Origin of the sequence: Streptomyces ficellus (genome assembly GCF_030406405.1) — a bacterium.
Taxonomy (GTDB): Bacteria; Actinomycetota; Actinomycetes; order Streptomycetales; family Streptomycetaceae; genus Streptomyces; species Streptomyces ficellus_B.
Map to the genome: position 1 here is coordinate 1 of NZ_JAUEPL010000042.1, position 55,036 is coordinate 55,036.

General features: G+C 71.1%; 55 protein-coding genes, 2 pseudogenes and 1 riboswitch (1 of these 58 cut by a window edge). Of the genes and pseudogenes, 27 read left to right on the forward strand and 30 right to left on the reverse strand.

All coding sequences use genetic code 11. The features are described from left to right. From QWM81_RS29300 to def, 4 genes and pseudogenes are all read left to right on the forward strand, one after another. Window positions 1–152 (forward strand): annotated as a pseudogene (locus QWM81_RS29300) (glycoside hydrolase domain-containing protein); the annotation flags it as partial. After that, on the forward strand, window positions 140–1,366 hold the full coding sequence (locus tag QWM81_RS23560) for an HD-GYP domain-containing protein (RefSeq protein WP_290114325.1): 1,227 nt from the start codon (window positions 140–142) through the stop codon (window positions 1,364–1,366). The pseudogene QWM81_RS29300 and the gene QWM81_RS23560, both read left to right, overlap by 13 nt. Window positions 1,367–1,463: 97 nt before the next feature. Continuing rightward, on the forward strand, window positions 1,464–2,444 hold the full coding sequence (locus QWM81_RS23565; RefSeq protein ID WP_290114377.1) for a tetratricopeptide repeat protein: 981 nt from the start codon (window positions 1,464–1,466) through the stop codon (window positions 2,442–2,444). A 75-nt stretch (window positions 2,445–2,519) separates the two neighbouring features. Beyond that, on the forward strand, window positions 2,520–3,149 hold the full coding sequence (gene def / locus QWM81_RS23570; RefSeq protein WP_290114326.1) for a peptide deformylase: 630 nt from the start codon (window positions 2,520–2,522) through the stop codon (window positions 3,147–3,149). Between the two features lie 65 nt (window positions 3,150–3,214). On the opposite strand, the gene QWM81_RS23575 is transcribed toward def, so the two are convergent. From QWM81_RS23575 to QWM81_RS23600, 6 genes are all read right to left on the reverse strand, one after another. After that, on the reverse strand, window positions 3,215–4,228 hold the full coding sequence (locus tag QWM81_RS23575; RefSeq protein WP_290114327.1) for a ribonucleotide-diphosphate reductase subunit beta: 1,014 nt from the start codon (window positions 4,226–4,228) through the stop codon (window positions 3,215–3,217). Beyond that, entirely contained in the window at window positions 4,228–6,600 is a 2,373-nt protein-coding gene (locus tag QWM81_RS23580) for a ribonucleoside-diphosphate reductase subunit alpha (protein WP_290114328.1), read from the reverse strand. Before QWM81_RS23580 ends, QWM81_RS23575 begins: the two co-directional genes overlap by 1 nt. 137 nt (window positions 6,601–6,737) lie before the next feature. Continuing rightward, a riboswitch (cobalamin riboswitch) is annotated at window positions 6,738–6,860 on the reverse strand. Window positions 6,861–6,926: 66 nt separating this feature from the next. Continuing rightward, window positions 6,927–7,427, reverse strand: a complete 501-nt coding sequence (locus QWM81_RS23585) for a GNAT family N-acetyltransferase (RefSeq protein ID WP_290114329.1) — start codon at window positions 7,425–7,427, stop codon at window positions 6,927–6,929. A gap of 92 nt (window positions 7,428–7,519) precedes the next feature. Next, a complete protein-coding gene (locus QWM81_RS23590) occupies window positions 7,520–7,744 on the reverse strand; it encodes a YbdD/YjiX family protein (protein WP_435372436.1) in 225 nt (74 codons plus the stop codon). Next, window positions 7,741–9,984 carry a carbon starvation CstA family protein gene (locus QWM81_RS23595; protein WP_290114331.1) on the reverse strand — a complete coding sequence of 748 codons (2,244 nt, stop codon included), beginning with the start codon at window positions 9,982–9,984 and terminating at the stop codon, window positions 7,741–7,743. The genes QWM81_RS23590 and QWM81_RS23595 overlap by 4 nt, the downstream gene beginning before the upstream one ends. Before the next feature lie 130 nt (window positions 9,985–10,114). Next, window positions 10,115–10,879, reverse strand: a complete 765-nt coding sequence (locus QWM81_RS23600) for a GntR family transcriptional regulator (RefSeq protein WP_290114332.1) — start codon at window positions 10,877–10,879, stop codon at window positions 10,115–10,117. A gap of 286 nt (window positions 10,880–11,165) precedes the next feature. On the opposite strand from QWM81_RS23600, the gene QWM81_RS23605 reads away from it, so the two are divergent. From QWM81_RS23605 to QWM81_RS23620, 4 genes are all read left to right on the forward strand, one after another. Beyond that, window positions 11,166–12,452, forward strand: coding sequence for an extracellular solute-binding protein (locus QWM81_RS23605; protein WP_290114333.1), 1,287 nt, complete (start codon window positions 11,166–11,168; stop codon window positions 12,450–12,452). 209 nt (window positions 12,453–12,661) lie between these two features. Then, a complete protein-coding gene (locus QWM81_RS23610) occupies window positions 12,662–13,684 on the forward strand; it encodes a carbohydrate ABC transporter permease (RefSeq protein ID WP_290114334.1) in 1,023 nt (340 codons plus the stop codon). Continuing rightward, window positions 13,681–14,547, forward strand: a complete 867-nt coding sequence (locus QWM81_RS23615; protein ID WP_435372437.1) for a carbohydrate ABC transporter permease — start codon at window positions 13,681–13,683, stop codon at window positions 14,545–14,547. Before QWM81_RS23610 ends, QWM81_RS23615 begins: the two co-directional genes overlap by 4 nt. 8 nt (window positions 14,548–14,555) lie before the next feature. Continuing rightward, complete coding sequence (locus tag QWM81_RS23620; protein ID WP_290114335.1) at window positions 14,556–16,094, forward strand: glycoside hydrolase family 3 protein; 1,539 nt, start codon at window positions 14,556–14,558, stop codon at window positions 16,092–16,094. A 77-nt stretch (window positions 16,095–16,171) separates the two neighbouring features. Here the strand turns inward: QWM81_RS23620 and nagB are convergent, their stop codons facing one another. Continuing rightward, window positions 16,172–16,957 (reverse strand): glucosamine-6-phosphate deaminase, encoded by a 786-nt coding sequence (gene nagB, locus QWM81_RS23625; protein ID WP_290114336.1) that lies wholly within the window; start codon window positions 16,955–16,957, stop codon window positions 16,172–16,174. Between the two features lie 101 nt (window positions 16,958–17,058). Here nagB and QWM81_RS23630 point away from each other — a divergent pair, with 101 nt between their 5' ends. Together QWM81_RS23630 and QWM81_RS23635 are read left to right on the forward strand one after the other, a co-directional pair. Continuing rightward, window positions 17,059–18,108 (forward strand): SIS domain-containing protein, encoded by a 1,050-nt coding sequence (locus QWM81_RS23630; protein ID WP_290114337.1) that lies wholly within the window; start codon window positions 17,059–17,061, stop codon window positions 18,106–18,108. A 323-nt stretch (window positions 18,109–18,431) separates the two neighbouring features. Further along, on the forward strand, window positions 18,432–19,916 hold the full coding sequence (locus tag QWM81_RS23635; RefSeq protein WP_290114379.1) for a PAS domain-containing sensor histidine kinase: 1,485 nt from the start codon (window positions 18,432–18,434) through the stop codon (window positions 19,914–19,916). A gap of 151 nt (window positions 19,917–20,067) precedes the next feature. On the opposite strand, the gene QWM81_RS23640 is transcribed toward QWM81_RS23635, so the two are convergent. Next, a complete protein-coding gene (locus QWM81_RS23640; RefSeq protein ID WP_003953983.1) occupies window positions 20,068–20,325 on the reverse strand; it encodes a WhiB family transcriptional regulator in 258 nt (85 codons plus the stop codon). Between the two features lie 318 nt (window positions 20,326–20,643). Next, window positions 20,644–21,612, reverse strand: a complete 969-nt coding sequence (locus QWM81_RS23645) for a diacylglycerol/lipid kinase family protein (protein WP_290114338.1) — start codon at window positions 21,610–21,612, stop codon at window positions 20,644–20,646. 91 nt (window positions 21,613–21,703) lie between these two features. Here QWM81_RS23645 and QWM81_RS23650 point away from each other — a divergent pair, with 91 nt between their 5' ends. Further along, window positions 21,704–22,147 (forward strand): hypothetical protein, encoded by a 444-nt coding sequence (locus QWM81_RS23650; RefSeq protein WP_290114339.1) that lies wholly within the window; start codon window positions 21,704–21,706, stop codon window positions 22,145–22,147. A 172-nt stretch (window positions 22,148–22,319) separates the two neighbouring features. On the opposite strand, the gene QWM81_RS23655 is transcribed toward QWM81_RS23650, so the two are convergent. From QWM81_RS23655 to QWM81_RS23665, 3 genes are all read right to left on the reverse strand, one after another. After that, a complete protein-coding gene (locus QWM81_RS23655; RefSeq protein WP_290114340.1) occupies window positions 22,320–23,297 on the reverse strand; it encodes an RNA polymerase sigma factor SigF in 978 nt (325 codons plus the stop codon). Next, window positions 23,294–23,707, reverse strand: coding sequence for an ATP-binding protein (locus tag QWM81_RS23660; RefSeq protein WP_030688746.1), 414 nt, complete (start codon window positions 23,705–23,707; stop codon window positions 23,294–23,296). The genes QWM81_RS23655 and QWM81_RS23660 overlap by 4 nt, the downstream gene beginning before the upstream one ends. 239 nt (window positions 23,708–23,946) lie before the next feature. Then, window positions 23,947–24,207 carry a UBP-type zinc finger domain-containing protein gene (locus QWM81_RS23665; protein ID WP_290114341.1) on the reverse strand — a complete coding sequence of 87 codons (261 nt, stop codon included), beginning with the start codon at window positions 24,205–24,207 and terminating at the stop codon, window positions 23,947–23,949. A gap of 60 nt (window positions 24,208–24,267) precedes the next feature. Between QWM81_RS23665 and QWM81_RS23670 the strand changes: the two genes are divergently transcribed. Further along, entirely contained in the window at window positions 24,268–25,866 is a 1,599-nt protein-coding gene (locus QWM81_RS23670) for a Na+/H+ antiporter (RefSeq protein WP_290114342.1), read from the forward strand. A 160-nt stretch (window positions 25,867–26,026) separates the two neighbouring features. On the opposite strand, the gene QWM81_RS23675 is transcribed toward QWM81_RS23670, so the two are convergent. Both QWM81_RS23675 and QWM81_RS23680 read right to left on the reverse strand, forming a co-directional pair. Further along, the gene (locus QWM81_RS23675; RefSeq protein WP_290114343.1) at window positions 26,027–26,959 is read right to left on the reverse strand and encodes a 1-aminocyclopropane-1-carboxylate deaminase/D-cysteine desulfhydrase; all 933 of its coding nucleotides are present in this window, start codon (window positions 26,957–26,959) and stop codon (window positions 26,027–26,029) included. Window positions 26,960–26,969: 10 nt separating this feature from the next. Further along, window positions 26,970–27,560 (reverse strand): N-acetylmuramoyl-L-alanine amidase, encoded by a 591-nt coding sequence (locus QWM81_RS23680; protein ID WP_290114344.1) that lies wholly within the window; start codon window positions 27,558–27,560, stop codon window positions 26,970–26,972. Between the two features lie 349 nt (window positions 27,561–27,909). Between QWM81_RS23680 and QWM81_RS23685 the strand changes: the two genes are divergently transcribed. The 6 genes from QWM81_RS23685 (at window position 27,910) to QWM81_RS23710 (ending at window position 32,877) form a co-directional block, all read left to right on the forward strand. Continuing rightward, the gene (locus QWM81_RS23685) at window positions 27,910–29,334 is read left to right on the forward strand and encodes a family 2B encapsulin nanocompartment shell protein (protein ID WP_290114345.1); all 1,425 of its coding nucleotides are present in this window, start codon (window positions 27,910–27,912) and stop codon (window positions 29,332–29,334) included. Next, window positions 29,331–30,380: a family 2 encapsulin nanocompartment cargo protein polyprenyl transferase gene (locus tag QWM81_RS23690; protein ID WP_290114346.1), complete on the forward strand. Its 1,050-nt coding sequence runs from the start codon at window positions 29,331–29,333 to the stop codon at window positions 30,378–30,380. Before QWM81_RS23685 ends, QWM81_RS23690 begins: the two co-directional genes overlap by 4 nt. Before the next feature lie 157 nt (window positions 30,381–30,537). After that, the gene (locus QWM81_RS23695; protein ID WP_290114347.1) at window positions 30,538–30,759 is read left to right on the forward strand and encodes a hypothetical protein; all 222 of its coding nucleotides are present in this window, start codon (window positions 30,538–30,540) and stop codon (window positions 30,757–30,759) included. A gap of 61 nt (window positions 30,760–30,820) precedes the next feature. Then, window positions 30,821–31,270 (forward strand): DUF6304 family protein, encoded by a 450-nt coding sequence (locus QWM81_RS23700; RefSeq protein ID WP_290114348.1) that lies wholly within the window; start codon window positions 30,821–30,823, stop codon window positions 31,268–31,270. A 123-nt stretch (window positions 31,271–31,393) separates the two neighbouring features. Beyond that, on the forward strand, window positions 31,394–31,921 hold the full coding sequence (locus tag QWM81_RS23705; RefSeq protein WP_290114349.1) for a GNAT family N-acetyltransferase: 528 nt from the start codon (window positions 31,394–31,396) through the stop codon (window positions 31,919–31,921). A 206-nt stretch (window positions 31,922–32,127) separates the two neighbouring features. Next, on the forward strand, window positions 32,128–32,877 hold the full coding sequence (locus QWM81_RS23710; RefSeq protein WP_290114350.1) for a class I SAM-dependent methyltransferase: 750 nt from the start codon (window positions 32,128–32,130) through the stop codon (window positions 32,875–32,877). 239 nt (window positions 32,878–33,116) lie between these two features. On the opposite strand, the pseudogene QWM81_RS29190 reads toward QWM81_RS23710, so the two are convergent. The 6 genes and pseudogenes from QWM81_RS29190 to QWM81_RS23730 form a co-directional block, all read right to left on the reverse strand. Beyond that, a pseudogene (locus QWM81_RS29190) lies at window positions 33,117–33,863 on the reverse strand (hypothetical protein); the annotation flags it as partial. Between the two features lie 206 nt (window positions 33,864–34,069). Next, the gene (locus QWM81_RS23715) at window positions 34,070–35,062 is read right to left on the reverse strand and encodes a methyltransferase domain-containing protein (protein WP_353938338.1); all 993 of its coding nucleotides are present in this window, start codon (window positions 35,060–35,062) and stop codon (window positions 34,070–34,072) included. Window positions 35,063–35,220: 158 nt separating this feature from the next. Next, the gene (locus QWM81_RS29195) at window positions 35,221–35,598 is read right to left on the reverse strand and encodes an SPASM domain-containing protein (protein WP_353938339.1); all 378 of its coding nucleotides are present in this window, start codon (window positions 35,596–35,598) and stop codon (window positions 35,221–35,223) included. Further along, complete coding sequence (locus tag QWM81_RS29200) at window positions 35,595–36,089, reverse strand: radical SAM protein (protein ID WP_353938340.1); 495 nt, start codon at window positions 36,087–36,089, stop codon at window positions 35,595–35,597. Before QWM81_RS29200 ends, QWM81_RS29195 begins: the two co-directional genes overlap by 4 nt. Before the next feature lie 141 nt (window positions 36,090–36,230). Next, the gene (locus QWM81_RS23725) at window positions 36,231–36,617 is read right to left on the reverse strand and encodes a DUF6415 family natural product biosynthesis protein (RefSeq protein ID WP_290114352.1); all 387 of its coding nucleotides are present in this window, start codon (window positions 36,615–36,617) and stop codon (window positions 36,231–36,233) included. 529 nt (window positions 36,618–37,146) lie between these two features. Further along, window positions 37,147–38,328 (reverse strand): helix-turn-helix domain-containing protein, encoded by a 1,182-nt coding sequence (locus tag QWM81_RS23730; protein WP_290114353.1) that lies wholly within the window; start codon window positions 38,326–38,328, stop codon window positions 37,147–37,149. Between the two features lie 119 nt (window positions 38,329–38,447). Between QWM81_RS23730 and QWM81_RS23735 the strand changes: the two genes are divergently transcribed. Continuing rightward, window positions 38,448–38,978, forward strand: coding sequence for a flavoprotein (locus QWM81_RS23735; RefSeq protein WP_290114354.1), 531 nt, complete (start codon window positions 38,448–38,450; stop codon window positions 38,976–38,978). Between the two features lie 70 nt (window positions 38,979–39,048). Beyond that, window positions 39,049–39,171, forward strand: a complete 123-nt coding sequence (locus QWM81_RS23740) for a hypothetical protein (RefSeq protein WP_290114355.1) — start codon at window positions 39,049–39,051, stop codon at window positions 39,169–39,171. 294 nt (window positions 39,172–39,465) lie between these two features. On the opposite strand, the gene sodN is transcribed toward QWM81_RS23740, so the two are convergent. Further along, a complete protein-coding gene (gene sodN / locus QWM81_RS23750) occupies window positions 39,466–39,861 on the reverse strand; it encodes a superoxide dismutase, Ni (RefSeq protein ID WP_290114356.1) in 396 nt (131 codons plus the stop codon). Window positions 39,862–40,003: 142 nt separating this feature from the next. Between sodN and sodX the strand changes: the two genes are divergently transcribed. Beyond that, a complete protein-coding gene (gene sodX / locus QWM81_RS23755) occupies window positions 40,004–40,429 on the forward strand; it encodes a nickel-type superoxide dismutase maturation protease (protein WP_290114357.1) in 426 nt (141 codons plus the stop codon). Here the strand turns inward: sodX and QWM81_RS23760 are convergent. Then, window positions 40,333–40,962 (reverse strand): CGNR zinc finger domain-containing protein, encoded by a 630-nt coding sequence (locus QWM81_RS23760; protein WP_290114358.1) that lies wholly within the window; start codon window positions 40,960–40,962, stop codon window positions 40,333–40,335. The genes sodX and QWM81_RS23760 overlap by 97 nt on opposite strands. An 84-nt stretch (window positions 40,963–41,046) precedes the next feature. Here QWM81_RS23760 and QWM81_RS23765 point away from each other — a divergent pair, with 84 nt between their 5' ends. Beyond that, a complete protein-coding gene (locus QWM81_RS23765; protein WP_290114359.1) occupies window positions 41,047–41,808 on the forward strand; it encodes a class I SAM-dependent methyltransferase in 762 nt (253 codons plus the stop codon). A 70-nt stretch (window positions 41,809–41,878) separates the two neighbouring features. On the opposite strand, the gene QWM81_RS23770 is transcribed toward QWM81_RS23765, so the two are convergent. From QWM81_RS23770 to QWM81_RS23780, 3 genes are read right to left on the reverse strand one after another with little or no spacing between them, the layout of a single operon-like run. Beyond that, a complete protein-coding gene (locus QWM81_RS23770; RefSeq protein ID WP_290114360.1) occupies window positions 41,879–42,640 on the reverse strand; it encodes an amino acid ABC transporter ATP-binding protein in 762 nt (253 codons plus the stop codon). Then, window positions 42,637–43,572: an amino acid ABC transporter permease gene (locus QWM81_RS23775; protein WP_290114361.1), complete on the reverse strand. Its 936-nt coding sequence runs from the start codon at window positions 43,570–43,572 to the stop codon at window positions 42,637–42,639. The genes QWM81_RS23770 and QWM81_RS23775 overlap by 4 nt, the downstream gene beginning before the upstream one ends. 40 nt (window positions 43,573–43,612) lie before the next feature. Then, window positions 43,613–44,602 (reverse strand): ABC transporter substrate-binding protein, encoded by a 990-nt coding sequence (locus QWM81_RS23780; protein ID WP_290114362.1) that lies wholly within the window; start codon window positions 44,600–44,602, stop codon window positions 43,613–43,615. Window positions 44,603–45,134: 532 nt separating this feature from the next. Here QWM81_RS23780 and QWM81_RS23785 point away from each other — a divergent pair. The 5 genes from QWM81_RS23785 to QWM81_RS23805 all read left to right on the forward strand — a co-directional run bounded on the left by QWM81_RS23785 (window position 45,135) and on the right by QWM81_RS23805 (window position 51,157). Then, window positions 45,135–46,352 carry an NAD(P)-dependent malic enzyme gene (locus QWM81_RS23785; protein WP_290114363.1) on the forward strand — a complete coding sequence of 406 codons (1,218 nt, stop codon included), beginning with the start codon at window positions 45,135–45,137 and terminating at the stop codon, window positions 46,350–46,352. Between the two features lie 218 nt (window positions 46,353–46,570). After that, window positions 46,571–47,152 carry a phosphoesterase gene (locus QWM81_RS23790; RefSeq protein WP_290114364.1) on the forward strand — a complete coding sequence of 194 codons (582 nt, stop codon included), beginning with the start codon at window positions 46,571–46,573 and terminating at the stop codon, window positions 47,150–47,152. Continuing rightward, window positions 47,149–48,705 carry an alkaline phosphatase D family protein gene (locus tag QWM81_RS23795; protein ID WP_290114365.1) on the forward strand — a complete coding sequence of 519 codons (1,557 nt, stop codon included), beginning with the start codon at window positions 47,149–47,151 and terminating at the stop codon, window positions 48,703–48,705. Before QWM81_RS23790 ends, QWM81_RS23795 begins: the two co-directional genes overlap by 4 nt. 70 nt (window positions 48,706–48,775) lie before the next feature. Further along, window positions 48,776–49,741 carry a zinc-binding dehydrogenase gene (locus tag QWM81_RS23800; protein ID WP_290114366.1) on the forward strand — a complete coding sequence of 322 codons (966 nt, stop codon included), beginning with the start codon at window positions 48,776–48,778 and terminating at the stop codon, window positions 49,739–49,741. A 60-nt stretch (window positions 49,742–49,801) separates the two neighbouring features. Next, complete coding sequence (locus tag QWM81_RS23805) at window positions 49,802–51,157, forward strand: glycoside hydrolase family 5 protein (protein ID WP_290114367.1); 1,356 nt, start codon at window positions 49,802–49,804, stop codon at window positions 51,155–51,157. Window positions 51,158–51,861: 704 nt separating this feature from the next. Here QWM81_RS23805 and QWM81_RS23810 read toward each other — a convergent pair. The 5 genes from QWM81_RS23810 to QWM81_RS23830 form a co-directional block, all read right to left on the reverse strand. Continuing rightward, on the reverse strand, window positions 51,862–52,083 hold the full coding sequence (locus tag QWM81_RS23810; protein ID WP_290114368.1) for a hypothetical protein: 222 nt from the start codon (window positions 52,081–52,083) through the stop codon (window positions 51,862–51,864). Window positions 52,084–52,380: 297 nt separating this feature from the next. After that, window positions 52,381–53,265, reverse strand: a complete 885-nt coding sequence (locus QWM81_RS23815; RefSeq protein ID WP_435372438.1) for a DUF2637 domain-containing protein — start codon at window positions 53,263–53,265, stop codon at window positions 52,381–52,383. Next, window positions 53,258–53,497, reverse strand: a complete 240-nt coding sequence (locus QWM81_RS23820; RefSeq protein ID WP_290114369.1) for a hypothetical protein — start codon at window positions 53,495–53,497, stop codon at window positions 53,258–53,260. Before QWM81_RS23820 ends, QWM81_RS23815 begins: the two co-directional genes overlap by 8 nt. Before the next feature lie 350 nt (window positions 53,498–53,847). Beyond that, on the reverse strand, window positions 53,848–54,747 hold the full coding sequence (locus QWM81_RS23825; RefSeq protein WP_290114370.1) for a PadR family transcriptional regulator: 900 nt from the start codon (window positions 54,745–54,747) through the stop codon (window positions 53,848–53,850). 1 nt (window position 54,748) lies between these two features. Next, window positions 54,749–55,036: the 3' portion of a DUF4097 family beta strand repeat-containing protein gene (locus QWM81_RS23830; protein ID WP_290114371.1), read on the reverse strand. 546 nt of this gene lie beyond the right edge of the window; only the last 288 of its 834 coding nucleotides appear in the window; its start codon lies off the right edge, out of view — the gene reads right to left on this strand; its stop codon occupies window positions 54,749–54,751.

A 55,036-nucleotide genomic window follows, 5' to 3' on the forward strand; every position in this document is an offset into this window, starting at 1 on the left:
TGATGACCGGCACGTCGTCGGACGTGGCGTTCGCCGACGCGTACGTCAAGGGCGTCGACTTCGACGCGGAGGCGGCGTACGAGGCGGCGCTGAAGAACGCGACGGTGGTGCCGCCCTCGTCGGGCGGGCCGTCAGGGGCGTGCACGCCGCCGCCGGCGCCGTCGCCGGGGCGGGGCTCGGGTGGACCCTGTGGCACGGGGTCGCCCAGCCCGGGACCGCCCTCGCCTTCGGGCTCCTCGTCACCGTCGGGGAACTCGCCCGCTGGGGCGCCGGGCCCGGCGCCCGGGAGCCCGCGCCCCTGGCGGCCGCCGGGGCACTGGCGTACGCCCTGCTCGGCGAGTGCGCCGGGCGGCCCACCGACCACGGCGTCGCGCAGATCGTCGCCGTCGTCGTCGCGGGCGCCCTCGTCGGAGCCGTACCGCAGGTGGCCCGGGGGCGGGCGGCCGCGCTCGACCACGTGGCGCGGCGGGTGCTCACGGCCGGCTTCGCGGCGGTGTGCTTCCAGCCCCTGTACAACTCGGGCGAACTCCTCCAGGCCCTCGGGCGCGGCCCGTACTATGCGCTGTTCCTGCTGGTCCTGCTCCTGCTGACCGCCCTGTGCGACGCCGTGCTCGCCGCCCTGATGCTGCGCGCCCGCACCTGCCCGGCACCCGGCCCGTACGGGCCCTTCCTCCGCGACGAGCTGCGCGCGCTGATGGGTGTCGGTTCCGCCGTGTGCGCGACCGGCGCCGTGATGGCCCTGGCCGTGGCCGTCGCCGGACTGTGGGCCCTGCCCGTCTTCTGCGTACCGCTGCTGCTCACCCAGCTCTCCCTGCGCCGGTACGCCGCCGTCCGCGACACCTACCGCCAGACCATCGCCTCCCTCGCGCGTGCCACCGAGGTCGCCGGGTACACGTCCCCCGGACACGCTCACCGGGTGGCGGCCCTCAGCCGTGCCGTGGGGCGCGAGCTGGGGCTGTCGGGGCCCGACCTGACCGTTCTGGAGTACGCCGCACTCATGCACGACATCGGACAGCTCTCCCTGGTCGACCCGGTACCGGAGGGTGCCACCGCCCTCCTCCCGGAGGCCGAACAGCGCCGTATCGCGCTGCTCGGCGGCGCCGTGGTGCGCCAGACCGGTGTCCCCGAGGCCGTCGCGGTCGTCGTGGAGCGGCAGGCCGACCCGTACCGCGAACAGCCGCTGCCCGCCCGCATCGTCCGCGCCGTCAACGCATACGACGACCTGTCCCGGGAAAGCGCCGACGGGGCGCTGTGCGCGCTGGAACGGCTGCGGCTGGGCACGGCCCGGGACTATCACCCGAAGGTGGTGGAGTCACTCGCCAGAGTCCTCGCCCGGGGCGGCGTCGCGGGCCCGGCGCCTGGGTAACCCATGGGTAATGAGCGGGCCCGCGACCGGGCATGGTTGGATGCGAACAAGAGGGTGTCCGGGGGCAGTGACCTTCAGCGACCGGCAGGCGGGAATCGTGAGGATCTTCGGGAAGGTACGGCATCGGCCCTCCGCCTCGTGGCGGCAGGCCACCGACCGCGCGTTCACGCTGATCGGGGACGGGCGGTACGAGGACGCGGGCGCGCTGCTGACGCGGGCGGCGGACCTGGAGCCCTGGCTCTCGGAGTCGTGGTTCAACCTGGCGCTCCTGCACAAGTTCCGGCACGACTGGGAGCAGGCGCGCACCGCGGGGCTGCGGGCCGTCGCCCTGCTCGACAAGGACACCGGGGCCCCCGACTGGTGGAACGTCGGCATCGCCGCCACCGCGCTCCAGGACTGGCCGCTGGCCCGCCGCGCCTGGCAGGCGTACGGGCTGAAGGTCCCCGGGGCCGCCGCGGGCGGCGGGGAGCCCGCCGGGATGGAGCTGGGCAGCGCCGCCGTGCGGCTGTCGCCCGAGGGCGAGGCCGAGGTGGTGTGGGGCCGCAGGCTGGACCCGGCCAGGATCGAGGTCCTGTCCATCCCGCTGCCGTCCTCGGGCCGGCGCTGGGGCGAGGTCGTCCTGCACGACGGCGTCCCGCACGGCGAGCGGACCACATCGGCCGGGCACAGCTTCCCCGTGTTCGACGAGATCGAACTGTGGGCGCCTTCTCCCGTACCGACCTGGGTGGTGCTCCTGGAGGCGGCCACCGAGGACGACCGGGACGCCCTGGAGCGGCTCGCGGCCGACGCGGGGTTCGCCGCCGAGGACTGGTCGTCGTCGGTACGGCTGCTGTGCCGGGCGTGCTCGGAGTCGCGGATGCCCAGCGCCGAGGGCGAGGGCGAGCACCTGGACCCGCACGACCACAGCGAGCCGGGGCACCCGGGGCCGCTCGGGCACCGCTCGCCGGGCGAGCTGTGGGTGCCGGAGCGCGAGTGCGGCATCGCGGCGCCCGCCGGCCTGGTGCGGGGGCTGCTGGACGGCTGGGTGGCGGACAGCCCGGACAGCCGTGAGTGGCGGGATCTCGAAGAAGTCTGCTGACCCCTGCCCGTAGGCTGTACTCGCTCACATCGGCACATCGTGACATCGGGTACTCAGGAAGGCGCAGAGGCGGACATGGCGCAGCAGGAGACGGACCAGCAGCTGAACGACGGGTTCGTCGTGGACACGGAGGACTGCGAGGAGCGGGAGCGCGCGTACCGCGAGCGCGGCACCTCCCGCCCGATCACGGTCGTCGGCAACCCGGTGCTGCACAAGGAGTGCAAGGACGTCACCGAGTTCGGCGACGAGCTGGCGCGGCTCATCGACGACATGTTCGCCAGCCAGCGGACGGCGGAGGGCGTGGGCCTGGCCGCCAACCAGATCGGTGTCGACCTGAAGGTCTTCGTCTACGACTGCATGGACGACGAGGGCGTACGGCACGTGGGCGTCGTCTGCAACCCGGTCCTGGAGGAGCTGGCGCCCGAGCAGCGCGTCCTGGACGACTCCAACGAGGGCTGCCTGTCCGTGCCCGGCGCGTACGCCTCGCTGCCGCGGCCGGACTACGCCGTGGTGCGCGGCCAGGACGCGAAGGGCAACCCCATCAAGGTGCGCGGCACCGGGTACTTCGCCCGCTGCCTCCAGCACGAGACGGACCACCTGTACGGGTACCTGTACATCGACCGGCTCTCGAAGCGGGACCGCAAGGACGCCCTGCGGCAGATGGCCGAGGGCACCCCGCGCTACCCGGTCGTCCCGAACGACTGATCCCTACCGCACGCGCAAGGGCCCCGCTCGCATCGAGCGGGGCCCTTCGGCGTACGCGAACGGGATCAGAAGTCCTCGTCCAGGTCGACGGACCCCTCCACCGCCACCTGGTACGCGGACGGGCGGCGCTCGAAGAAGTTGGTCAGCTCCTGGACGCCCTGGAGTTCCATGAAGGAGAAGGGGTTCTCCGAGCCGTACACCGGGGCGAAGCCCAGGCGCGTCAGGCGCTGGTCGGCCACGCACTCCAGGTACTGGCGCATCGACTCGGTGTTCATGCCCGGCAGGCCGTCACCGCACAGGTCGCGGCCGAACTGGAGCTCCGCCTCGACGGCCTCCTTCAGCATGTCGGTGACCTGCTGCTGGAGTTCGTCGTCGAAGAGCTCCGGCTCCTCCTTGCGGACGGTGTCCACGACCTCGAACGCGAAGTTCATGTGCATCGTCTCGTCGCGGAACACCCAGTTGGTGCCGGTCGCCAGGCCGTGCAGCAGACCGCGCGAGCGGAACCAGTACACGTACGCGAAGGCGCCGTAGAAGAACAGGCCCTCGATGCAGGCGGCGAAGCAGATCAGGTTGAGCAGGAAGCGGCGCCGGTCGGCCTTCGTCTCCAGCCGCTCGATCTTCTCCACGGAGTCCATCCAGCGGAAGCAGAACTGCGCCTTCTCGCGGATGGAGGGGATGTTCTCGACGGCGGCGAACGCCGCCGTGCGGTCCTCCGGGTCGGGCAGGTAGGTGTCGAGCAGCGTCAGATAGAACTGGACGTGCACGGCCTCCTCGAACAGCTGCCGCGACAGGTACAGCCGCGCCTCGGGGGAGTTGATGTGCTTGTAGAGCGTCAGCACCAGGTTGTTCGCGACGATCGAGTCGCCGGTCGCGAAGAACGCGACCAGCCGGCCGATCAGGTGCTGCTCGCCCGGCGTGAGCCTGGCGAGGTCGGCGACGTCGGAGTGGAGGTCGACCTCCTCCACGGTCCAGGTGTTCTTGATGGCGTCCCGGTAGCGCTCGTAGAAGTCGGGGTAGCGCATCGGGCGCAGGGTCAGCTCGAACCCCGGGTCCAGCAGGTTCTTCTCGGTGTCACTCATTACTGGCAGGCCTCGCAGGACTCGGGGTTTTCCAGGGAGCAGGCGACGGCGTCGGGCTCGGCGGCCTGCTGGACGGGGATGGGGGTCGCGGACGCCGCGCGGGCGATCCTGGTCGCCGGGCGTGAGCGCAGGTAGTACGTCGTCTTCAGCCCCTGCTTCCAGGCGTACGCGTACATCGACGACAGCTTGCCGATGGTCGGCGTCTCCAGGAACAGGTTCAGCGACTGCGACTGGTCCAGGAACGGGGTGCGGGCGGCCGCCATGTCGATCAGGCCGCGCTGCGGGATCTCCCACGCCGTCCGGTACAGCTCGCGCACCTCGGCCGGGATCCAGGTGAAGCCCTGCACCGAGCCGCTGGACTCGCGCAGCGCCTCACGGGTCTGCGCGTCCCACACCCCCAGTCGCTTCAGCTCGGCCACCAGGTAGGAGTTGACCTGGAGGAACTCACCCGACAGCGTCTCGCGCTTGAACAGGTTCGACACCTGCGGCTCGACGCACTCGTACACGCCCGCGATCGAGGCGATCGTCGCGGTCGGCGCGATGGCGAGGAGCAGCGAGTTGCGCATGCCGACGGCGGCGATGCGCTCGCGCAGGGCCGCCCACCGCTCCGGCCAGGTCAGCTCCACGTCGTAGTGGTCGGGGTGCAGGACACCGCGCGCGGTGCGGGTCTTCTCCCAGGCGGGCAGCGGGCCATTGCGCTCGGCGAGGTCGGCCGACGCCTCGTACGCCGCCAGCATGATCCGCTCGGCGATACGGGTCGACAGGGCACGCGCCTCGGGCGAGTCGAACGGCAGCTTCAGCTGGAAGAAGACGTCCTGGAGGCCCATCGCGCCCAGGCCCACCGGACGCCACTTGGCGTTGGAGCGCCCGGCCTGCTCGGTGGGGTAGAAGTTGATGTCGACGACCCGGTCGAGGAACGTGACGGCGGTACGGACGGTCTCGTCGAGCCGCTCCCAGTCGATGTCCCCACCGGCCACGAACGCGCCCAGGTTGACCGAGCCCAGGTTGCAGACCGCGGTCTCTCCGTCGTCCGTGACCTCCAGGATCTCGGTGCACAGGTTGGAGGAGTGGACGGTGTGGCCCGGCTCGGCGGTCTGGTTGGCCGTACGGTTCGAGGCGTCCTTGAAGGTCATCCAGCCGTTGCCGGTCTGGGCGAGGGTCCGCATCATCCGCCCGTACAGGTCACGTGCCGGCATCGTCTTGCGGGCCAGGCCCGCCGCCTCCGCCTCGCGGTACGCCGCGTCGAACTCCTCGCCCCACAGGTCGACCAGCTCGGGCACGTCCGCGGGCGAGAACAGCGACCACTCGGCGTCGGCGTTGACCCGGCGCATGAACTCGTCCGGGATCCAGTGCGCCAGGTTCAGGTTGTGCGTACGCCGCGCGTCCTCGCCCGTGTTGTCGCGCAGCTCCAGGAACTCCTCGATGTCCGCGTGCCAGGTCTCCAGGTAGACGGCGGCCGCGCCCTTGCGGCGCCCGCCCTGGTTCACGGCCGCGACCGAGGCGTCCAGCGTCTTCAGGAACGGCACGATGCCGTTGGAGTGGCCGTTGGTGCCGCGGATCAGCGAACCCCGGGCGCGGATGCGGGAGTAGGACAGGCCGATGCCGCCCGCGTGCTTGGACAGCCGCGCGACCTGGTGGTACCGGTCATAGATCGAGTCCAGTTCGTCCAGCGGCGAGTCCAGCAGGTAGCAGGAGGACATCTGCGGGTGCCTGGTGCCGGAGTTGAACAGCGTGGGCGATGAGGGCAGGTAGTCCAGCCGGCTCATCAGCCGGTACAGCGCCGCGACCTCCTCCAGCGCCCGTACGGAGTCGTCCTCCGCCAGCCCGGCGGCGACGCGCAGCATGAAGTGCTGCGGTGTCTCGATCACCTTGCGGGTGATCGGGTGCCGGAGCAGGTAGCGCGAGTACAGCGTGCGCAGCCCGAAGTAGCCGAAGCGGTCATCGGCGGCCGGGTCGACGAGCGCGTCCAGCCGGTCCGTGTGCGTCGTGACGAACGCGGCCGTACGGTCCGCGATCAGGCCCTCCCGGTGCCCGACGGCCACCGACGCCGAGAAGGAGACCGCGCCCTGGCCCGCCGCCTCGTCGGCGATCGTCCGGGTCAGCAGCCGGGCCGCGAGCCGCGAGTACGCCGGGTCCTCGGCGATCAGACCGGCGGCCGCCTCGGTGGCCAGCTCCCGCAACTCCGCCTCGTCCGACCCGGCGTGCCGGCCGCGCAGCGCGGCGGCGGCGACCCGGCCCGGGTCGGTGTCGGGCAGATCGGCGGTGAGGTCGGTCAGGGTCCGCAGCAGTACGGTCCCGGGTCCGTCGCTTCCGTCGTTTCCGTCGCTCTCGATCGCGATCGCTGAGGCCGGATCGGCTGGCGCGATGGTCACGTGGGGGCTCTCCCTCGCTCGGCTCGGGGCCGCGCGGCCGCGGGCAGGGGAGCGGGCGCGCCCGGGCACAGGGGCGCATGCACCGCGTCCACCGGCCCACTCCGCGAGGCCCGGACGTCTTGGCACCCGGGCCGGACGGTCCGGGCGCGCTGTCGGCAGGTCCTCGGACTCGCACGCACCCAAAGGCACACCAACACACCGTTGCGGGACAGTTCCGGATTCGCACCGGATTCCCCTGCGGCGACAGCGAGGTCGAGCATACATGTGGGGGGCGCCCATTGAGGCACCCCCCACATGTTGTGTCTCGCCGCACAACTGGCGGTCGGTCAGCACTCCAGCGCGTACGTACGGAGGGTGACGCCCGGGACCGGCCGCCAGTCCCGCTCGGGGGTCCGTACGAACCCCAGCCGCTCATAGATCCGGTGCGCCGCGCCCATGGACTGCCGGGCCGACAGCACCAGCCGCGCGCATCCGTCCGCCGCACGCGCCCGCTCCACACACGCCCGTACGAGAGCCTCGCCCGCGCCCCGCCCCCGGGCCTCCGGCGCCACCGCGAGCATCCGCAGCTCCGCCTCGCCGTCCCGGGCGAGCTCGGCCCACGGCCCGCCGCCCGTCACGAAGGTGACCCCGCCCACCACCCGCTCGTCCTCGCCGACCGCGACCAGCACCTCGGCCTCGGCGGCCCGCCGGGTCACGTCCCGCAGCTCGATCAGGTACTCGTCGCTCTCCCCGAAGTCCAGCAGCCCGTCGCCCAGATACGCCTGGGCGGTGACCTCGCCGAGCGTCCCGTGTTCCTCCGGCCGTACCGCCCTGATGGTGATGTCCATGGTCCGAGTGTGGACGCGCACGGCGACGGGCCGCCGCATTTCCGTCTCCGGAATCGCGGCGGCCCGTCGCCGTGCGTCGTGCGGTCACCCGCTCAGCAGCAGCGGAACCCGTCCCGTGGATCGGCCTCCCGCGCGTCGGTGCGCCGCCGCTCGAACTCCCGCCGGGTCATGACCTCGGCGTCCGGGTCGCAGGCCCGGGCGTGGGCGACGTACTTGTCGTACACCGCCTCGCCGGACACCTCGCGGACGTACCAGCGGACCCAGCCCGCCGCGCGCCGCAGCCTGCCGCCCGGTCCCGTGGCCACCGCGCGGCTCACTTGGCGCCGCTGCCGGTCGGCACCGCCTCACCCGTGCCGCCGTCCTCGCCGCGGCCGTTCCTGCGCATGCCGCCCTCCGGGCCGAGCCCGGCGGCCACCAGTTCGGCCTTCTCCTCCGCCGTGGGGAACAGCCCGGCGGGCGCGACAAGCTTCGACTCGGTGTAGGGCGCCTCCGAGAGCTTCACTCCGGCGGGGTTGGTGACGGCCTTGAAGCAGACCCGTCCCGCGTCCGCGATCACCACGATGATGAGGAGGGCGAAGAGGGCGGAAAGGACGCCGTCGACCGTGGAGTTGGTGACGACGGTGTGCATGTCGTCCATCGACTTGGCGGGCGGCAGCACCTGCCCGGAGTCGATGCCCGCCTGGTACTTGTCCCGCTGGGCGAAGAAACCCACCCGCGGGTCCGCCGAGAAGATCTTCTGCCAGCTGGCGGTGAGCGTCACGGCCACGTCCCAGGCGAGCGGGACAGCGGTGACCCAGGCCCACTTGAGGCGGCCGGACTTGACCAGCAGCGTCGTGCAGACGGCCAGTGCCACGGCGGCCAGCAGCTGGTTGGCGATGCCGAACAGCGGGAAGAGCTGGTTGATGCCGCCCAGCGGGTCGTGCACGCCGACCCAGAGGAAGTAGCCCCAGCCGCCGACGACCACCGCGCTGGCGAACCAGACGCCCGGCTTCCAGCTGACCTGCTTGAAGGGCTTGTAGACGTTGCCCAGCATGTCCTGGAGCATGAACCGGCCCACGCGGGTGCCGGCGTCCACCGTCGTCAGGATGAACAGCGCCTCGAACATGATGGCGAAGTGGTACCAGAACGCCTTCATGGCAGTGCCGCCGACGACCGCGGAGAAGATCTCCGCCATGCCGAGCGCGAAGGTCGGCGCGCCGCCGGTCCGCGACAGCAGCGAGGCCTCCTCGACGTCCGCCGCGGCCTTCGCCAGCGCGTCGGGCGAGATGGTGAAGCCGAAGTTCGTCACCGCCTCGGAGGCGGACTGCACCGTCGTCCCGACCACGCCCGCGGGGGAGTTGATCGCGAAGTACAGCCCGGGGTCGATGATGCAGGCCGCGATCATCGCCATGACGGCGACGAACGACTCGGTGAGCATGGCCCCGTACCCGATCATCCGGATCTGGGTCTCCTTCTGGACCATCTTCGGGGTGGTGCCCGAGGAGACCAGGGAGTGGAAGCCGGAGAGCGCGCCGCACGCGATGGTGATGAAGACGAACGGGAACATCGAGCCGGCGAAGACCGGGCCGTCGCCACGGCTCGCGAAATCGGTGAACGCCGGCATCTTCAGCGTCGGCAGGGCGACGAAGACGCCGATCGCGAGCAGCGCGATCGTGCCGACCTTCATGAAGGTCGAAAGGTAGTCGCGCGGCGCGAGCAGCATCCACACCGGCAGTACGGAGGCGAGGAAGCCGTACACGATCATCCAGATGACCAGCGTGCCGGGTTCCAGCGTGAAGGTGTCGGCGAGGGAGGACTCGGCGACCCAGCCGCCCGCGACGATGGCGAGCAGCAGCAGCGCGACACCGATGAGCGAGACCTCGGTGACCCTGCCGGGCCGCAGCACCCGCAGGTAGACGCCCATGAAGAGGGCGATCGGGATGGTCATGCCGATGGAGAAGACGCCCCACGGCGAGTGCGCCAGGGCGTTGACGATGACCAGGGCCAGCACGGCCAGCAGAATGATCATGATGGCGAAGACCGCGATCAGCGCGGCGGCCCCGCCGAAGGGGCCGATCTCGTCACGGGCCATCTGGCCGAGCGAACGGCCGTTGCGGCGGGTGGAGAAGAACAGCGTCACCATGTCCTGGACGGCGCCGGCGAATATCACGCCGACGATGATCCAGATCGTGCCCGGCAGGTAGCCCATCTGCGCGGCGAGCACGGGGCCCACGAGCGGGCCCGCGCCGGCGACGGCCGCGAAGTGGTGCCCGAAGAGAACCCTGCGGTCGGTGGGGTGGAAGTCGACACCGTTGTCGAGCCGTTCGGCGGGCGTGGCGCGGGTCTTGTCGACCTTGAGCACCCGGTTCGCGATGAAGCGGGAGTAGAAGCGGTAGGCGATCGCGTACGAGCCGAGGGCGGCCGCGAGCATCCAGGCGGCCGAGATCTCCTCGCCCCGGGAGAGCGCGAGCACGCCCCAGCCTGCGGCGCCCACCAGGGCCACGAGCGACCAGATGACGACCGACCGCGGAGTGAGGCCGGTCCGTGAGGCTTTCGGTGGTGCTGACGGCTCTGGCATGGTGCGTGTCCCCTCGCTGATCACCTGTAATGCGCAGGAAATCTAGGGGAGCGCCTCGCGCAGCGTCACCCCCCGTCCGCATATCGGTACGGCAACGCTTTGGCGCCCAGCCGCCTCAGGGGCGGCACTCTCAGCCGTTCGGCCGCTTGAGCCTCGCCACGAACTTGTAGCGGTCGCCCCGGTAGACCGAGCGGACCCACTCCACCGGCTCGCCGTTCTCGTCCAGCGAGTGGCGCGAGAGCATCAGCATCGGCAGGCCCACGTCCGTGCCGAGCAGGCCGGCCTCCCTCGGTGTGGCCAGCGAGGTCTCGATGGTCTCCTCCGCCTCGGCGAGGCGGACGTCGTACACCTCCGCCAGCGCCGTGTACAGCGACGTGTACTTGACCAGCGACCTGCGCAGCGCCGGGAAGCGCTTGGCGCTCAGGTGCGTCGTCTCGATGGCCATCGGCTCGCCGCTCGCCAGCCGCAGCCGCTCGATGCGCAGGACGCGCCCGCCAGGCGCGATGTCGAGCAGCCCCGCGAGCGTGTCGTCGGCCGTCACGTACCCGATGTCGAGGAGCTGCGAGGTGGGCTCCAGGCCCTGGGCGCGCATGTCCTCGGTGTACGAGGTGAGCTGGAGCGCCTGCGAGACCTTCGGCTTGGCGACGAACGTGCCCTTGCCCTGGATGCGCTCCAGCCGCCCCTCGACGACCAGTTCCTGGAGCGCCTGGCGCACGGTCGTGCGGGACGTGTCGAACTCGGCGGCGAGCGTGCGCTCGGGCGGCACCGGCGTACCCGGGGGCATGGTCTCCGTCATGTCCAGCAAGTGCCGCTTGAGCCGGTAGTACTTGGGCACCCGAGCGGTGCGGGTGGCTGCCCCGCTCTCGGCCTGGGTGCCGCCCCCGTCCGTGGCCATGGCCCGCCTTCCCGACTGCTGCGCTGGTGCCGTCACCGGCTCCTCCGTCCCTTGCGGCTCACATGGTGGCACGGACCGGTCACGGGTCGTCGCCCTCCCTCAGGTGTCGGTCCGGTAACGGAGCCGACTGCCCTTCTTATACACCCTTGACACCCCTAAAGGTCTAGGCCAAGCTCCGGGTTACTGGTCTAAACCATTAAAGACCACGTCCCAGTCCCACGAGCGCTACTCGTCGTATGGCTTCGCGGTGGGGGCAGGGGTTGCAGGCATCCCTGAGGAGGGTGGCGTGAAGCGCAAGCTCGTCGCGGCGATAGGTGCCGCGGGCATGATGGTCGGCGTTGCCGCGTGTGGCTCGGACGACGGCAAGGGGGGCGGCACCGGCGCCGGGGGCGACAAGACCCTGACCGTCTGGGTCATGGACGGCTCGGCTCCCGACGCCTGGATCAAGGACGTCAACAAGCAGTTCGAGGCCACGCACAAGGGCGTCAAGGTCAAGGTCGAGGAACAGCAGTGGAACGGCATCCAGGAGAAGGTCACCACGGCCCTCTCCGAGGACACCCCGCCGGACGTCCTGGAGCTGGGTAACACCCAGACGGCCGGGTACGCCGCCACCGGCGGCCTCGCCGACCTCACCGAGGACAAGGCCGCGCTCGGCTACGACGGCTGGAACAAGGGCATGCTCGCCTCCAACGAGCTGGACGGAAAGCTCTACTCCGCCCCCTGGTACGCCGCCAACCGCGTTGTCGTCTACGACAAGGCCGCCTTCAAGAAGGCCGGCGTGACCCCGCCGAAGACCCGGGCCGAGTGGATCGAGGGCCTGAAGAAGATCAAGGCGTCCGACCCCAAGACGCAGCCCATCTACCTGCCCGGCCAGAGCTGGTACGTCTACGCCGGCTTCGTGTGGGACGAGGGCGGCGACCTCGCCGTCAAGGACGGCGACACGTGGAAGGGCAACCTGTCCTCCCCCCAGGCCGTGGCCGCCATGAACTTCTACAAGGAGCTCCAGTCGTACTCGACCGCTCCGAAGGACAAGGACGAGGCCACCCCGCAGCAGTCCACCGACATCGTCCCCAAGGGCGGCGTCGCGTCCTGGATCGGCCTCGGCTGGGAGGCCGGCGGCGCGATCGAGGCGATGAAGAAGGCCGGCAAGACCGCCGACTTCGGCTACTTCCCGATCCCGGGCAAGACCGCGGACAAGCCGGGCTCCGTCTTCTTCGGCGGCTCGAACCTCGCGGTGTCCGAGCGCTCGCGGAACAAGGACCTGGCCAAGGAGTGGCTGGCCCTGGCCGCCGGCAAGGAGCAGATGGCCAAGTACGCCGCGGCCACCCAGGGCGCGCTGCTCCCCAACAACGACGCCGCGCAGTTCACCCCGGCCGCCGGTTCGTTCGCCGAGGCGATGGCCAAGGCCGCGCCCGTCGGCAGGATCACCCCGGTCACGCCGGGCTGGGCGAACGTCGAGACCGCGCCCAACCCGATCAAGGACTACATGACCAAGGTGCTCAAGGGTGAGGACGCCAAGAAGGCCGGCGAGGCGGCCGACAAGGTGATCACCGAGCGCATCAACCAGCAGTAGCGGCAAGCAGGACCAGCGCCGGTACCAGCAGCCCCGGTACCAGTAGTGCCGGTAGCGGCAAGCGCCGCCAGCAGTACGCCGTAGCAGTAGCCGTAGCCGCCCGGTGGCGCGACCGGTGACCACGCCGGTCGCCCCACCGGGTCATCGCAGTGGCCGGCGGGCGCGGACCGCCCCCGAGCGGCGAGCCCAGAACCGCGAGGAAGAACACCATGACCGTGGACTCCCAGGGAGCGCCGACCGCCGCTCCTCAGGACGCGTCCGGGAGGGCGCCGGGAACGTCGAAGACCCTGCTGCCCCCGTCCGGCTCGAAACCCGTCCCGCGGCCCGCTCGCGGCAGACGCTCCCTGCCCGGCGGAGCGCTGCCGTACCTGCTGATCGCCCCCGCCATCCTCTCCATGGCGGTGCTGCTGCTCTATCCGCTGGTCCGCAATGTGATCCTCTCCTTCCAGCAGGTCAACCGGAAGGAGTTCATCACCCGCCGCCCCGAGTGGATCGGCGTCGACAACTACACGCAGCTGCTGGGCGATGCGGACTTCTGGACCGTCGTGGTCCGCAGCGTCGCGTTCACCGCCGCCAATGTCGTCCTCATCATGGGCATCGGCACCCTGATCGGTCTGCTGCTCAACCGGCTCGGCAAGGCGATGCGCCTGGTCCTCTCGCTGGCGCTGATGATGGCCTGGGCCATGCCGATCGTCGCCTCCGTCACCGTCTTCCGGTGGCTGTTCGACGAACAGTTCGGCGTCGTCAACTGGCTGATGCGCACGCTCGGTTTCGCCGGGTACGACCAGCACAACTGGTTCGAGAGCGGCTTCTCCACCCTCGTCATCGTCACCGTCCTGGTGGTCTGGGGCTCGGTGCCGTTCGTCGCGCTCAACATGTACGCCGGCCTCACCACCGTAGGGTCAGAGCTGTACGAGGCGGCGAGGATGGACGGCGCGAACGGCTGGCGGACCTTCTGGTCCGTCGTCTTCCCCAACCTGAAGCCCTTCTTCATGATCACCACATTCCTGGAGATCATCTGGGTCTTCAAGGCCTTCGCGCAGGTGTACGCCATGAACCTCGGCGGCCCGGACCGCGGCTCCGAGACCCTCCCCGTCTACGCCTACATCGAGGGGCAGGGCCAGGCGCACTACGGCCTCGCCGCGGCCATCTCCGTACTGACCATCGTCATGCTGATCGCGGCCATGTCCTTCTACTTCCGCCTGATCCTGAAGCAGGAGGAGGAGCAGTGAGCACCCACAGCCAGACCCCCCAGGTCCTCCGCCGCAGAAAGCCGCTGCGGCCCGGGGGGATCGCCAAGAACCTCACCGCGACCGTCCTCGCCGTGCTGTTCGTCTTCCCCGTCTACTGGATGTTCTCCTCGTCGCTGAAGCCGCAGAGCGAGATCATGACCAAGGACCCGGTCTTCCTCTTCACGCCGACGACCGGCAACTACACGACCGCGACCGGTGTCGACCTGTTCTGGACCTATGTGCGCAACAGCCTCACCGTCACGGCCGGCGCGGTGCTCCTCGCCCTGGTCGTCGCCCTCGCGGCGAGCTTCGCCCTCGCCCGGATGAGGTTTCGCGGCCGCAAGGGCCTGGTCCTGGTGGTGATGATGGCGCAGATGGCCCCCTGGGAGGTCATGGTCATCGCGATGTACATGATCGCCCGGGACAACGACATGCTGAACAGCATCCCGCTGCTCACCCTCATCTACTTCGTCATGGTGCTGCCCTTCACCATCTGGACCCTGCGCGGCTTCATCGCCGCCGTCCCGGTGGAGCTGGAGGAGGCCGCCCAGATCGACGGCTGCACGCGTGGCCAGGCGTTCCGCAAGGTGATCTTCCCGCTGCTCGCGCCGGGCCTGATGTCCACCTCGCTCTTCGGCTTCATCACGGCCTGGAACGAGTTCGCGATGATCCTGATGCTCAACAAGGAGAAGGAGTCGCAGACCCTGACGCTCTGGCTCACGCAGTTCCAGACCGCGTTCGGCAGCGACTGGGGCGCCACCATGGCCGCCTCGACGCTCTTCGCCCTCCCCGTGCTCGTTGTCTTCCTCTTCCTCCAGCGCCGCGCCGTCGGCGGCATGACCGCCGGCGCAGTGAAGGGATAACGCCGCTCATGACGACTCTCGTGCCCGGAAGTCCGACACTGACCCGCGACGCGCTCACCGTCCTCCAGCCCGGGTTCACCGGCACCACCGCGCCCGACTGGCTGCTGCGCCGCATCGGCGAAGGGCTGTGCGCCGTCGGCCTGTTCGGCCGCAACATCGCCTCCCCCGGCCAACTCGCCGCGCTCACCGCCCGGTTGCGGGCCGAGCGGGACGACGTCCTGGTCGCCATCGACGAGGAGGGCGGCGACGTCACCCGCCTGGAGGTGCGCGGCGGCTCCTCCTTCCCCGGCAACTTCGCGCTCGGCGCGGTCGACGACACCGGCCTCACCCGGGCCGTCGCCCACGAGCTCGGCCGCCGGCTCGCGGCCTGCGGCGTCGACCTCAACTGGGCGCCGTCCGCCGACGTCAACTCCGATCCGGACAATCCAGTCATCGGCGTGCGGTCCTTCGGCGCCGACCCGCACCTGGTGGCGCGGCACACCGTGGCGTACATCGAAGGCATGCAGGCCGCCGGGGTCGCCGCCTGCACCAAGCACTTCCCGGGCCACGGCGACACCAGTGTCGACTCGCACCACGCGATGCCCCGCATCGATGTGGACCTCGACACACTGCACGCCCGTGACCTGGTTCCCTTCCGCGCCGCGATCGCGGCGGGTTCCCAATCGGTGATGAGCGCGCATATCCTGCTCCCCGCGCTCGACCCGGACCGCCCGGCGACCCTGAGCCCGCGGATCCTCACCGGTCTGCTGCGCCAGGAGCTGGGGTACGAGGGCCTGATCGTCACCGACGGCATGGAGATGCAGGCCATCGCCTCGACGTACGGCATCGAGCGCGGCTCCGTCCTCGCGATCGCCGCGGGCGCCGACGCGCTGTGCGTCGGCGGCGGCCTGGCCGACGAGGGGACCGTACTGCGGTTGCGCGACGCGCTCGTCGACGCGGTACGGACCGGCGAACTGCCCGAGGAGCGGCTGGCCGACGCGGCCGCGCGGGTGCGCGCGCTGGCGTCCTGGACCCAGGCGCACCGGGCCAGGGGGGCCCAGGCGGAGCCGCGCGCGGCTTCAGAGGTGGGGGTGCCCCCAGCGAAGCGAGGGGGAGGGACCGCGCCCGGCACCGACATCGGCCTGGTGGCCGCCAGGCGCGCGCTGACCGTCACGGGCGCACCTGAGCCCTTCACCGCCCCGGCGTACGTCGCCGCCTTCACCCCGGCCGCCAACATCGCGGTCGGTGACGAGACCCCGTGGGGCGTGGGCGCCGAGCTGGCCCGGCTGCTGCCGGGGACGGCGAGCGGGACGTACGCCTGCGACGCGCCGGTGGAGCGGGTGCTGCGGGACGCGGGGGAGCGGCGGATCGTCGCGGTGGTCAGGGACGTGCACCGCCACGCCTGGATGGCCGCCGCGCTGGACGCGCTGCTGGCGGCGCGCCCGGACACGGTGGTCGTGGAGATGGGCGTCGACCAGGCGCCGCCGCGCGGGGCGCTGCACATCGCGACGCACGGGGCGGCGCGGGTGTGCGGGACGGCGGCGGCGGAGGTCATCGCGGGCGCGTGAGCCGTACGGAAAGGGCCGGTACCCCAAGCGGGGTACCGGCCCTTTCCGGTGCGTGCGCCACCGCGCCCCGCCAGGGATCAGATGCCTTGCCAGGACGGCTTGTTGGCGTAGGTGTGCCGGAAGTAGTCGGCGAGCTTCAGCTTGGACGCGGCCGCCTCGTCCACCACCACCGTGGCGTGCGGGTGCAGCTGGAGGGCGGAGGCGGGTACGAGGGCGGCGACCGGGCCCTCGACGGTCTGCGCCACGGCCTCGGCCTTGCCCTCGCCGGTGGCGAGGAGGACCAGGTGGCGGGCCTCCAGGATGGTGCCGATGCCCTGGGTGATGACGTGGTGCGGCACCTGGTCGATGTCGCCGCCGAAGAAGCGCGCGTTGTCGACGCGGGTCTGTTCGGTCAGCGTCTTGATCCGCGTACGGGAGGCGAGGGAGGAGCACGGCTCGTTGAAGCCGATGTGCCCGTCGGTGCCGATGCCGAGTATCTGGAGGTCCACGCCGCCCGCCTCGGCCAGCGCCCTGTCGTACGCCTCGCACGCCGCCTGGACGTCCTCGGCGGACCCGTCGGGGCCCATGAACGCGCCGGCGTCCAGTCCGAGCGGTTCGACCACCTGGCGCAGCACCGTGGAGCGGTACGACTCTGGGTGCCCGGGCGGCAGCCCGACGTACTCGTCCAGCTGGGCGACGCGGGCGCGCGAGACGTCCACGGTGCCCGCCCGGACCTTGGCGGTGAGCGCGTCGTAGATGGGCAGCGGGGTCGAGCCGGTGGCCACGCCGAGCAGAGCGTCGGGCTTGCGGCGCAGGAGCGCGGCGATGCCCTCGGCGATCAGCTCGCCGCCTGCCTTGGCGTCGGGGACGATGACAACTTCCACGATGGGCCTGCCGATCTGATGGGTGTGGTGGTATAGACCAATCTAGCAGAATGGCCCTCCCGACTGGCGGCCTGACGCAGCCCCGTGCTCGACTGGTGCGCATGAGCGAGCAGCCGGGCCGGATCATGGCGGGCGAGATGGCGGAACAGCCCGCGGTGCTGCGACGGATCCTCGACCGGGGCGCGCCGGCGATCCGCGAGGTCGCCCGGGCCGTCGCCGCACGCGGTCCCCGCTTCGTCCTGCTGACGGCACGCGGCACGTCCGACAACGCCGCCCTGTACGCCAAGTACCTGCTGGAGATCCGGCGCGGCCTGCCGTGCGGACTGACGTCCATGTCGACCACGACGGCGTACGGGGCGAGGCCCGACCTCACCGACGTCCTCGTCATCGCGGTCAGCCAGTCCGGCGGCTCGCCCGACCTGGTCGCCTCCACCGAAGCGGCGCGGGGGGCGGGGGCGGTCACCCTCGCGGTCACCAACAACGCGGACTCGCCGCTGGCGGAGGTGTCCGAGTACCACATCGACATCCTGGCCGGCCCGGAGAAGGCCCTCCCCGCGACCAAGACGTACACGGCGTCCCTGCTGGCCCTGTACCTCTTCGTCGAGGGCCTCGGCGGCGACGGCGAAGGCACCGCCGCGCGTGTCCTCCCCGAGCTGGCGGACCGGATCCTTCAGCGCCGCGCGGAGGTCCGCGCCCTGGCCGCCCGCTACCGCTTCGCCGAGCGCATGGTGATCACCTCACGCGGCTACGGCTACCCCACGGCCAAGGAAGCCGCGCTGAAGCTGATGGAGACCAGCTACATCCCCGCCCTGGCCTACTCGGGCGCCGATCTGCTGCACGGCCCGCTGGCCATGGTCGACAACATCTCGCCGGTCATCGCCGTCGTCCCGGACGGCAAGGGCGGCGAGGCCCTCCAGCCGGTCCTGGACCGGCTGCGCGGCCGGGGCGCGGACCTCATGGTCGTCGGCCCCCGCGCGCAGGTCGCGGCGGCGTCGGCCGGATTCGTGCTGCCGACGGACGGGCTCGGGGAAGAACTCCAGCCGGTCCTGGAGATCCTGCCGCTCCAGCTCCTGGCGTACGAGGTGACCATCGCCCGGGGCCAGGATCCCGACGCCCCCCGCGCCCTGGCCAAGGTCACCGAAACGCGCTGAGCCGGCGGCCCGGGAAAAACCCGCGGGCCGCGGCGCCGGGACGGGACCCTCAACCCGTCCGGCACCGCAGCCCGGAGTTGCATGGCCGTCGGGTGTGCGGTCCCGCGGCCGTGTGGAGGTCGCGGCGCAGTCAGGGCAGAGAGCGCCGGTTCCTCGATCCACCCTCCTGTGCGGGGAAGGTGGAGGCTCTACCTGTGCATTGTGGACTAGACCATTACGTCTGTCCATCCGTACGGCAGACCATATGCACGGCCCCATCCTCCACCAAGGACCGACAGAACACCAGGTTCATCCGCACAGGTACGCTCGCACATGTGCCCTCCATGAACGACCTCGTACGCCAGCACACCGCTCTGAGCGAGTCCGACCTCGAGTGGCTGCACCTGCTGGTCTCGGAGTGGCAGCTGCTCTCCGACCTCTCCTTCGCCGACCTGGTGCTGTGGGTCCCCACCCGCGACGGCACGCGGTACGTCTCCGTCGCACAGATGCGCCCCAACACCGGTCCCACCTCCTACCAGGACGACATGGTCGGCCACCTGGTCCCGCGCGGCCGCCGCCCCCTGCTCGACGCCGCCCTCGACGAGGGCCGCATCGTGCGCGAGGGCGACCCGGAGTGGCGCGAGGAAGTTCCGGTGCGCGTGGAGTCGATCCCCGTACGCAGGGAAGGCCGCGTGCTCGGAGTGATCGCGCGGAACACCAACCTGCTCACCGTCCGCACCCCCAGCCGGCTGGAGCTGACCTACCTCCAGTCCGCCTCCGACCTCGCCCAGATGATCGCGGCCGGCACCTTCCCCTTCCCCGGCCAGCAGGTCGACATGGACGCCTCGCCGCGCGCCGGCGACGGACTGATCCGGCTCGACGCGGACGGCGTCGTCCAGTACGCCTCGCCCAACGCCCTCTCCGCGTACCACCGTCTCGGCCTGGCCGCCGACCTGGTCGGCCAGCACCTCGGCCAGATCACCGCCGAACTGGCCCCCTCGCGTGGGCCGGTGGACGAGGCCCTGGTCAAGCTGGCCAGTGGCTACGCCCCGCGCGAGGCGGAGGTCGAGGGCAACGGCGGGGTCATCCAGTTGCGCGCCATCCCGCTCAAACCCAAGGGAACGCGCATCGGTTCACTGGTCCTGCTGCGGGACGTGACCGAACTGCGGCGCCGCGAGCGCGAGCTGATCACCAAGGACGCCACCATCCGGGAGATCCACCACCGGGTGAAGAACAACCTCCAGACGGTCGCCGCCCTGCTGCGTCTCCAGGCCCGCCGGATGGACACCGCCGCCGCCGGTGGCAGGAGCGCCCGGGAGGCGCTCAACGAGGCGGTACGGCGCGTCGGCTCGATCGCCATCGTGCACGAGACCCTCTCGCAGAACCTCGACGAGCGTGTCGAGTTCGACGAGATCGCCGACCGGGTGATCTCCATGGTCGCGGAGATCTCACCGGGCAAGGTCACCTGCCGCCGCAACGGCCGCTTCGGCATCCTCGACGCCGAGGTCGCCACCCCCCTGTCCATGGTCCTCACCGAGATCCTCCAGAACGCCCTGGAGCACGCCTTCGCCCCCGGCGAGCACGGCACGGTCGAAGTCTCGGCGGTACGCGGCGACGTGCGCGCCCGCGACGCCCGGCTTCTGATCACCGTTCAGGACAACGGCCGAGGACTGCCCGAGGGCTTCGACCCGCAGCGCACCGGCAACCTCGGCCTGCAGATCGTACGGACGCTGGTGGAAGGGGAGTTGGGCGGTACGTTCGACATGCAGCCCGCCCCGGAGCGCGGTACGCGCGTGGTGCTCGACATCCCCGTGGCACCACAGAAGTAGGACGCGCGCACAGCAGCGAGCCCCGGACCGTGGGAGACGGTCCGGGGCTCGAACGCTTGGGTGTACTGCTGCGCGCTGCGGCTCGGGGGGCGGGTCAGTGCGTACACGCTGTACGCGCCGCCGTGGCTGAGGCTCGTAGCGGTGGCGTCGTTCAGGCGCTGGCGTTACGCGCCCGGTTGCGAGCGGCACGGCGCTTCATCGCGCGGCGCTCGTCCTCGCTGAGGCCACCCCAGACGCCGGAGTCCTGGCCGGACTCGAGCGCCCACTGCAGGCACTGCTCCATGACGGGGCAGCGACGGCAGACAGCCTTGGCTTCCTCGATCTGCAGCAGCGCAGGACCGGTGTTGCCGATGGGGAAGAACAGCTCGGGGTCTTCCTCACGACAAACGGCGTTGTGACGCCAGTCCATGGCTGCTACCTCTCCTTGGTGTTGCATGCACGTTGCTTGTGAATGTGAACGCTTTCACGAATCCCTCAACAAGTGAAGGGCCGAACGCCAGATGAACTGGTGTGGTCCTGGATTTGAGGAGGGGTTCCGGCTTTCACTGGAGGCCGATGCTGCGGGCCGTCCCGATCGCCATGTAGAGATTCGCAAACCTCGGCGGCGGATACAACCCCTTCCGGAAAGTTTTTTTTGATTCCTCGGTGTCGGCTAGGTCACAGCCGTACTTCTATGGGGTGGACCCTGGCCCATACGTTCGAGATAAAGGACCGAAGGCCCTTCCGCTCACACAATCACACGCAGTGCACGGCGAACGCCTGTGAACGTCACGCTGCTACGGAGACCCAGGTGGTCTCCGTCCAGCTGGAAGGGCAGCGGAACCTTCGAATGCAAGGCGAAGTCGGTCATGTCGTGAAGCGACAGGGCGTGTCTGCCATGCGGGCCGCGCTCCGGGCTCGACGTCAGCAACTGGGTCGCGTACCGGGCCACGGCGGCCGTGGACAGGTGGCTGAGTGCCAGCACGTCGAGGGCGGTGTCGAAGGACGCCGCGGGCGAGGCGTACACCGGGCGATTGCCCAGGTAGGTCCAGGGCGCGGTGTTGCAGACTATCGACAGCGAAAGATCGCGGACCGGCTCCTGACCGGGGCGTTCCAGCGTGATCGTGCCGTGCCGGCGGTGCGATTCGCCGAGGAACTGGCGCATGGCCTGACGGATGTAGAGCGCGTGCGTCGACCTGCGGCCCCGCTCCCGCTGCTGTTCGACCCGGCCGATCACCCCGGCGTCGAAACCGAACCCGGCGCAGAAGGTGAACCAGCGCTCCGGCACCGCTTCGTCCACGCTGCCGGGCGTGCCGCCCGCGAGCCCGAGGCCGACCGTCCGGTCGCGGTTCTCGCACAGCGCGTCCAGGATCGCGCCGGTCGCCTCCACGGCGTCGTTCGGCAGCCCGAGGGCGCGGGCGAAGACATTGGTGGACCCGCCCGGCACCACCGCGAGGTGCGGGAGCCGGCCGGGGTCGGGGCCGTGGTGCAGCAGACCGTTGACGACCTCGTTGACGGTTCCGTCGCCACCGAGCGCGACGACCATCTCGATCTCCCCGGACTCCGCGGCCCGGCGGGCGAGGTCGCGGGCGTGGCCCCGGTACTCGGTCGTGACGGCTTCCAGCTTCATCTCGCTGGCCAGCGCGTGGATCAGTACGTCGCGCGTGCGGGCACTGGTGGTGGTGGCTGCCGGATTGACCACGAGGAGTGCGCGCATGCCCGCCAGGTTACCTACCGCGCGGTACCGGGCCCAGCGGCCGCCCGCCCCTGTCCGATGGGCGGACGGTCCCGGCGGCTACCCTGCCAGGGTGAGCAGTACGGACCAGACCCCCGCCGCGACCCCCGCTCCCGCCCCGCGTCCCGCCCGTGTGACCGCCGCGGCGGCCGTGGCGGGCCTGGAGGCCCTCGCCCTGTTCGCCGCAGGCGTGTACCTGCTCGTGACGACCGTCACCGGCCGCCCCGACGACCTGACGCAGGCGCTGACGGGCGGCGCCACGCTCATCGCGCTCGGCCTGATCCCGGCGCTGGCCGCCCGGGGCCTGCTGCTGTGCCGCAGCTGGAGCCGCGGCCCGGCGATCATCACCCAGCTGATGGCCCTGCCCGTGGCCTGGACGCTGCTCCAGGCGACCAGCGCGGCCATCCCGGCCGGAATCGCCCTGGCGGCCGTCGCGGTCACCGGCCTGGTGCTGCTGGTCCACCCCAGCACGACACGGGCCCTGGGCATCCGCGGCCGGGCGCAGGACCGCTCGTAACCGCGGGGCCCTTCGTCACACCACCGCACGCTGGCGCGTGCCGTGGGGCCCGATCCCACCGCCCTGGTCGACCTGTACGACGCCGAGCGCGGCGGGCCGGACTGGGTCACGGTGGCGTTCCACGCCTGGGGCGGGCGGGTGAGCGGGCGCGGAAGAACGCCCGCGCCGCCGCCTACTCCTCCACCAGCAGCTTCTCCCGCAGCTGCGCCAGGGTGCGGGCCAGCAGGCGCGAGACGTGCATCTGGGAGATGCCGACCTCCTGCGCGATCTGCGACTGGGTCATGTTGCCGAAGAACCGCAGCAGCAGGATCCGCTTCTCGCGCGGCGGCAGGTCCTCCAGCAGCGGCTTGAGTGACTCGCGGTACTCGACGCCCTCCAGCGCCTCGTCCTCCGCGCCCAGGGTGTCCGCCACCGCCGGGGACTCGTCGTCGGTGTCCGGCACGTCCAGGGAGAGCGTCGAGTACGCGTTGGCGGACTCCAGGCCCTCCAGGACCTCCTCCTCCGAGATGCCCAGGCGCTCGGCCAGCTCGTGGACGGTGGGGGAGCGGCCGTGCAGCTGTGAGAGCTCCGCGGTCGCCGTGGTGAGCGACAGGCGCAGTTCCTGGAGCCGGCGCGGCACCCGCACCGCCCAGCCCTTGTCGCGGAAGTGGCGCTTGATCTCGCCGACCACGGTGGGTGTCGCGTACGTCGAGAACTCGACGCCGCGCTCCGGATCGAACCGGTCCACCGACTTGATCAGCCCGATCGTGGCGACCTGCGTCAGGTCGTCCAGCGGCTCGCCGCGATTGCGGAAGCGGCGCGCAAGATGCTCGACCAGCGGCAGGTGCATGCGCACGAGCTGGTTGCGCAGCTCCGCGCGCTCGGCCGAGCCGTCGGGCAGCTCGCGCAGCTCGATGAACATCGCCTTCGCGCCACTGCGGTCCCGCGGATCGTGGTGGTGCTGGTTGTGCCGCTGCTCGTGCTCGCTCATCCGGTCCGCCCTCCCCCAGGGCTCCGCCTGGGAGGTACCCACCACCTGCGACTGCTCCGGCGCATCCGAAAGGCCGTCCACCGGGTGCGGCCGCGCCTGCTGTTCCGGGATGCCCTCCGGCGAGCTCAACACCCGCGGGCCTCGCTCCTCGTCTCGCACCGGACCGTCCCCGTTCCTCACGCCGGCCCGGGTCCCGCGCCGCGCTGTTTGTACAGGCTGATGGAGACCGTCCGGTCGTCGGCCACGGACGATTCGACCTTGCCGGCCAGCGCCGAGAGCACCGTCCAGGCGAACGTGTCGCGCTCCGGCGCACGGCCGTCGGTCGTGGGAGCCGAGACCGTGACGTCCAGAGAGTCGTCGATGAGGCGGAACACGCAGCTGAGGACCGAGCCGGGCACGGCCTGTTGCAGCAGGATCGCGCACGCCTCGTCCACCGCGATGCGCAAGTCCTCGATCTCGTCGAGGGTGAAGTCCAACCGGGCCGCCAGGCCGGCCGTGGCCGTACGCAGCACGGACAGGTAGGCACCCGCAGCGGGCAGCCGGACTTCCACGAAGTCCTGGGTCCCGGGCTCGCCTGCGATCTGGGACACCCTCACCTCCAAGGTGGCACAACTCTTTCGGGGCTCGGGGAAGGGAGATCCTTCCCGGAACCGTGCGGTACGCAGGTATGCGTGGTCCGCGGTGACGCTATCGCGATCCATGGTGCCGTGTCGCCGGGACCCCCGGTCCGGCGACTGTCACTCATGGTAAGCACATGGGTACGCTCAGTGGCTAGAGGTCTGCGGGGCCCAATCGCGAGAAACCGGCGAAGGGTTGACGTACCCAACCCTCAGACGATCGAACCGTCGACAAAGCACCAACGCCACCTCTCGCCGGGCTCGAAGGTGCGCATCACCGGATGACCCGTCTCCTTGAAGTGCGCCGTGGCGTGCCTCCCGGCCGACGAGTCGCAGCACCCGACGTGCCCGCACGCCAGGCAGAGCCGCAGCTGTACGTAGTGCGTGCCGAGCGCGAGGCACTCCTGGCAGGTCTCGGTCAGCGGGCTCGGCTCGGGGCGCGGCAGTTCGGCAACGTGCGGGCACTCGCTCATGATGGCCAGGTTACGACGGGCGCGGGCACGACCGCGGCACGCGCGGGAGCAGGGGAGACGATGGACGCACTGCCACTGGTGGCGCTGATCGCGGGGAGCGCCGCGATCGCCGGAGCGGCCCGCAGGACGCCGGTCCCCGCGCCCCTGCTTCTCGTCGCGGCCGGGCTGGCCGCCTCGTACCTGCCCGGCATACCGGACTACACCCTCGACCCCGACATCGTGCTGCCCCTGGTGCTGCCGCCCCTGCTGCACACGGCCGCGCTGGACTCCTCCTACCTCGACCTGCGGGCCAACATCCGGCCGGTCGCCCTGCTGTCCGTCGGGTACGTCCTCTTCGCCACCCTCGCCGTCGGCTACCTGGCGCACCTGCTGGTGCCGGACCTGCCCCTGACCGCCGCGCTGGTGCTGGGCGCGGTGATCGCGCCGCCGGACGCGGTGGCCGCCACCGCGATCGCCCGGCGGCTCGGGCTGCCGGGGCGGATCACCACGATCCTCCAGGGTGAGTCCCTGGTGAACGACGCGACCGCCATCACCGCCTACAAGGTGGCGCTCGCGGCGGCGGTGGGCGAGGGCGTGAGCTGGGCGGGCGGCATCGGGCAGTTCGCGCTCGCGGCGCTCGGCGGGGTCGGGGTCGGGCTCGTCCTGATGCTGCCGATCCACTGGCTGCGCCGGCGGCTCGGCGAGCCCCTGCTGCAGAACACCCTCTCCCTGCTGATCCCGTTCGTCGCGTACGCGGCGGCCGAACACGTCCACGCCTCCGGTGTCCTCGCGGTCGTCGTGGTCGCCCTCTATCTCGGGCACCGCTCCTGGCAGGTCGACTTCGCCACCCGCCTCCAGGAGGAGGCGGTGTGGCGGATGGTCGCCTTCGTCCTGGAGTCGTCCGTCTTCGCGCTGATCGGGCTCCAGCTCCTCTATGTGGTGCGGGGGCTCGGCGAGTACGGGCTCGGTGAGGCGGCCCTGTACGCGGTGGGTGTCTTCGTCGCGGTCGTCGTGGTGCGCTTCGTCTGGGTCTTCCCCGCCACCTATCTGCCGCGTGCGCTGTCGCGGCGGGTGCGGGAGCGGGAGGCGGGCGTCACCTGGACCTCGCCCCTGATCGTCGGCTGGGCGGGGATGCGGGGCGTGGTGTCGCTGGCGATCGCCTTCTCCATTCCGGTGACCATGGGCGGCGAGCCGTTCCCGGCGCGGAACCTGGTGCTGTTCCTGACGTTCACCACGGTCATCGGCACCCTGGTGGTGCAGGGCCTCACCCTGCCGCCGCTGATCCGGGCGCTGAAGCTGCCGGGGCGCGACGCGCAGGCCGAGACGCTGGCCGAGGCGCAGGCGCAGAGCGAGGCGTCGCGGGCCGCCGAAGAGCGACTGGAGGCGCTGCTGGCCGATGCGCGCAACGCGCTGCCGCAGCCACTGGCCGACCGGCTGCGCACGGTGCTGGAACGGCGGCGCAACGCCGTGTGGGAGCGGCTGGGCGCCGTCAACGAGGTCACGGGCGAGTCGGCGGACGACACCTACCGGCGCCTGGCGCGGGAGATGATCCGGGCCGAGCGTGAGGTCTTCGTCCGGCTGCGGGACGAGCGGCGCATCGACGACGAGATGATGCGGACGCTGCTGCGCCGGCTGGACCTGGAGGAAGCCGCCGCCTACCGCGAGGCCGACCGGCCCTGACCGCCGGGTTGGGGGCGACCGGGTTGGGGGTGGCCGGGTTCGGGGTGGCCGGGTTCGGGGTGGCCGGGTTCGGGGTTGGGGGCGGCGCCGAACTCAGAGCGGTCGGGTTGGGGGCAGCCGGGCTCCGGGCTGCCGGGGCTGGGGGGCGGTCGGGTTCGGGTCAGCCGGGTTCGGGGTGGTCGGGCCGGGGGCCATCGGGTTCGGGGCGGCCGGTGATCACGGCGGCGATCGTCGTGCCGGGCGGGAAGGCGCCTTCCTGGGCGAGGGTGACGAGCCCGTACAGCATTTTGGCGACATATACGCGCTCGACGGCGAGTCCGTGCCGCTCCTCGACGTCCTCGGCGAAACCTTCCAGCGCGGGGTCCGTACGGGCGTAGCCGCCGAAGTGGAACCGCTCGTCCAGGCTCCATGTGCCCGCCGGCCCGCCGAAAGCCGCCTCCTGGAGGGCGCGTATCTCCCCGCCGAGGAACCCGCCCTTGAGGACCGGTATGCCCAGCGCCCTTTGCCCGGGCCCCAGCCCGGCCGCCAGCCCGGCGAGTGTGCCGCCCGTCCCGCACGCCACCGCCGCTACGTCCACGCCGTGGCCGCGCAGCTCCCGCCCCAGCTCGGCGCAGCCGCGCACGGCAAGCGCGTTGCTGCCGCCCTCCGGGACGACGAAGCTGTCCTCGGCGGCGTCGCGCAGGATGCCCGCCAGCACCTCGGGGTCGGCCTTCGCCCGGTACGTCGCGCGGTCCACGAACAGCAGCCGCATCCCGTCCGCCGCGCACCGCGCGAGCGAGGGGTTCAGGGGGCGGCCGGCGAGCTCGTCCCCCCGTACGACACCGGTCGTCGGAAAGCCGAGCAGCCGCCCCGCGGCCGCCACGGCACGCAGGTGGTTGGAGTAGGCGCCGCCGAAGGTGAGGACGGGGCGCCCGGCCGCGGCGGCCAGGTTCGGGGCGAGTTTGCGCCACTTGTTGCCCGGCAGGTCGGGGTGGATGAGGTCGTCGCGCTTGAGCAGCAGCCGCACGCCGTGCCGGGTGAAGCGCTCGTCCTCGACCGGCTCCAGGGGCGAGGGGAGCCGTGGGTGGAGCGAGGACAGGGTGTGCGCGTTCACCCGGCCATTGTCACCGCAGCCGTTGCGCGATGCGTGCCCGCATCGTCCGCATGGAGAACCCGCGCGGATCGACCTTGCCCGGCTGCCACTCCAGGTGGCCGATGACCGAGCCGGCGGTCCAGCCGTGCCGGCGGCAGATCGCGGCCGCCGCCTTCTCGATGGCCTCCAGCTGCACCTCGGGCCACGGGTCCTTCCCATTGCCGAGGTTTTCGCACTCGAAGCCGTAGAAGTGCCGGTTGCCGTCGGTGTTGGACTCGTTGTCGCGGGGGAGGGCCCGCTCGGCGATCACGGCGCGCAGTACGTCGTCGTCGCCGAGCCCCGCGTGGTTGGCGCGGCCGTAGCCGACCAGGTGGACCCGGCCGTCCTTGGTGATCACGCCGTGGCACAGGGGCCCCGGCAGGCCGGGGCGGCCGTCCCGGCAGAGACGGACGGTCGTCGCCGATCCCTTGGTGGCGGTGTGGTGGATCATCACCCCGTGGACGGGGCCCCACGGGCCTTTGTGGTTGCGGTTGTGGGTGCGCCAGTCGCCGACCTCGACGACCGTGAGACCTTCGTCGCGCAGTGCGTCGAGGAATCGGCTCGCGGACATGGGTGGGGCCATGACCGCCTCCTTCGTATGAGCGGTGGAGCGGTGCGGATGAGCGGAGCGGCTCCTGCCGTTCCTACCCACGTGGGCGGGCGTGTCCGCTGTTCGGATGCGGTGTGCGAGCCGATCCGGACAGCCGCGGCCGCGCGGCGGGCCGCGCCGCTCAGCGCGCCTGGCCGGGCGCCGGCCGGGCGTTGGCCGGGCCGACCGGGCCGGGCAGGGCAGGGCAGGGCAGGGCAGGGCCGAAAACCGGTGCTCTGCCCCGCAGTTGGAGATGCAGTCCCACTCATTTGTGTAATGGCGGCGCCACTTGCGTGCTGAAAGGCTTTTCCCGCAGTTCATTCCATGATCGAGGGGAACGTTCATGTCGGTAGGTTCGGTCGATTCGGTCGGCGACGAGACCCGCACCGGGCAGGCACCGCCGCAGCAGAGTCTCGGTACGGCGGCCGCACGCAAGCTGGCGACCACCACCAAGTCGGCGCCGCAGATGCAGGAGATCACCTCCCGCTGGCTGCTGCGGATGCTGCCATGGGTCCAGGTCCAGGGCGGTACGTACCGGGTGAACCGGCGGCTCACCTACGCGGTCGGGGACGGACGCGTCACCTTCGTGCAGACCGGCGACCACGTCGCCGTCATCCCGGGCGAACTCAGCGAACTGCCCGCGCTGCGGGGGTACGAGGACACCGAGGCGCTCACGGAACTGGCCGAGCGGTGCCGTCAGCGGACGTACGCGGCAGGCGAGGTCATCGCCGTCGCCGGCGATGAGATGGACCGCGTCCACCTGCTGGCGCACGGCAAGGTCGAGCAGATCGGCACCGGTCCCTACGGCGACGAGGCCGTCCTCGGCGTCCTCGCCGACGGGGCCCACTTCGGCGACCGGGCCCTGACCGACGCGGAGGCCACCTGGGAGTACACCGCCCGTGCCGCCACCGACTGTGTCGTCCTGGAGCTGACCCGCTCCGACGTGCTGAACCTCGCGGAGCGGGCCGAGTCGCTGGCCGGACACCTCGCTGCCATGGCCGCGCTGCCCCGCCAGCGCACCAACAAGCACGGCGAGAAGGCCATCGACCTGTCCGCCGGCCACGTCGGCGAGGCGGTCGTCCCGCACACGTACGTCGACTACGACGCCTCACCGCGCGAGTACGAACTGAGCGTCGCCCAGACCGTGCTGAAGGTCCACAGCCGCGTCGCCGACCTCTACAACCAGCCGATGAACCAGACCGAGCAGCAGTTGCGGCTCACCGTCGAGGCGCTGCGCGAGCGCCAGGAGCACGAGCTCATCAACAACAAGGAGTTCGGGCTGCTGTCCAACTGCGACTACGGGCAGCGGCTCCAGCCGCACGACGGCGTGCCCAGCCCGGACGACATGGACGAGCTGCTCTCGCGCCGCCGCGGCAACAAGTTGTTCCTCGCCCACCCGCGCGCCATCGCCGCCTTCGGGCGCGAGTGCAACAAGCGCGGTCTGGTCCCGGACACGGTGGACGTGGCGGGCCACCAGATCCCCGCCTGGCGCGGGGTGCCGATCTTCCCGTGCAACAAGATCCCCATCTCCGACGCCCGCACCACCTCGATCATCTGCATGCGTACCGGCGAGGCCGACCAGGGCGTCATCGGACTGCACCAGAGCGGCATCCCCGATGAGATCGAGCCCAGCCTGTCGGTCCGGTTCATGGGCATCGATGAGCAGGCGATCATCTCGTACCTGGTCACCGCCTACTACTCGGCGGCCGTCCTGGTGCCGGACGCGCTCGGGGTGCTGGAGAACGTCGAAGTCAGCCGCTGGCGATGACCATGACGAGCAGGGAGACCGCGGCCGAGGGCCTGGGGGCCGCGGCGCTCCTCGACCGGACCCGCACCGTCGTCGACCCCGAGCTGCGCTCCATCGTGGAGTCACTGCCCGGCTCCATACGGCGGGTGGCCATGTACCACTTCGGCTGGGAGCACGCCGACGGCAGCCCGGCCGCCGGGCGGACCGGCAAGGCGATCCGCCCCGCCCTCGTGCTCGCCGCGGCGCGGGCGCTGGGCGGCGACCCGCACACCGCCGTCCGCGCGGCGGCCGCCGTGGAGCTGGCGCACAACTTCACGCTGCTCCACGACGACATCGTGGACGGGGACCCCACCCGCCGCGGCAGGCCCACCGCGTGGACCGTCTTCGGCATACCGGACGCCCTGGTCGCCGGTGACGCCATGCTCGCCCTCGCCGTGCGGCTGCTCGCCGAGGACGCGCACCCGGCGTCCGCGGCCGCCTCCGCGCGGCTGGCGGGCTGCGTGATCGAGCTGTGCGCGGGGCAGCAGGCGGACTGTGCCTTCGAGGGGCGCGGCCCGCACGAGGTCTCGCTGGACGAGTGCCTCGCCATGGCCACCGCCAAGACCGGGGCGCTGCTGGGCTGCGCATGCGCCCTGGGCGCGCTGTACGCGGGCGCGGGCGGGGCGGAGATCGAGGCGCTGGACGCGTTCGGGCGGGAAGCGGGCCTGGCGTTCCAGCTGATCGACGACCTGATCGGCATCTGGGGCGACCCGGAACGCACCGGCAAGCCCGCCGGGGCGGACCTGGCCGCCCACAAGAAGTCGCTGCCCGTGGTCGCCGCCCTCGCCTCCGGCACGGCCGCCGGCGCGGAACTGGCGGAGCTGTACGGGCGGCCCGTGCTGGACGACGCCGGTGTGCGGCACGCGGCGGACGCCGTGGAACGGGCCGGTGGGCGCGACTGGGCGCAGACCCAGGCGGCCGACCGGATGGCGCGGGCGGTGCAGCAGCTGTCCCGGGCGGTGCCGGACCTGACGGCGGCGGGAGAGCTGCTGGCGCTGGCCGAGTTCGTGACCCGGCGTACGCGCTGATCGGCGGGGCGTGCCCGCCCGGTGGGCCTCGCGCCTGCCGGGCGGGCCCACTCGGGGGCATGCTCGTGTGCACGACGGATTCCTCGCCATACCGGCAACCTCTGAGCGGTGACTCCGCCACCCTTCCGGTCCGGCGGAACCGGAATATCCTGGACGTATGGGCACCAGTGAAGGACGCCGTACCGTCCACCGCCCCCAGGGTGAGCAGGAACCCGTATGCCCGGCTTGTGGGCAGCCCGTCGGTACGGTCATCAAGCGACGCAAGGTCCTCGGCGCCTGGGTTCCGGTGTGGCGCCCACGGCCGTGTCAGAACCCCCGGTGCGAGCTGTACACCGAGGGTACGGAGGACGAGCCGGGCAAGAGCGCCAAGACCGGCTGAAGTCCGGCTCCGGGGGTGACCGGCGCACGTGCGAGGCAGTCATACCGCTACAGTCCGCGCCATGTCATCGGAGTCGACGGAAGTCTGGACCGGCTGGTACCGGGACCGCCGTGGTGCGGAAGCGATCGTGATCACGGCGGGCGGGGGGCGCATCGCCACCCGCGTCAGGGGCGTGGAGTACGCGGGCGCGCGCCTCGACGCGCTGCGCACGACGGAGGAGAACGGCGGCCTGCCGCTGGCCGGCTGCGTACTGGAGTGGGACCTGCCCCTTCCGGTACTCACTGATGGCGCCCCCCAGCAGGCCACGCTCAGCTGCTTGTTGACCCTCGGTGAAGCCATGTCGGACGGCTCACCCGAGCGGGTGGATCTTCAACTGACCCTGCACTGGGGCGGGGCGGCGTACGAGTCCGGCCTCGCGGGCGGCGACTTCGACCAGGCCCTCGACCGCATCCTGCGCCAACTCCCGCCCGGCACCCGCTTCGGCCGCAAGCTCCTGGAGCCCGCCGCCTGACGCGCCGGGGGCCGGTTCGGCTCCCGGCCCGCCCGGACGGCCGGCGCGGACGGCGAGGCGGGCCCGGCGTACCCGGCGTAGCCGGCTTACGCGGCACGGCACCCGCCACCAGGAAGGGCACCCATGACCCCGGCCCCCGTCACGCTCACCGACGGCGACCTCGTGCTGCGCGAGTGGACGGACGCGGACCTCCCCGCGATGGTCGAGCTGTTCGACGAGCCCGCCGTCGCCTACCGCACCCCGCTCGCCTCACCCTTCGACGAGGCCGCGGCGGCCGCGTACCTGGCGATGATCCGCCGCACCCGCGCCGACGGCAGCCGCCTGCACCTGGCCATCACCAGAAACGGCGGTGCACCGCTCGGCGAGGTGCTGCTGAGCACCGGCCAGGGCGCCATCGGGTACGCGGTCGGCGCCGCCCACCGCGGCCAGGGCCTCGCCTCGCGCGCCACCCGCCTGCTGACCGCCCACGCCCACCGGGTGCTGGGGCTGCCCCGAGTGGTGCTGCAGATAGAGCCGGACAACACCGCGAGCACGGCCGTCGCCCGGGCCGCCGGTTTCCGTCTCACGGACGAGGCCCCAGAGACGGCACGCAGCAACGGCCGCACCCACACGCTCCTGACGTGGGCCCACGAGGCGCCGAAGCCGTCGTAAAAGCGGGCGCGGCGCGGGCCGGACCGGTGCCGTGACGGCCTTCGCCGGGGGCGTGCGGGGCACTCCCGGCCGCCCCCGGGCCGCCGGGGTCAGGTGGCCTCGGCGGAGCCCCCACACGGCCGGTCACCGTGTTCGGCCAACCCCCTTGACCTGGGCTGTCGTTGCGGCCGGATCTACCATCGGCGCACCGGAGGAAAGGGGCTGGGATGGACCGGAGCATACGCACGGTGGACGACGTACTCAGGCTGCTGGACGACCTGTTCGCGCCGGAGGCCGACCGGTGGACGGCCGAGGGGGCCGCGTGGTGGGACGGCTTCTACGCCGACCGCTCCAAGCCGGTGCCGTTCTTCGTGGCCAAGCCGGACGAGAACCTCGTCTCGTACCTCGACCGCGGTCTGATCACCGGCGGCCGCGTCCTCGACCTGGGCTGCGGACCCGGCCGCAACGCCCTCCACCTCGCCTCGCTGGGCTTCGAGGTGGACGCCGTCGACCTGTCCCCGGCGGCCATCGCCTGGGCGGAGGACCGGGCCCGCGAGACGGGGGCCGAGGTCCGCTTCGTCCAGGGGGACGCCTTCGCCCTGGCCGGTGGCGAACTGGCCGGCCCGTACGACCTGATCTACGACTCCGGCTGCTTCCACCACCTGCCGCCACACCGCCGCATCAGCTACCTCACCCTCCTCGACCGGCTTCTCGCCCCCGGCGGCCTGTTCGCGCTCACCTGCTTCGCGGCCGGGGCCATGGGGTCCGAACTCCCCGACGCTGAGTTCTACCGCCACTCGGTCCGGCAGTCGGGCCTCCAAGGCGGCCTCGCCTACACGCCGGAGTCCCTGCGCCGCATCTTCCGCGACCTGACGGAGGTCGAACTGCGGCGCATGCGCGACGAGCCGCCTGAGTCCCCCTCCTTCGGCGAACCGTTCCTCTGGACAGCCCTGTTCCAACGCGGCGCCCGCCCGTAGGGCTGGCGAAAATCCCGGCGGCCAGCCTCGTACGGAAGGCCGGCGGGTTGTGCGAGAGAGCGGTCGGTAGGGCTCGGGGGTGGTTGACGCCAGACCTGCGAGGTTGAGATGGCGAGGAAACGCTGTTGGACGGCGTAGGCGGCTGCGGCGGCGGCAAGGACGGCGCAGATGGCTGCGGTTCGGCTCGGCATGGTGGGGGTCATGCGGCTGAGGAGGTCGATCAGTTGCCAGTTGTAGAGGAAGTGGGCGGCGATCAGGGGGGTTACTCGGCGGTGCCGTGCGTAGAGGTAGACCACGCCGGCCGCCGTGATGGCGGTGGCGAGGCCGGGCACGCCCAGGTACAGGTGCGGGATGAGCCGCAGAGCGACGGGGATGGCCACCCACTGCCACACCGGGCGGCGGGCGGCACTCAGCAGGGCCACGACCGCGCCGGTGAGGACCATCTCCTCGGCCACCGAGGTCCACAGGGAGCGGGTGGTGTGGATGAGGTCGGAGTGCACTCCCAGTACCTCGTGCTGGGGTTGTTGCAACTGGGGGCCCGGGGCGTAGAGGGAAAGGAGGGTCACCACGTATCCGGCTGTGATGATGACAGCGGTGGCCTGGACGCCCACGGCCCATCCGTTGAGTCGGCCCATAGGTGAACGGTCGCCAGCCGATCCGATACCGAGGTCCGACAGGGTGATCCCGCGGCGGAGCAGGACCTCTCGTGTGAGCCACACAAGGAGCACTGCCGAGGCGAGGCGCAGATCGGCGGAGTTGCCGTTCGGTGTCAGGTGCGCCATGCGGTCGACCAGGTCCGCGAGTGTGATCCCGCCAGCGGCCAGGACTTGCAGCACCGGGCCCCGCGACCGTGGTCGGCCGCCGCTGCGGTTGACGATCAGGGTAAGGAGCCAGACGCCGCCGGCCAAGGTGCAGGATGCGGATAAGGCGGCGGCAGCCTGCACGGTCCACGGGCCTGGGTCCGCTCCGGCCAGCCGGGCGGCCATGAGGATGGAGCCCCAGGCGGAGGGGCCGGCAGCCACGGCGGCGAGGCCCCAGATGTCGCGGTGTATGGGCGCGATTGTCGATCGCGAGTCGAGCAGGAGCTCGCTCAACAGGTCCCCCTGGAGTTTCGATGTGCAGGGTTTTGTGCTTGGTGAACCCCAGTCGGCCGCGCGGGAAGGGGGCCAGTCGACCGGGGCGTCTCAGGGGGTCAGAGGGTGGCGCGCCAGCCGCCGCGCCTCAGCACCGTCTGGCCGTCCGGGGTGATCCGTACGCGCGCGCCGCGCAGCGGCAGCTCGCCATGCTGGAGCCAGTAGGAGCGGATGCGGTCCAGGACGTCCCACAGCCCCTGAGGGCCGCTCTGGTGGACGAGTGGCAGCTGCCCGCTGTAGCTGGTGGCCCGTGCCCATGAGCCGTCCGGGTGCGCGAGCCACGTGGTGCGTACGTCGCCGTCCTCGATGTAGCCGGTCACGGTGCCTGGTGCCTCGATGTCGAGCATGGACGCCAGGTCCCACGCTTCCTGCACGTCGACCACCGGGTAGTCGCCGGTGGTGACGGCCTCGCCCTCGCCGTACAGCGCGGTGTCGCGCAGGCCGGCAGGCAGGTCGTCGGCGTAGTCGTCGCCGTGGCGGGCGTGCATGAAACCGGCTCGGTCCCACTCGACCTGCCCCAGTGCCGTGCCGTCGTTCAGTTTTTCGGCGGTGACGATGAGAGAGGTGCCGCTGATCGTGGTGACCAGGCGGCCGCCGGTCTTGAGGCCCTCCAGCCAGCTAACCGGCACTGGTCGCACGCCCACGGTGGCCACGATGCGGTCGTACACGCCGGGCAGAGGGCCGGTGGCGTCCACGACCTCAAGCTGCGGGCGCAGCCCCAGGCCGTCCAGGCGGCAGCGGGCGGCGTCCACGAGGTAGGGGTCGACGTCCACGCTGGTGACGTGGTCTTCGCCGAGGCGAAGTGCGGCGAGGGCGGTTCCGTAGCCGGATCCGGTGCCGACGTCGAGCAGCTGGTCGCCATCGGCGATGCGGCCGTGCTGGAACATCTTGACGATGAGGCTCGGCAGGGTCGCTGACGACGTCGGCTTGCCCTGAGGGCGCGCCTCCGGCTGTGCCAGGTCGGCGTGGACGGCGCCGACGCGGGTGATCAGGGACCGGTCGCGGTAGGCGGTCATCGCCCACCGCGACGGGTCCGCCTGGCCGTCGCGCAACTGCCAACCGTAGGGAGTGCGATCCCACCAGCGGGGGATGAGCCGGTGACGCGGCAGGACGGCGACCAGAGGCCGCCACCGGGAGGCGGCGTGGGTGGCGCTGTGGGCTAGGGCCTCAGCGAGGGGTTCCCAGTGCATGGTTCCTCCGGCGGCTTGGCTTAGTAGGCGGGTGCGCATGCTGTGGTGTTGGCCGGGTTGCAGTCGCTGGAGTCGTCGGGCGGGCAGCCGGCGCCCATGGCGGGGATGGCGGCCCGGGCCTTGGCCCACCGGTCGCTGGACACGATGGCGGTCAGGCCCTCGGTACGGACGTTCCCCGTGGGCAGGAACCGAGACAGGATGCAGCCGTACACCTCGCCGTCCGGAGAGACCGCGAGCCGGTGGTGGAAACAGCGGCCGCACAGCTCGCTCACGCTCGGGATGGTGGCGGAGCCGGCGGCCGCGCGGCCAACGCCGCGGGCCCGGTCGATTCTGATCTCCGTGATGCCGAGGGCCCGCAGCTCGGCCTCGGCCTCGGCAATGCGCTGACTCTCGTTCACGTGGACGATGCCGACCCGAAGACGGATGCCGAGGCGCATGGCCTCGATGATGTTCTGGCGGGTCCGCTGGTGGCTGCCCCGTACGTCGGTGATCCGGTCGTGTTCCTCCGCCTGGTCGCTGTAGTAGCTGGTGGCCAGACGTACGCCATCCTGCGCGAACGCGTCCCATTGCAGGCGCGGATGTGGGTGAAGTTGGAGTACACCTCCACCTCCAGTCCACGGCCGAGGGCGTGCGTGATGAGCGGCAGCAGGTAGACTGACCGGGTCGGCTCGCCGCCGATGAGCTGCACGGCGGGGATGCCCAGCGCGGCGGTGTCGTCCATGACGCGCCGCCAGTCGTCCAGGGTCATCTCGCCGTGGCTGACCTTCGGGCCCGACAGGGTGCAGCAGTGCGAGCACGTGAGCTGACAGTTGCCGGTGATGTCGCACTCGACGGAGAGGATCCCGGCTGCCGAGCGTTCGGGCGGCACGGGACGAACGGCTGTGGTCATAGGGTGACTTCCCCTTTCACGGGGTTGCAGGAGACAAAAGGAAGCCCGCCCCGGTACTCGACCTGTCCAGGGTTGGGACCCGGGGCGGGCGTTCATGGGCGCGACCCTTAACCCGATGGTCGCCATGGGTGTGGAGCAGGATCAGTGAGCCGGCGGGTTGAGGTTCTCGTAGTGGTCGCACAGCGAGTTGACCGACATCGCGAGCTTCTTGGCTCGCCGATAGGCCGCGTCCGGGCCGAAGCCAGGGGTGGTGTGCAGACGGCGCCACGCCTCACCGATGGCGATCTGCGCGATCCCGGAGTGGAGGTCGCCGGCGGGCTGCGTCCGGATGATGGCGCGGATCTCCGGCACCAGCAGCTGCACGTGGCCGCGGAGAGCTTTGGTCAGAGCGTCCAGGTCCTGCAGCTGGGGGTCCGTGGACTCCAAAGCGAGTACGCGGCGGACCATGTCCCGCATCGTCTCGACATCGACTGGTCTCGGGTCGGCCACGGGTGCGGGCTGGATCTGCGGGGCGGTACGTTGCGTCATGCGAACGCTCCTTGTCAGCGTTGGCCATGCCCCGGGACCGTGTCAGCGGTCGCCGGGGTCTCTTGGGTATCAGTGCTGGGCTCCGCGTCCAGCCCGCCGGAGATGGGGTTGGCGGCGAGGCCCGCCCGCTGCGCCGTCCCCGCCGTTGGTCGTTCGCAGCGGGCGGAGATCAGCGGTTGGGCGGGGAGTGGCGGACGTACGTGTGGTGGTGAGGGCTACAGCCCGGATGCCGGTAATCGTCGGGATGAACCCCAGAACCCGCTTCGATCGGCTCAACACGCTCGGCTCCCGCTGTAATTGGCTGGTCGCAATGCACGCAGAACCGCGTGCCCGACATGGCGGTCACCGGTTCCCCTTCCGGCAGGTGCAGGCGCACGGGAGCGTCATGAGCGGTCGGGCGAGGGGCCCGTCACTCGGCGGCCGGACCGCGCGTGGCGACACGCGGCTGCTCTGTTGCTCTGGCATGGAGCCAGAGTGGACCCTCGAGAAGGCGGTAGCGCTCACAAAACTGTGAGCGTTGTGAGCGTCCCTACAGACCGATCCAGGCGGCCATGTGGCTCAGGGTGTCAGGGGTGCGGCGGGCCGTGTGCAGGAGCCCCGTGATCGCGTCCCGCGTCGCCGGGTGGTACCTCGTCTGCTCGGGTGCCGTACGACGCGCCTCCACAAGGTGGCGGAGTGCGCGGTCGCTGTGGCCGTTCTCCATCTCCACCACCGCCCGGTCCACCAAGAATCGTGCACGCCGGGACGTGAGGGTCGACGGCGGAAGTTTGATCCGCCTGGACTGAGTCAACGCTTTGTCGAACTGGCGAAGTGTGATGGACGCGCCCAGTTCGTGAAGGGCCACGTTCATCTGGCCGAAGCTGAGCCAGTGCACCTCGCGGGCCTCGCCGCCAACACGCTTCGCCAGTTCGCGAGCTGCGGCGATGTGCCGAGCGACGGCGTGCGTGTCACCGGACCGCGCGGCGACGGCGGAAGCCCCGAGGTGGAGCTGGCCGGCAACGGCGAGAGCCTCGCGCGAGTCCTGCCCGTCGAGCAGGTCGTGCCCGGCCTGAACGAGACGGCGGCCAAGATCGTACTCGGCAGCCTTGTGTCCGAGGGCCCGTTTGTACTGGCGGATCGCGGCCAGGCAGGGATCCGAAGCGCGCTCGGCGGCCCAGCCCATGCGATCGAGGGCGACCGTAGCCAGATCCCGGTACCCCATCTTTAGCGCCACGTCGTGGGCAGTGCGATAGGTGGAGGCGAGAGCCTGCCATGTGGCTGTGCTGGGCCGTGACTGGGCGGCGAGTGTGAGCGCCGTGATGAGCGGCGGTAGGTCCTTGGCGGCCTTGCGCAGGTGGGTGGCTCGTACGTCCTGGCATACCTGGTCAGCCGCAGCGGACAGGTCCGTCACAGGCTGGGAGCGGTGAGTGGGCGAGGGCTCCAGGTCGAAGAGGTCGAGCGCCTCTCGGATTGGCCGTACGAGGGCGGCGACGCGGGCCTGTTGAATCTCGGTGACGTGGGAGGGTCCCGTGAGTACGGTGGCGTCGACGCCGAGCGCCGCAGCAACGGCTTCCACGAAGGCATCCGTGGCCGGTCGCGCGCCGCACTCCACCTGATTCAGCAGGCTGTACGAGTAAGGAATGCGGGCTGCCAGCTCGCGTTGAGTCAGGCGAGCAAGCTTCCGGTGCTCCTTGATGCGGGCACCCGTGTGGTCGTCGTCCAGGGCGGGCATACTAGTCTCCAGTTCCTGACTCGTCATCTGGAACGGTACCCGCGGACGCCCGCGGTGGGCCCCTCAACCGCCTTTATCCCGCTAGGGATAGGGGCAGTTGCTTGTGATCGGATGGGGGCATGACGAGGACCTTGTATCTGTTCTGCTCCGCCGCGCCCCCAGTGTTCGACGTCGCCACGGTGATCGAAGAGGCTCAGGCTCGGGGGTGGGATGTGTGCCTTGGGTTGACCCCGACCGCGTCGAAGTGGCTGGCCTCCAGCATTGACGGTCTCGCCGTGCTCACTGGCCACCCGGTACGGTCAGAGTACCGGGCGCCTGGGGAGCCGGACGTGTGGCCCGAGGCTGACGCGATCTTGTTCGCACCGATGACTTTCAACTCGGTCAATGAGTGGGCCCTCGGGCTCACGTCCAAGTGGGTGGTCGGCGTGGTGGCCGAGGGGATCGGTAAGGGGATCCCGATCGTGGCGATGCCATGCGTGAACGCGGCGTACGCGCAGCATCCGGCACTTGACGAGTCGGTGGCCAGGCTTCGCGCGGTTGGCGTGACGGTGCTGTACGGCGAGGGCGGGTTCGTGCCCAATCAGCCGGGGCAGGGGCGCCCGAGCGAGTACCCGTGGAACCTGGCCTTGGACACGATCGAACAGCGATAACGAAACCGCCCCCCTGCCTCTCCCGCTTGAGTTCTGACGGTCGTCGCAACGCCCGACCTTCGGGAACGCCATGGACTTCGAGATCCGCAAGACCCGTACAGGGCATGGGCGCAAGAAGCTGACCCGTGAGCGGGAGGCGTACTTCCAGCGCGAGCTGGATGGGCGAGTCCGGCTCCGGGTCCGGCGGCGGTGAGGACGGCGGAGCCCCATCCCGGCGGCACACCAACGCGTGAGGATCCCAGCGTGGGGCCTGGAGCGAGTAGCCATCGGGGCAGGCCGGGAGCCGGGGCCCCGTCCCCGGGCTCGCCTTGCGACCCTGGGCGCCCCGTCACGGTAGCGCCGGGCTCACCCTGCGGACCGGGGGACATCTCCCAGACGGTCTTGGGAGCATGGAGCGGCCCGACCGTCTCGCACGGTCGGGCCGCTCCCTTTGTGGCCCTGACCCGCACCGCAGGCGAGGGCTGTCACGCTATACGCCGGGCGACGATCAAGCCTTCTTGGTCTCCCAGAAGATCTTGTCGATCTGCGCGATGTAGTCGAGCGCCTTCTGGCCCGTCGCCGGGTCCGTCGAGGCCTTGGCGGCCGAGAGGGCCTTCAGGGCGTCGTTGACCAGCTGGTGCAGCTCCGGGTACTTCTCGAAGTGCGGCGGCTTGAAGTAGTCGCTCCAGAGCACCGAGACGTGGTGCTTGGCGAGCTCGGCGCGCTCCTCCTTGATGGTCGTCGCACGGGCCTGGAAGTGCGGGTCGTCGTTCGCCTGCATCTTCTCCTGGGTGGCCTTCACCGACTCGGCCTCGATGCGGGCCTGGGCGGGGTCGTAGACACCGCAGGGAAGGTCGCAGTGAGCGCTGACCGTCACCTTGGGGGCAAACAGGCGGGAGAGCATTGAGCTGTCCTTCCTCGTGATCGTCTTCTCAGGTGGGAGATTACTCCGTGACAGATGGGTTTTCGCGAGTGCCCCCTAGGGCTTACGACAAAAGTCCAGGGTGACCATGGGACTCGTGGAGGAAGGTCCAGGAGGTGTGCCGATGACGGAGCAGGGGCGGGAACCGACCGTGCCGTTCGGGATCGCCGAGGTGACGGGACCGTCGATGGTGCCGACCCTGCGGCATGGTGATCAGCTGCTGGTGCACTACGGCGCGCGGCTCAGGGCCGGGGACGTGGCGGTGCTGCGGCACCCGTTGCAGCAGGACCTGCTCATCGTGAAGCGGCTGGTCGAGCGGCGCGACGGTGGCTGGTGGGTGCTCGGGGACAACGCGGACGCCGAGGCCGTGGACAGCCGCGCGTTCGGGACGGTGCCCGCCGAGCTGGTGCTGGGCCGGGTGCGGGCCCGGTACCGGGGGATACGGCCCGGGCGTCAGCGGTCGGTCGGGGTGGTGCTCTCCTGGCTGGTCTCGGCGGTCCGGCCGGTGCTCGCCGACCGTTCGGTCTCCAGGCGCTTGCGCGCCCGGTAGGCGGCGACGTTCGCGCGGGTGGCGCAGCGGTCGGAGCAGTAGCGGCGGGAGCGGTTGGTGGACGTGTCCAGGTAGGCGTTGCGGCACGGCGCCGCCTGGCACAGGCCCAGCCGGTCGGCGCCGAACTCCGTGAGGTGGAAGGCCAGGCCCATCGCGGCGATCGCCGCGTACCCGGCGGTCGCGTTGGACGGGTGGTCCGCGAGGTGCATGTGCCAGCGCGGCCGGCCCTCGTCGTCGAGGTGGTCGTGGCCGGAGATCTGCGGGCTGACCGGGAACTCCAGCAGCAGCGAGTTGAGCAGGTCCACGGCCTGCCTCTGGTCACCGGCGTCGGCCGCGGCGAAGACCGCCCGCAGCCGCGCCCGTACCGAACGGAACCGGGTGACGTCCGCGTCGGTCGCGCGCCGCGCCATCTGCGAGGCCTCGCCGAACAGTTCGCGGACCGCCTCCACCGAGGTCAGACAGTCCTTGTTGCGCGCCGGCTCCTCGGTGTTCACCAGACGTACGGCGTAGTCCGAGTAATAGGCGAGTTCCACTTGTAGTCCTTACGGCGGCGGTCTAGGGTCAGAGCACGTTCTTGTAAGAGACGGATCTGATACGAGGGTATTACGGAGGTCGCGGTGACGGAGACGGCTGCGGGAACCGACTGGCGGGCCTGGCAGGAGAGCTGGGACCGCCAGCAGGAGTGGTACATGCCCGACCGCGAGGAGCGGTTCCGGGTCATGCTCGACATGGTCGAGGCGTTCACCGGCGCCGCGCCGAGGGTCCTCGACCTCGCGTGCGGTACGGGGAGTATTACGGACCGGCTCCTCAAGAGGTTCCCGGACGCGACCAGCACCGGCGTGGACCTCGACCCGGCGCTCCTCGCCATCGCCGAGGGGTACTTCGCCGGGGACGAGAGGGTGACCTTCGTCCGGGCCGACCTCACCGACCCCCGGTGGGCGCAGGCACTGCCGTACGACTCGTACGACGCCGTCCTCACCGCCACCGCCCTGCACTGGCTGCACACCGAGCCGCTCACGGCGCTGTACGGGCAGCTCGCCGGACTCGTCCGCGACGGCGGCGTGTTCATGAACGCCGACCGCATGAAGGACGAGACCACGCCCCGTATCAACGCCGCCGAGCGCGCCCACCGGCACGCCGCCATGGAGCGGGCCAAGGCCGCGGGCGCGCTCGACTGGGCCGCCTGGTGGGAGCTGGCCGCCAAGGACCCGGTGCTGGCCGGGCCGACCGCCGAGCGGTTCGCGATCTACGGTGAGCACGCCGAGGGCGACGCCCCCTCGCTGGACTGGCACGCGCGCACCCTGCGCGAGGCGGGGTTCGCCGAGGCCAGGGCCGTGTGGTCGTCGCCGTCCGACGCGCTCGTCCTGGCCCTGAAGTGAGCCACGGGGCGGTACGGGCATGAGGAAGGGGCGGTACGGGGACTTTCCGTACCGCCCCTTCCTCACGGGGCTACAGCACCTTCGACAGGAACGCCTTCGTCCGCTCGTGCTGCGGCTTGGTCAGGACGTCCTTCGGGTTGCCCGACTCGACCACGACACCGCCGTCCATGAAGACCAGCGAGTCGCCCACCTCACGGGCGAAGCCCATCTCGTGGGTGACCACGACCATCGTCATGCCGCTCTCGGCCAGGTCGCGCATCACGTCCAGCACATCGCCCACCAGTTCCGGGTCCAGTGCCGACGTCGGCTCGTCGAAGAGCATCAGCTTCGGCTCCATCGCCAGCGCCCGGGCGATCGCCACGCGCTGCTGCTGGCCGCCGGAGAGCTGCGAGGGGTAGTTGCCGGCCTTGTCGGCCAGGCCGACCCGGTCCAGCAGCTTGCCGGCCCGCTCCCGGGCCACGGCCTTGGACTCGCCCTTGACCTGGATCGGCGCCTCCATGACGTTCTCCAGCGCCGTCATGTGCGGGAACAGGTTGAACCGCTGGAAGACCATGCCGATGTCGCGCCGCTTGAGCGCCACCTCGTTGTCCTTCAGCTCGTACAGCTTGTCGCCCTTCTGGCGGTAGCCGACCAGCTCACCGTCGACGTACAGCCGGCCGGCGTTGATCTTCTCCAGGTGGTTGATGCACCGCAGGAACGTCGACTTGCCGGAGCCGGACGGGCCGATGAGGCAGAACACCTCACCCGCCGCCACCTCCAGGTCGATCCCCTTGAGGATGTGCGCTGCGCCGTAGGACTTGTGGACGCCCTCGGCTTTCACCATGGCGGTCATCGGGCCACCTCCGGGCGGCGGAACGTGGCGAGGGTCGACGTGACCTTCTGCCAGGGGGTGGGCGGCAGGCTGCGGCTGGAGCCGCGTGCGTAGTACCGCTCCAGGTAATACTGCCCGACGCTGAGGACCGAGGTCATGATCAGGTACCAGGCGGCGGCGAGGAACAGCATCTCCACCGGGGCACCGGACGTCTGGCCGATGTCCTGCGCGAACCTCAGCAGCTCGTAGTACTGGACGGCCGCCACCAGGGAGGTCGTCTTGAGCATGTTGATGACCTCGTTGCCCGTGGGCGGCACGATCACGCGCATCGCCTGCGGGATCACGATCCGCCGCAGCGTCTTGCCGTGGCTCATGCCCAGCGCGTGGGCGGCCTCGGTCTGGCCCTCGTCGACCGCGAGGAGGCCCGCGCGGCAGATCTCCGCCATGTACGCGGCCTCGTTCAGGCCCAGGCCGAGCAGCGCCGTCAGGAGCGGCGTCATGAAGTCGGACCACTCGTCCTTGTAGACCGGGCCGAGGTTGATGTACTCGAAGACCAGGCCGAGGTTGAACCAGACGAAGAGCTGGACCAGGACCGGGGTGCCCCGGAAGAACCAGATGTAGAACCAGGCGATCGCGGAGGTCACCGGATTCTTCGACAGCCGCATCACCGCGAGGATGATGCCGCCGACGATGCCGATCGCCATCGACAGGACGGTCAGCAGCAGGGTCTGGCCGACGCCCTCGATGATCCGGTCGTCGAAGAAGTAGTCCGGGACGGCGTCCCAGTTGATCTGGCCTTGCGCGAAGGCGTAGACGATCGCGGCGAACGCCGCGATGGCGATGACGGCGGTGACGTACCGGCCGTAGTGGCGGACCGGGATGGCCTTGATCGCCTCCGGGCCCGAGGGCGGCACGGCGTCCTCGGGACCCGTCTTCTTGATGTCAGTTGTCACGGTGGTGCCTTTCAGGAACCTGTGAGGTGCGTGTGGCCGGTCAGGAACCGCCGTTGATCTTTGCCTCGGTCACCGCGCCGGCGGCGACACCCCACTTGTCCAGCACCTTCTTGTAGTCGCCGTTCGCGATGATCGCGTCCATGGCGGCCTTGATCGCGTCGCGCAGCTGGGTGTTGCCCTTGGCGATCGCGATGCCGTACGGAGCGGCCTCGACCTGCTGGCCGACCAGCTGGAAGTCCTTGCCGCCGCCCGAGGTCTTCACCGTGTACGCGGCGACCGGGTAGTCCGAGGAGCCGGCGTGGGCACCACCGGCGCGCAGCCGGGTCTGGGCCTGCTGGTCGTTGTCGAACGCCTCGATGGTGATCTTGCCCTTCTTGGCCTTCACACACTTCGCGGACTCGGCCTTGGCCAGGTCCTCCGAGACGGTGCCCCGCTGCACGACGATCTTCTTGCCGCACAGGTCGGCCCAGCCCTTGATGCCCTGGTCGGCACCCTTCTTGGTGTAGATCGACACACCGGCGTTGAAGTAGTCGACGAAGTCGACGCCCTCGCCGACCTTCTTCTTGGTCTCCGAGTCGATACCCAGCTGACGGTCCTTGGTGTCCGTCATCGCCGACATCGCGATGTCGTAGCGCTTGGCGCGCAGACCCGTGATCAGGGTGTCGAAGGTGGCGTTCTCGAATTCGAACCGCACGCCGAGCTGCCGGCTCATGGCATCAGCCAGATCCGGGTCGATACCGACCGTCTTGCCGTCCTTGTCCTTGAACTCAACAGGGGCGTACGCGATGTCCGAGCCGACCTTGATGACGCCCTTGTCGCGGATGTCCTGCGGCAGCCGGTCGGCGAGGGGAGCGGCGATGGGCGGAGGGCCGGACGGCTCGTTCGCCTGCTTGGGCTTGTTCGTCTGGTCGCCACAGGCGGTCAGCAGCATCGAGCCGGCGACCGCGATCGCGGCGACCGCGGCCATCCGGGACGCCCTCGGCGTCCGGCTCTTCGCGACGGTCGTACAGCGGGTGGTGCTTGCGGTCATGGTCGGGTTCCTCCGGCGGGTTAAGAGGGGAAGCCAAAAGGGTCGGGCACGCACCTTCGGGTGTCGCGACCTCGTGTGGTTACGGCATCTTGCCATTCGGACCGGCCTGAACAGGGGGCCGCGCATGTCAAAATCGGATAACGGGAGAACCCCGAACCCCGACAGGCCGGTACATCAGGGCCGGACCTTCTGCGGGACTACCTTCCTCCGGCCGGAAAATCTCCGGTCCATCTTGTTATTCGGACGCGATCCGCATCGCATTCCGCATGTCATTCGGACTTGTCCAGATATTCCGCTATGGGTCATATCACGGGTACCGGTCTCAGGCCAGGGTCGAGCCGGACGTGATGTATGGACTCGTCGGCGGAGCCGTCCGTCCGGTAAGAAGGATCCTTACACCCCTCATCCGGGGCTCAGGGCGCGTGTGCGGCGCGCCCGCGCGACTGCCAGACACGGCGGACGCGGTGCCCGCCCACCCCTCCTCAACCAGGAGTGGCCACCCTCAACCTGTAATGACTTAAGGGGTCAACAAATGGCAGCGGAGATCGTCAATCCTCGCAGCGACAGTGACAACAGCACCGAGAGTGCCTCCGACGAGCCCTTCGATCCGGCGTTCGCGCTGCATCGGGGCGGCAAGATGGCCGTCCAGGCGACGGTTCCGGTGCGCGACAAGGACGATTTGTCCCTCGCGTACACCCCCGGCGTCGCCAAGGTGTGCAGCGCCATCGCCGAGCGGCCGGAGCTCGTGCACGACTACACCTGGAAGTCCCAGGTCGTCGCCGTCGTGACGGACGGTACGGCCGTGCTCGGACTCGGTGACATCGGCCCGGAGGCGTCCCTCCCGGTCATGGAGGGGAAGGCGATCCTCTTCAAGCAGTTCGGCGGCGTGGACGCGGTGCCCATCGCGCTCGCCACGACCGACACGGACGAGATCGTCGAGACCGTCGTCCGCCTCGCGCCGTCCTTCGGCGGCGTGAACCTGGAGGACATCTCGGCGCCCCGCTGCTTCGAGATCGAGCGCAAGCTCCAGGAGCGGCTGGACATCCCGGTCTTCCACGACGACCAGCACGGCACGGCCGTGGTCACCCTGGCCGCCCTGCGCAACGCCGCGAAGCTGACCGGGCGCGGCCTGGGCGATCTGCGCGCGGTGATCTCCGGAGCCGGCGCGGCCGGTGTCGCCATCGCCAAGTTCCTGCTGGAGGCGGGCCTCGGCGACGTGGCGGTCGCGGACCGCAAGGGCATCGTCAGCCGGGACCGCGACGACCTGACCGATGTGAAGCGCGAGCTCGCCGAGCTCACCAACCGGGCGGGGCTGTCCGGCTCGCTGGAGACCGCGCTGGCCGGCGCGGACGTCTTCATCGGCGTCAGCGGCGGTACGGTGCCGGAGGCGGCGGTCGCGTCGATGGCGCCGAACTCGTTCGTGTTCGCCATGGCCAACCCGAACCCGGAGGTCCACCCCGACGTCGCGCACAAGTACGCGTCGGTGGTGGCGACCGGCCGCTCGGACTACCCGAACCAGATCAACAACGTCCTCGCCTTCCCCGGCATCTTCGCGGGCGCGCTCCAGGTGCGGGCGTCCCGGATCACCGAGGGCATGAAGATCGCGGCGGCGAACGCCCTGGCGGACGTGGTGGGTGACCAGCTGGCCGCCGACTACGTGATCCCGTCGCCGTTCGACGAGCGGGTCGCCCCGGCGGTCACCGCCGCCGTGGCCGCGGCCGCGCGCGCGGAGGGCGTGGCCCGCCGCTAGCGCCTGGCGGGGTGCCTGTCCGGAAGGGCCCCGTTCCGTCCCCTCGGGGAGCGGAACGGGGCCCTTCGGTGTATCCGGGGCCGGAGGGGTGGCGCGGTTGGACTTTCCGTACGGGTCCTTGGACCGGCCGCGTGATGTTCGCCGCCGCTCTTCCGGAGGTTCACATGGGGCTGCTGTGATGCGCGCGCCACCCCACCTCACGACAGCAGGAGGCGCGAGTGAATCTGGTCGTCAACGGTGACGCCGAGAGCGGTCCCGGGGGCACCGCCGAACCCGTCGGGACCGTAATCGGCTGGCAGGTCGTGCAGGGCGCGCCCGCCCTCGTCGCGTACAGCCTCGGCGGTGGTTACCCCACCGCCTCGGACCCCGGTCCCGACCGGCGCGGGAGCCGGTTCTTCTCCGGCGGCACCTCGCCCCGCACGGCCCTGCTCCAGGACATCGCCCTGCCCGCCACCGGCGCCACCGGCCACGCGGCCGTGGACGCCGCTCAGGTGCGGTACGCCGTGACCGCCTGGCTCGGCGGATACGCGTCCCAGGAGGACGGCGCCCGGCTGTCGGTGGAGTTCCGCGACGCCAAGGGCACCCCCGTTGCGCTGAGCGTGCTCGGGCCGGTGACGGCGGGGGAGCGCAAGGGGCGTACGGGGCTGCTGGAGCGCACGGCCGGGGCGCTCCTGCCGCCCGGTGCCCGTACCGCGCGCGTCCTGCTCGTCCTCACGCGTACCGGCGGCGGCACGTCGAACGACGGTTACGCGGACGGGATCACGCTCACGCTCACGGGGCCCACGGGGGTACGGAAATGACGCTCGACCGACGCAGTCTGCTCAAGGCCGCCGGAGCCGCCGGCGCGCTCAACGTCGTCTGGCCGCTGAGCGCCGGGCTCTCGCCCGCCCAGGCCCGCGAGGCCGCCGAAGCGCTCGGCGCCGACTACGATCCGGCGCCCTTCACCCTCGGCGTGGCCTCCGGCGACCCGCAGCCCTCCGGCGTCGTGCTGTGGACGCGCCTCGCGCCCGAGCCGCTCGCCGCCGAGCAGAAGCTGCCCGAGGTCGTCGAGGTCGAGTGGGTCGTCGCCGAGGACCAGGCCCTCAGCCGCGTCGTGGCCCGGGGCAAGGCGCCCGCCTCCGCGACGCTCGGCCACAGCGTCCACGTACCCGTGAACGGCCTCCAGGCGGGCCGCCACTACTGGTACGCCTTCACGGCGCTGGGCAGGACCAGCCGGGTCGGCCGGACGAAGACCGCGCCGGTCGGCGCCGTCTCGCGCGTCCGCTTCGCCGCCGCCAACTGCCAGGCCTTCCACGACGGCTACTACGCCGCCCACCGGGGCATCGCCCGTGAGAACGTCGACTTCGTCGTCCACCTCGGCGACTACATCTACGAGCACGGCCCCGTGGGCGGTGACCACGTGCGGGATCACGAGGGCCCCGCGGTCCTCACGCTCGCCGACTACCGCCGCCGCCACGCGCTCTACAAGGGCGACGCCTCCCTGCGCGAGGCGCACGCCGCGCACCCCTGGTTCCTCACCTGGGACGACCACGAGGTCGTCAACGACTACAGCGGTACGGGCGGCGGGGCGCCCTTCATGCAGCGGCGGGCCGCGGCGTACCAGGCCTGGTACGAGAACATGCCGCACCGCGACAACTCCGCCACCGCCGCCCTGCCCGACCCCGAGATCCACCGCGTGCGCCGCTGGGGCGACCTGCTGGAGCTGACCGTCCTCGACCTGCGCTCCTACCGCTCCGCCCAGAACCTCGCCAACGGCACCATCCTGGGCGCCGCCCAGAAGTCCTGGCTCAAGGGGACCATCGACCGCGCGCCCGACTCCTGGCACATATGGGCCAACTCGATCATGCTCAGCCAGCTGCGCGGCCGGCCGGGCGGCTCGTACATGTTCACCGACCAGTGGGACGGCTTCCTCGCCGAGCGCAAGGAGGTCCTGCACCACGTCCACACCAGCGGCCTGGAAGACCTCGTCGTCATCACCGGCGACTGGCACTCCGCCTTCGTCGACGACATCCGCACCGACTTCGACGACACGTCCTCGCCGCTGGTCGGTACGGAGTTCACGGCCCACTCGGTGACCTCGGGCGCGTACTCCGCCGACTGGAACGCGACCAACGGCCCCCTCATGGGCAAGGCCAACCCGCACCTGAAGTACTTCGAGGGCAACCGGTACGGCTACGACGTCTACGAGGTCACGCCGCAGCGCTTCAGCGCCCATATGCGGGTGATCGCCGACCGGCGCGACCCGCTCTCCCCGGTGACCACGCTCACCACCTTCCACGTGGACCGGGGGAAGACCGGCTCCTACGAGGACCCGGCGACGAGGAACAGCCCGGCGCAGTACCGCCGGGACTGACGCCGGGACTGACGTACGTCACACCGGTGCGCGGTACCGCCGCGCACCGGTCCGTCCTATGGTCAAGGTCATGTTCGCTGCCTACGCCGCCCGAATCGACCGCGACCAGCCGCTGAACGGACTGGAGCTGGGCGAACGCCCCGCCCCCGAGGTCCGTCCCGGCTGGACCACCGTCACCGTCAAGGCCGCCTCCCTCAACCACCACGACCTGTGGTCGCTGCGCGGGGTCGGCCTCGGTGAGGACAAGCTCCCGATGATCCTCGGCTGCGACGCGGCCGGCCTGGACGAGGACGGCAACGAGGTGGTCGTCCACTCCGTCATCGGCCAGACCGGCCACGGCGTCGGCCCCGACGAGCCCCGCTCCATCCTGACCGAGCGCTACCAGGGCACGTTCGCCGAGAAGGTCGCCGTCCCCGCCTGGAACGTGCTGCCCAAGCCGAAGGAGCTGTCCTTCGAGGAGGCCGCCTGCCTGCCGACCGCGTGGCTCACCGCGTACCGCATGCTCTTCACCAACGGGGGCGTACGGCCCGGGGACTCGGTCCTCGTGCAGGGCGCGGGCGGCGGGGTCGCCACGGCCGCGATCGCCCTCGGCAAGGCGGCGGGTCTGCGGGTCTTCGCCACCAGCCGGGACGAGGCCAAGCGCAAGCGGGCGGTCGAGCTGGGCGCGGTGGAGGCCTACGAGCCGGGGGCGCGGCTGCCGCAGCGGGTGGACGCGGTCATCGAGACCGTCGGCGCGGCCACCTGGTCGCACTCGGTGAAGTCGCTGCGGCCCGGCGGCACGCTGGTGATCTCGGGTGCGACGAGCGGTGACCAGCCCTCGCACGCCGAGCTGACGCGGATCTTCTTCCTGGAACTGAAGGTCGTGGGCTCCACGATGGGCTCCAAGGACGAGCTGGAGGACCTGCTCGCCTTCTGTGCGGCGACGGGCGTACGGCCGGTCATCGACGAGGTGCTGCCGCTGGACCGGGCGCGGGAGGGCTTCGAGAAGATGGCGGCGGGCGACCTGTTCGGCAAGATTGTCCTGACCAACCCTTGATGGCTCCTCAGTTCCGCTGATGGGATCTCCGGCACTGCCGATCGTGCCGGAGGTCCCTTTATGCGTGCCCTCGCTCTCGCGCTCTCCGCCCTGCTGCTGGCCGTGCCCGCCGCTCACGCGGAAGAGACGCCGCCGGACATACCGCGCCTCACCGACGACCGGGGCCGCGTCCTGACACTGCGCGGCTGGAACGTCGAGGACAAGACGCACCGCGGTGACGCGGCGCTGTCCGCCATCACCGAGAAGCACTTCCGCGACATGCGCGGCCAGGGCTTCAACTTCGCCCGGCTGCTGGTCTTCTGGGACGACCTGGAGCCGAGCCCCGGCCAGTACAGCCAGACGTACCTGCGCAAGATCGAGCGCATTCTGGACTGGGCGCACACCTACGACATCCAGGTGCTCATCGACGCCCACCAGGACGTCTTCGGCCCGGCCTTCGGCCACCGCGGCATCCCGGAGTGGGCGACCCGCACCGACGGCCTGTCCTTCACCCCGCATCCCGACGACTGGTTCGCCGAGTATTTCGAGCCGGCCGTGCAGCGCGCCTTCACGCATCTGTACGAGGACGAGGACCTGCGGCGCGCGCAGGCGAGGATGTGGCGGGTGCTCGCCGACCGGTTCGAGCACCATCCGGCGGTGCTCGGCTACGACCTGATCAATGAGCCCATGGGCGAGCTCCGGGAGGGCGAGGACCTGGCGACGGCCGCCCGCCGCATCGAGCGCGAGCAGCTCACGGCGATGTACAACCGGCTCGCGGCCGCGGTCCGTTCGGTCGACGACGACAACTGGCTCTTCGTCGAGCCGACCCCGATCGTGGGCGAGGCGGTCCCCACCGGCCTCGGGAGGATCGAGGACCCGAAGGTGGTGTACGCGCCGCACTTCTACAACACGGCCATGGAGGCGGGCGCGGACTACGACCCGGCGGCCGGCTGGATCGCGGCATACGAGGCGGCGGTGACCGTGTACCCGAAGGAGTACCGGGTGCCGGTGGTGGTGGGCGAGTGGGGCCCGCTGAACACCTCCCTGCCCCACATGGGCCGCTTCTACCGCGAGGCGCTCGCCTCCCTGAACCGCTACAGCTCCGGGTGGGCGGGCTATGTGTGGTGCTACGGCGGCGGGTACTGCGCGGTGGACGGCTCGGGCGCCTGGCGCACGAACAAGGAACAGACGGCCGCGCCGTACGCGGCGGCGGTGGCGGGGCGGGTGGTCGCCGAGTCGCCGGAGCGGCTGGTGTACGTGGCGGGGCGCGGCGGCGCGACCGAGCTCTCGCTGCCGCCGGCCGCGGGTGGCTGGCGCGTGGACGTGGAGGGGCGGGCGTGGCCCCGTACGACAGCGGTCGCGCCCGGGGCAGCGCACCGGCTGCTGATCCGGGCGGTGCCGGGCGCGACCGTCACGGTGTCTGTCAACCGGGGTTGACGCATGGACGCTGCCGAACTGGGGGTCAGTCGGCAGGCCACGAAGGACGGGAGGCAGTGATGTCCGAGCGGTTGACGGGGTCGTGGCCGATGTGCTGGGGGAGCACGGGGTGACGTACGGGGCGGTGGAGCGGGCCGTGTTCGGCGAGGGGCGCGGGGCGGGGCGGGCTGACGCCGGTCCCTCGCCCCGCGCGACGGGGGCGTGTGGGTGGTCAGTCGGCCCGGGCCGAGTCCGGGGCCTGGGCGCCATGGAGCGCGCGGCACCACGCGCATGCCCGGGAGGTGCTGTGCGGTACGCCAGGTGATGGCAGGTACGGCAGGTACGGCAGGGAGAAGCCCGCGCGGTACTCGTCCCGGAGCGGGGCCGGCGCCGTGGCCACGTAGGGAGAGGACGGTAATCCCCACCCCGTGGAGCCTGTGGGACGGCGCCGGCCGCGAGACCACACCTTCAGTGCGATGGCCAGGAGCCGTCGCATCCTGCCGATTCGGCTGATCTGTCCGTCGTTCATGCGGATGAGCCCTCCTCCACGAGATGACGTGAACTGCCGCCGAGGCACAGAGGCTGCTTCATTCAAGCCGGTGGAGGAAGACTGGTGAACCCTTGCGAATGAAGAGAGCTTTTCGCAAGGGATGATGAAAGCGTCATCGTATGTGTCAGAAGCTGACCTCCCGCCGACGCCCACGGGAACGATGAGGAGTGGCCGTTCATGGCCTCGCACGGCCCTGACCGTCCTCGGCCGGATTCGGCCGCGGCGGCTTGTGGGCCGCGGGCCGGACGTTGGCGGTGAGCACCTCGATCGAGCGGCGGCGGCGACGCAGTTCCAGGGTGTCGACCCGCCACATCCGGGACGCCGGGGGTGGCACCAGGGCGGACAGTGCCGTACAGGCCGACGCGCACGCGACGACAACCCAAAGCGTCGTATTCATTGCCACGGGAGTTCCTTCCATGGCCCGGGATCTGTAGTGGTGAACAGTGACCGGGGGACGTTTCGCCGATCGAGTTCGGCGACCACCTGCATAACGCTTTGGCATATGTCCGGTTACGCGGGGGAACCCGAACGATATTTACCGGGGGAAGCATCACGATAGTGCTGGACTCAACTGATGAAGAATGCCGCGACCGCAATTCACGCGGCAGGCTCCCAGGCCATGAACAACACCCCGGGGGTCGTCGGCGCGGGCGGCTGTCTCCGTGCCGGCGACCCCCGGGGTCGTAACGGTGTGTCACCGCTCCGGCCCCCCGGCCCCGCCCGTACCCCGTGACTGTCCCGGCACGGCGGCCGGGGGTTTCGGGGGGCGCGGCCGGCCGGCCCCGGTGGGGGGCGGCGAGGTGCTGCGGTGGCGGGGAGCGGCTTGGCGCGGCGGCCTGGTCAGGGTGATCTGACGGACCAGTTGCTGGAAGCAGGCCAGCGCGGCGAGGGCCGGCAGAGCCGCGGCGGCCACATCGGTGAAGGTCCGGGGGGCCTGCGCCACGCACAGGAGTATGGCCATGGTGGAGAACAGCAGGACCACGGACCACGAGTGCACGGCGCGGCGCTGGTGCAGGGCCGCGCGCAGGACGGACAGGGAGGCCACCAGCCACGGTCCGTAGACGAGCAGCGGCCACCAGCCGACCACCGCGCTGTGGGTGCGGGCCTCGGCGACATGGCGCAAGGGGGCGTAGGTGACCATGCCGCCGAAGACGCTGACCATGGAGACGATGGCGGCCGCCAGCGCGGCCAGGGTGAGACTGGCCGTCTGTGGCCAGGTCAGCGACCTGCTGCGGGACTTGCGATGGCCCGGGCCCGCCGGCTTGATCGGGGGCAGCGTCGCGGTGATCCGGGTGAGCCCCGCCAGGGAGCCGTGGTCGGGTGCGGCCTCATGGGGCTCGGCCGGCGGGGCGGGAGGCTGCCCCGCTGCCTGCTCCGACGCCATGGCGTCCTGGAGGAGGAAGGCGAGTTCCTCCGTGGGGTCCCAGGGCGCGTCCAGCGGGCCGTAGGGCGGGCGGGGATCGGTGATCTGGAAGACCGACTGCCCGTAGCCGCCGTCCGTCCCCGGGCCGGCGGCCGCGTAGTAGTCGGGGACGTCGTAGCCGTGGCCGTGGCCGAAGCCCCGGTGGAATTCAGGCACGCGCGATCAAACCGATCCGGTCGTCGGCCCGCGCCGCCTGATCCCTCGCCTTCTCCCTCGTGCGATTCCAGGACCGCACGAAGTCCTCCTCGATCCGGGCCATCGCCTCGATGAATTCCTCCAGCACCGACGCCGACCATGTCAGCTCGATCCGGACACCGCCATGAAGGAGACTGTCCGTGTTGCTGTGAGTGAGCGCGGCCGGTACCTGAGTGAAGGTGAATTCCCCCATGGAAACGCGGGACGGAACTCGCCGGTCATTCGTCCGCAAATTCTGCTGAAACGCAACTGCCGGGCGTGTTGGTGTCATATTCCACCTAACGCTTCGATCTGTCCCCCGGGTGCGCGGCATACGGGTGAGCGCATTGCGTCGTACGGGGGACACGTGGCGTTTTATCAGTTCTGCAAGCTGTTCTCTTCGTGGCCGGAAAGCGCGTATCCATGCTGATTGATAGCCAGTCGGATTAGCGGAGATCATTTTCTCGCGCGGCCGGTCCGTCCCCCCGCGCGGCCGGTCCGTCCCCCCGCGCGGCCGGTCCGCCCCCCGCGCCGCTCGCACCCGGCGCCGTCCTGGGGAGCGCCCTAGTCCCCGGCGCCGCCGCCTCGCAGCAGGGTGACGATGTGGGCCGCGGCGGTGGACAAGTGGCGGCGCGCTTCGGCCAGTTGGGCGGCCGTCACGCCGTGGTCCCGGGCCGCGTCGCGGATGTCGTCGCGGAAGCGGTCCAGCAGCCGTTCCAGGTCGCGGGCCGGATCGTCCGACCCGGCCGCCGGGGCGTGCGCCCACTCCGGGGTCTCGGCCGGGTCCGGCTTCCCGCACGGCGGCCAGGGCGTCGTCGGGGCGCCGCCGATCAGGCCGCCCAGCCGGCCGGCGAGGTCGGCCAGGCCCTCGCTGCCGCCCCGCAGTACCTGCTCCTGCACCTGCTGGGCGATGCGCTGCATCTCCTGGCGGGCCCGCTCCTGCGCCTCCTGGGCCTGCCGGCGGGCCGACCGCGCGTCCTCGCGGGCCCGCCGGGACTCGTCCTTGGCCCGGCGCGCCTGCTCCTTCCACTCCTGCTTGGCCTGGCGCCAGGCCGCCCAGTCGTCGCCGCCGGGGGTGCGGGCCTCGCCCGCCGCCGCCCGCATCTCGCGGCGCAGCGTGCCCGCCGCACCGCGCACGTCGTCGCGGATCGCGGCGGCGAGTTCGGAGACCGAGTCGCGGATCTCCAGCTCCAGGTCGGCCAACTCGCCGCTGCGCCCGGCGAGTTCCTCGCGCCCGGCGTCGGTGATCGAGTAGACCTTGCGGCCGCCCTCGGTGGTGTGGGTGACCAGCCCCTCGGCCTCCAGCTTGGCCAGGCGCGGGTAGACGGTGCCGGCGGAGGGGGCGTACAGACCGTGGAAGCGCTCCTCCAGCAGCCGGATCACCTCGTAGCCGTGGCGCGGGGCCTCGTCGAGGAGCCCCAGCAGATAGAGGCGCAGGCGGCCGTGGGCGAAGACGGGCGGCATGTCAGAGCACCTTTCCGGCAGGGGCCCCGGGCCGGCGGAGCAGCGCGATCGAGCCGGAGACCGTGGTGGCCTTCAGCGTGCCCCTGCCGTCGCCGAGCGTGCCGGTGATCTTCTTGGCCCCCCACTCGCCGCTGACCCGCAGGTCCTCGAAGGCGTTGGAGACCGCGCCACCGGCGGTGTGGGCCTCGACCTGCGCGTTCGCCGGGTGGGGCAGCCGGATGGCGACCTCGCCGGAGACGGTGGTGAGCCGGATGTCGGTGGGCTCGGCGTCCTCGACCGTGTCCAGGTC

What these genes read in the sequence shown, in the direction of transcription:
- QWM81_RS23610 (WP_290114334.1), top strand. Translation starts at nt 12,662, where the DNA reads ATGACCGTGGACTCCCAGGGAGCGCCGACCGCCGCTCCTCAGGACGCG.
- QWM81_RS23665 (WP_290114341.1), bottom strand. Translation starts at nt 24,207, where the DNA reads ATGAGCGAGTGCCCGCACGTTGCCGAACTGCCGCGCCCCGAGCCGAGC.
- QWM81_RS23800 (WP_290114366.1), top strand. Translation starts at nt 48,776, where the DNA reads ATGTTCGCTGCCTACGCCGCCCGAATCGACCGCGACCAGCCGCTGAAC.
- QWM81_RS23770 (WP_290114360.1), bottom strand. Translation starts at nt 42,640, where the DNA reads ATGACCGCCATGGTGAAAGCCGAGGGCGTCCACAAGTCCTACGGCGCA.
- QWM81_RS23710 (WP_290114350.1), top strand. Translation starts at nt 32,128, where the DNA reads ATGGACCGGAGCATACGCACGGTGGACGACGTACTCAGGCTGCTGGAC.
- QWM81_RS23690 (WP_290114346.1), top strand. Translation starts at nt 29,331, where the DNA reads ATGACCATGACGAGCAGGGAGACCGCGGCCGAGGGCCTGGGGGCCGCG.
- QWM81_RS23670 (WP_290114342.1), top strand. Translation starts at nt 24,268, where the DNA reads ATGGACGCACTGCCACTGGTGGCGCTGATCGCGGGGAGCGCCGCGATC.
- QWM81_RS23735 (WP_290114354.1), top strand. Translation starts at nt 38,448, where the DNA reads ATGACGAGGACCTTGTATCTGTTCTGCTCCGCCGCGCCCCCAGTGTTC.
- QWM81_RS23730 (WP_290114353.1), bottom strand. Translation starts at nt 38,328, where the DNA reads ATGCCCGCCCTGGACGACGACCACACGGGTGCCCGCATCAAGGAGCAC.
- sodN (WP_290114356.1), bottom strand. Translation starts at nt 39,861, where the DNA reads ATGCTCTCCCGCCTGTTTGCCCCCAAGGTGACGGTCAGCGCTCACTGC.
- QWM81_RS23795 (WP_290114365.1), top strand. Translation starts at nt 47,149, where the DNA reads ATGACGCTCGACCGACGCAGTCTGCTCAAGGCCGCCGGAGCCGCCGGC.
- QWM81_RS23645 (WP_290114338.1), bottom strand. Translation starts at nt 21,612, where the DNA reads ATGCGCGCACTCCTCGTGGTCAATCCGGCAGCCACCACCACCAGTGCC.
- QWM81_RS23805 (WP_290114367.1), top strand. Translation starts at nt 49,802, where the DNA reads ATGCGTGCCCTCGCTCTCGCGCTCTCCGCCCTGCTGCTGGCCGTGCCC.
- QWM81_RS23740 (WP_290114355.1), top strand. Translation starts at nt 39,049, where the DNA reads ATGGACTTCGAGATCCGCAAGACCCGTACAGGGCATGGGCGCAAGAAG.
- QWM81_RS23785 (WP_290114363.1), top strand. Translation starts at nt 45,135, where the DNA reads ATGGCAGCGGAGATCGTCAATCCTCGCAGCGACAGTGACAACAGCACC.
- QWM81_RS23575 (WP_290114327.1), bottom strand. Translation starts at nt 4,228, where the DNA reads ATGAGTGACACCGAGAAGAACCTGCTGGACCCGGGGTTCGAGCTGACC.
- QWM81_RS23680 (WP_290114344.1), bottom strand. Translation starts at nt 27,560, where the DNA reads ATGGCCCCACCCATGTCCGCGAGCCGATTCCTCGACGCACTGCGCGAC.
- QWM81_RS23585 (WP_290114329.1), bottom strand. Translation starts at nt 7,427, where the DNA reads ATGGACATCACCATCAGGGCGGTACGGCCGGAGGAACACGGGACGCTC.
- QWM81_RS23695 (WP_290114347.1), top strand. Translation starts at nt 30,538, where the DNA reads ATGGGCACCAGTGAAGGACGCCGTACCGTCCACCGCCCCCAGGGTGAG.
- sodX (WP_290114357.1), top strand. Translation starts at nt 40,004, where the DNA reads ATGACGGAGCAGGGGCGGGAACCGACCGTGCCGTTCGGGATCGCCGAG.
- QWM81_RS23630 (WP_290114337.1), top strand. Translation starts at nt 17,059, where the DNA reads ATGAGCGAGCAGCCGGGCCGGATCATGGCGGGCGAGATGGCGGAACAG.
- QWM81_RS23810 (WP_290114368.1), bottom strand. Translation starts at nt 52,083, where the DNA reads ATGAATACGACGCTTTGGGTTGTCGTCGCGTGCGCGTCGGCCTGTACG.
- QWM81_RS23825 (WP_290114370.1), bottom strand. Translation starts at nt 54,747, where the DNA reads ATGCCGCCCGTCTTCGCCCACGGCCGCCTGCGCCTCTATCTGCTGGGG.
- QWM81_RS29200 (WP_353938340.1), bottom strand. Translation starts at nt 36,089, where the DNA reads ATGACCACAGCCGTTCGTCCCGTGCCGCCCGAACGCTCGGCAGCCGGG.
- QWM81_RS23725 (WP_290114352.1), bottom strand. Translation starts at nt 36,617, where the DNA reads ATGACGCAACGTACCGCCCCGCAGATCCAGCCCGCACCCGTGGCCGAC.
- QWM81_RS23635 (WP_290114379.1), top strand. Translation starts at nt 18,432, where the DNA reads ATGAACGACCTCGTACGCCAGCACACCGCTCTGAGCGAGTCCGACCTC.
- QWM81_RS23780 (WP_290114362.1), bottom strand. Translation starts at nt 44,602, where the DNA reads ATGACCGCAAGCACCACCCGCTGTACGACCGTCGCGAAGAGCCGGACG.
- QWM81_RS23705 (WP_290114349.1), top strand. Translation starts at nt 31,394, where the DNA reads ATGACCCCGGCCCCCGTCACGCTCACCGACGGCGACCTCGTGCTGCGC.
- def (WP_290114326.1), top strand. Translation starts at nt 2,520, where the DNA reads ATGGCGCAGCAGGAGACGGACCAGCAGCTGAACGACGGGTTCGTCGTG.
- QWM81_RS23620 (WP_290114335.1), top strand. Translation starts at nt 14,556, where the DNA reads ATGACGACTCTCGTGCCCGGAAGTCCGACACTGACCCGCGACGCGCTC.
- QWM81_RS23600 (WP_290114332.1), bottom strand. Translation starts at nt 10,879, where the DNA reads ATGGCCACGGACGGGGGCGGCACCCAGGCCGAGAGCGGGGCAGCCACC.
- QWM81_RS23595 (WP_290114331.1), bottom strand. Translation starts at nt 9,984, where the DNA reads ATGCCAGAGCCGTCAGCACCACCGAAAGCCTCACGGACCGGCCTCACT.
- QWM81_RS23700 (WP_290114348.1), top strand. Translation starts at nt 30,821, where the DNA reads ATGTCATCGGAGTCGACGGAAGTCTGGACCGGCTGGTACCGGGACCGC.
- QWM81_RS23640 (WP_003953983.1), bottom strand. Translation starts at nt 20,325, where the DNA reads ATGGACTGGCGTCACAACGCCGTTTGTCGTGAGGAAGACCCCGAGCTG.
- QWM81_RS23685 (WP_290114345.1), top strand. Translation starts at nt 27,910, where the DNA reads ATGTCGGTAGGTTCGGTCGATTCGGTCGGCGACGAGACCCGCACCGGG.
- QWM81_RS23820 (WP_290114369.1), bottom strand. Translation starts at nt 53,497, where the DNA reads ATGGGGGAATTCACCTTCACTCAGGTACCGGCCGCGCTCACTCACAGC.